Here is a 57,671-nt window from a genome sequence, read left to right as displayed (position 1 = left end):
AGCGCGCGGCTCAGGTTGGTGGTGTTATTCGGCACCGCCACGGTGGCCCCTTCCGGCAGCGATTGCAGATCTTTATGTTTATGCGAATAGATGCCCAGCGGCTCGATATGTACCGTGGCGGCAACAGCAAAGGTTTTGCCCAGCGCTTTTTCCTGGTCTTTCAGGTACGGCACGTGCTGAAAGTAGTTGGCATCGACGTCGCCGTTGGCCAGCAGTTCGTTGGCGTTAACGCCGCTGGTCAGTTCGACAATTTTCAGATCCAGCTTCGGATCCTGCTTTTTAATAAAGTTGAGAATTTCCGCGTGCGGCACCGGGTCAGCGGCGATACGCAGCGGCGCGGCAGACGCGCTCCAGGCCAGAGAAAGAGACAGTGCAACCCCTGCCAGTTTGAATGCGGCATGTTTCATGGTGTGTTCCTTGTTTTAATGGTTATCAGGCAATCAGCTGTTCACTGCGCGCGCGCAGTACATCGCGGTAATAGCGTTCCGCCACGTCCGGGTGGGAGCGTAGGCGGCCTTTTAGATAGTTCCAGCCTACGTCGCGCAGCAGTGGATTCTGCGGGTCGCTTTGCGGGCCGTTGGCTTCTCGCGCCAGTGATTCGGGCAGGGAGTAAACCGGCACCACGGCGTCCAACTGTGCGCCTAAGAAGAAGGCGATGGAGAGGCGCTGCTTGTTGGCTGGCGGTGAGATCACGCGGTGAACGGTGGCGCGCAGGTAGCCGTTGGTTGCCAGCTCAAGCAGCTCGCCAATATTGACCACAAAGCTGCCGGGCAGCGGTTTGGCGTCAATCCACTGGCCGTCGCTGACCTCCACCTGCAGCCCTTGCTGATCGTCCTGCAACAGGAAGCTCAGGAAGCCGGAGTCTTTATGGGCTCCCACGCCCTGGGTGCTGTTTTGCGTCTCCTGCTGGCCGGGATAGCGGATCAGCTTAATATGTTCGTTGGGCTTTTGGCCGTACAGGGTGTCAAACGCCTCGGGCGGTAGCTGGAGCGCCTCAGCAAAGGCGCGCAGCAGCGTCATCGCCATCTCGGTCATTGACCGCTGCCACTGCAGCAGGACCGGGCGCAGGGAAGGCAGCGCTTCAGGCCACAGGTTAGGGCCCTGTAGCTGAAGCCAGCGCGGGTCGTGCTCTCGCAGCGAAACGGCCTGACGCTCGGCCCCAATATCAAACTGTTCCCGCCAGTCCGGCTGGCCGCGCGTCAGTTCGGCTGCGCTGCGGTTGTAGCCGCGAAAGTGCGGGGAGTGAATCATCGCCACCTGCTGTTTTTGTTCGTCGGACAGGGCGAAGAAGCGGCGTGATTCCGACTGCAGCGACTGCTGCAGGGCATCGTTGATACCGTGATCGGTCAGGTAGAAAAAGCCGACGTCGCGGGCGGCGTGGCGAAGCGCTAGCAGAAACTCAGCGCGTTCAGACGGCTGGTGGTAGCGCGCCAGGCTGAGAATAGGCAGGGTGGTCAGACTCATTGAACTCTCCATTTTGCAGATGAATGCCGTAATGTTGGGGTGGTGCAAATGCGGGATGACAACAACAGCGCTGCATGGGATATCTCCGTCGGGTTGATAACGACAGCCTGCCTGATGGCGAAGGGCGCGACCAATAACGTTATTTTCTAATTTATGACGGAGTGGGGGTCTGAGCTTTTGCGAAAATTAGCTAAAGCGCACGGCGGCAGGCCGTGCGCGGAAGGCTGGGGATTAATGCTGGTTAGGGGCGGCAATATCGGCGCTGATGCGCAGGCCGTGTTCGTCGAAGATCATGCAGTGCTGCGGGTCGAAGGCGAGATCAATTTGCTGCCACGGGCGGAAATGGACATCCCCCGGCAGCAGGATTTTCACGTTGTCGTGGCCGTAGCACTGACCGAACAGATAGGTGTTGTTGCCAAGACGCTCAACCACTTCACAGTTAAAGGCCAGTACCGTACCGCGGCGGGTATCGGTAGAGAGGTGTTCCGGGCGAATACCTAGGGTCACGGTGGCACCCGGGGTGAGCGGGGCGGTCTCTATCGCCAGGGTCAGCGTATGCTGCTGAGCCAGGTTCACGGTCAAGGAACCTGGCTGCCACTCGGCGACGGTGGCCGGCAGGAAGTTCATTTTCGGTGAGCCGATAAACCCGGCGACGAATTTGTTGATCGGGTTGTAGTAGAGATCCATCGGTGAGCCCATTTGCTCCACCTTACCGTAGTTCATCACCACGATTTTATCGGCCAGCGTCATCGCTTCGACCTGATCGTGGGTAACATACACCATGGTGGTTTTCAGCTCCTGGTGCAGGCGCGCAATGTGCAGGCGCATATCCACGCGCAGTTCGGCATCGAGGTTTGACAGCGGTTCATCGAACATAAAGACGCGCGGGTTACGCACAATGGCGCGGCCAATAGCCACACGCTGACGCTGGCCGCCGGAAAGCTGCTTTGGCTTGCGGTCCAGCAGGTGCGAAAGCTGCAGCGTTTTGGCCACCATCTCTACCTGTCGGCGGATCTCCTCTTTCGGCACTTTGTTGACCTTCAGGCCGTAGCCCATGTTCTCCGCAACCGTCATATGTGGGTAGAGCGCATACGACTGGAACACCATCGCCACGCCGCGATGGGACGGCGCAACATCGTTCATTACCTCGTCACCAATCAGCACTTCGCCGTCGCTGACCTCTTCCAGCCCGGCAATCATGCGTAGCAGCGTCGACTTACCGCAGCCGGATGGGCCAACAAACACGGCAAACTCGCCGTCTTCAATATCGAGATTGACATTATGCAGCGTGACGGTGCTGCCAAAGCGTTTCGTGACATTCCTCAGTCGGATATTAGACATCGACGTTCCCCGAAGTTATTAACCTTTGCCTGCCGTTGGGATGAGGGCCGCTGAATGTCATTTGTGTATTACGTATGACAATTTGGCTAAGCGATGCTCAACAGCGTGAAAATCATGATGCGACTATAACTTCCGCTATTTATGCGCCCTATATCGATGTTTCATTTCTGCAATGACGATCACACAACTCGCAGTTGTCAGTGGTTTTATCATCACTCAAAGCGTAGCGTATAACAAAATGTAAGAAACCAGTAATACGGTGCAAATCAAGCATTGTAAGCGTTAAAACATGCTGTGCCTTGTAGTTAAAAACGATAAATTGTTACACCTTCACATGAGGTTGATAATGAAAAAGAACACCATTGCCGCACTTATCCTTACGACTCTGGCCGCGGGGCAGTTGATTAGCCTGCAGGCTCATGCGGCTACGCAGCTTAACGTCTGGGAAGACATAAAGAAATCCGCCGGAATTAAGGATGCCATCGCTGATTTCGAAAAACAGTACGACGTTAAGGTCAACGTGCAGGAGATGCCTTACGCGCAGCAGCTGGAAAAGCTGCGTCTTGATGGCCCGGCGGGGATTGGCCCGGACGTACTGGTCATTCCAAACGATCAGCTCGGTGGGGCGGTGGTTCAGGGGCTGCTGACGCCGATTAAGCTCGACCAGAAGCAGATTGATGAGTTTACGCCTGCGTCAATTAATGCTTTTCGTATGGACAACGCTCTGTATGGCGTGCCGAAGGCGGTCGAAACGCTGGTGCTGATTTACAACAAAGAGTTAATCGACAAGCCGTTAGCCAGCCTGCCGGAATGGTATGACTTCTCCAAAGCTCAGCGCGCGCAGAACAAGTACGGGCTGCTCGCCAAGTTCGACCAGATTTACTACAGCTGGGGGGCGATTGGCCCGATGGGCGGCTACATCTTTGGCGATAACGGCAAAGGTGGTTACAACGCTCAGGACGTTGGCCTGAACAAGCCGGGTGCGGTAGAAGCGGTCACTTATCTGAAGAAATTCTATGCCGATAAGATCTTCCCGGCGGGGATTATCGGTGACAACGGGCTGAATGCTATCGACTCGCTGTTCACCGAGAAGAAAGCCGCGGCGGTGATCAACGGGCCATGGGCCTTCCAGCCGTATGAAGCGGCGGGCATCAACTACGGCGTGGCGCCGTTGCCAAACCTGCCGGACGGCAAACCGATGAGCTCCTTCCTTGGCGTGAAGGGCTACGTGGTGTCGACCTGGAGCAAAGATAAAGCGATGGCGCAGAAGTTCATCGAATTTATCAACCAGCCGCAGTATGTGAAAACGCGCTATATCGCGACGCGTGAAATCCCGCCGCAGAAGGCGATGATTGACGATCCGATTATCAAGAACGACGAGAAAGCCAGCGCCGTTGCGGTGCAGGCCGCCCGCGCCACGGCGATGCCGGGGATCCCAGAGATGGGCGAAGTGTGGGGCCCTGCCAACGCTGCGCTTGAACTGAGCCTGACCGGTAAGCAAGAGCCGAAGGCCGCGCTCGATAACGCCGAAAAACAGATCAAAATGCAGATCGAAGCCATGCAGGCGAGTAACCAGTAAGCACTGACGTCACGGACGGGAGGGGGACCTCCCGTTTTCAGAAGGAGCCGTGTGTGATTATCAATCCCAGCGAAAATGTAAACAGAGCACAGGGGGCCGGACGCCATGCGTGGTGCGGCCTGCTGTTGGCCATTGTGCCTGGCTTTGGCCAGTTTTATCACCGCCAGTGGCTGAAGGGACTTATCTTCCTGGTGCTGCTTAGCAGCTTTATGGGCGTGTTTTACGACTTCCTGAGCGAAGGACTGTGGGGGCTGTACACGCTGGGAGAAGAGGTCCCGCGCGATAACTCTATCTTCCTGTTAGCCGAAGGGATCATCAGCGTGCTGATTATCGGCTTTGGCGTCACGATTTATTATCTCTCCCTGCGCGATGCGTGGGCGAACGGTAAGAAGCGTGATGAGGGCCAGCAGCTGAACAGCGTGCGTAAACAGTATCAGATGCTGCTGAGCGATGGCTTTCCCTATTTAATGATCACCCCTGGATTCATCCTGCTGGTGTTCGTGGTGATTTTCCCGATTCTGTTTGGGTTCTCTATCGCCTTTACCAACTACAACCTTTACCACACCCCTCCGGCGAAGCTGGTGGACTGGGTTGGGCTGAAGAACTTCGTCAATATTTTCACGCTCTCCATCTGGCGCTCGACCTTCTTCGACGTGCTGCAGTGGACGGTGGTCTGGACGCTGCTGGCCACCACGCTGCAGTGCACTGTGGGCGTGCTGCTGGCGATTCTGGTGAACCAGAAAGATCTGCGCTTTAAACCGCTGATCCGCACTATCTTCATTCTGCCATGGGCGGTGCCGGGTTTTGTCACCATTCTGGTATTTGCCGGGATGTTCAACGACTCGTTTGGCGTCATTAACAATGCCATTCTGTCGTTCTTTGGGATCAGCCCAAAAGCGTGGATGACTGACCCATTCTGGACCAAAACCGCGCTGATTATGATGCAGACCTGGCTTGGTTTCCCGTTTGTGTTTGCGATGACCACGGGGGTATTGCAGGCGATTCCTGACGATCTCTACGAGGCGGCAACGATGGACGGTGCCAGCACGACGACCAAGCTACGCACGATTACGCTGCCGCTGGTGCTCTACTCGATTGCGCCCATCATCATCACGCAATACACCTTCAACTTTAATAACTTCAACATCATCTACCTGTTTAACAACGGTGGGCCGGCGGTGGCCGGGTCGAACGCGGGCGGTACGGATATTCTGGTGTCGTGGATCTATAAACTGACCATGTCCTCTTCCCAGTACGCCATTGCGGCGACCATTACCATCCTGCTGTCGATTTTTGTCGTCGGTCTGGCGCTGTGGCAGTTCCGCGCCACGAAATCTTTCAAAAACGACGATATGGCGTAAGGGTATCACATGGCTAAATCACAAAGTATTAAGCGTGAAAAATGGGTGCGGCTGTCGCTCTCCTGGCTGGTTATCGTGCTGGTTTCCACCATCATTATTTACCCACTGATCTGGACCATTGGCGCGTCGCTCAACGCCGGGAATAGCCTGCTGAGTACGTCGATTATTCCGGAAAACCTGTCGTTCCAGCACTACGCCGACCTGTTTAACGGCCAGGTGAACTACATGACCTGGTACTGGAACTCGATGAAAATCAGCTTCCTGACCATGGTGCTAACGCTGATTAGCGTCAGCTTTACCGCCTATGCGTTTTCACGCTTTCGTTTTAAAGGGCGTCAGAATGGGCTGATGCTGTTTTTACTGCTGCAGATGATCCCGCAGTTTTCTGCGCTGATTGCTATTTTCGTGCTCTCCCAGCTGCTGGGATTGATCAATAGCCACTTCGCGTTGGTGCTGATCTACGTGGCAGGGATGATCCCGATGAATACCTATCTGATGAAGGGCTATCTCGACGCGATCCCTAAAGATCTCGATGAGTCCGCCCGCATGGACGGGGCCAGCAACTTCCGCATCTTCATTGAAATCATCATGCCGCTGTCGAAGCCGATTGTGGCGGTGGTGGCGCTGTTCTCCTTCACCGGCCCGCTGGGGGATTTCATTCTCTCCAGCACCATCCTGCGTACGCCGGATAAATACACGCTGCCTATCGGGTTGTACAACCTGGTGGCGCAAAAAATGGGCGCCAGCTACACCACCTACGCGGCAGGAGCCGTACTGATTGCCGTACCGGTGGCGATTCTCTATCTGGCATTACAGAAATACTTCGTGTCCGGCCTGACCTCCGGCAGCACCAAAGGATAACCACATGAAAAGATTTGCACCCGCTCTGCTTGCTGTTTGTCTCTCCTGTAGTTTTTCCGCCTCTTCGCTGGCGGCCGAGACGCTGCAAACGAAGCCGTTTAACGCCATGCCAGCGGATTTTATTAAAGGGGCCGATATCTCGACGCTGCTGGATGCTGAGAAGCACGGCGCCCGTTTCTACAACGAACAAAATCAACCGCAGGACGCGCTGGCGATTCTCAAAGCCAACGGCGTGAACTATGTTCGTCTGCGCCTGTGGGTTGACCCGAAAGATGCCGACGGTAAGGCGTACGGCGGCGGTGATAACGATCTTGCCAGCACGCTGGCGCTGGCGAAGCGGGCAAAAGCGCAGGGCATGAAGTTGCTGCTGGACTTCCACTACAGCGATTTTTGGACTGACCCTGGCAAACAGTACAAACCCAAAGCGTGGGAGAAGATGGATTACCCGCAGCTGAAAACCGTGATTCACGACTATACCCGTGACACCATCGCCCGCTTCAAACAGGAGGGTGTGCTGCCGGATATGGTGCAGATTGGCAACGAAATTAACGGCGGGATTCTCTGGCCGGAAGGCAAAAGCTGGGGGCAGGGCGGCGGTGAGTTTGACCGTTTAGCCGGCCTGCTGAATGCGGCGATTTCCGGGCTGAAAGAGAATCTGAAGGGCGGGGAGCAGGTGAAAATTATGCTCCATCTGGCCGAAGGCACCAAAAATGACACCTTCCGCTGGTGGTTTGATGAAATCAGCAAACGCAATGTGCCGTATGACGTGATTGGCCTGTCGATGTACACCTACTGGAACGGCCCTATCAGCGCGCTGAAGGCCAACATGGATGACATCAGCAAACGCTACAACAAAGATGTCATTGTGGTCGAAGCCGCTTATGGCTACACGCTGGAAAACTGCGATAACGCGGAAAACAGCTTCCAGGCGAAAGAAGAGAAAGACGGCGGCTATCCGGGCACGGTTCAGGGGCAATATAACTATATTCATGACTTAATGCAGGCCGTTATTGATGTTCCGGACCATCGTGGCAAAGGGATATTTTATTGGGAACCGACCTGGATTGCTGTTCCGGGAAATACCTGGGCCACGAAAGCGGGCATGAAATATATCCATGACGAATGGAAAGAAGGTAATGCCCGCGAGAATCAGGCCTTATTTGACTGCAAAGGAAAAGTCCTGCCGTCGGTAAAAGTATTTAATTAATTAGCAACACTCTTTTTCAGGATTTTATTATGCAAAAATTTCCGCCTTTGAGCCCAAAGGTTAATGCGTTATTGCATGGCGCAGATTATAACCCGGAACAGTGGGAGAATTATCCCGGTATTATCGACCAGGATATTACGATGATGCAGCAGGCAAATTGTAATGTCATGTCGGTGGGGATATTTAGCTGGGCCAAACTTGAACCGCAAGAGGGCGTATTTGAGTTCGGCTGGCTGGATGAGGTTATCGATAAACTGTATGCCGCGGGGATCCACGTCTTTTTAGCGACGCCGAGCGGCGCGCGGCCTGCATGGATGTCAAAAGCCTACCCGGAAGTGCTGCGCGTAGGGCGCGATCGGGTGCCTGCACTGCACGGTGGCCGACATAACCACTGCATGACCTCGCCGGTTTACCGTGAAAAAACGCTGAAAATCAACACGCTGTTGGCGGAGCGTTATTCACAGCACCCGGCGGTGCTGGGCTGGCATATCTCTAACGAATACGGCGGTGAATGCCATTGCCCACGCTGCCAGGTGAAGTTCCGCGACTGGCTGAAGGCGCGCTACAAGACGCTGGATAACCTGAACCATGCCTGGTGGAGCACTTTCTGGAGCCACACTTACACCGACTGGCAGCAGATTGAGTCGCCGTCGCCGCAGGGTGAAGTCTCAATTCATGGTCTGAATCTTGACTGGCGGCGCTTTAACACCGCGCAGGTGACCGAATTTTGTCGTCATGAAATCGCGCCATTAAAGGCGGTGAACCCGGATCTGCCGGTGACCACCAACTTTATGGAGTATTTCTACGACTACGATTATTCACAGCTCGCCGAACCGCTGGACTTTATCTCCTGGGATAGCTACCCGATGTGGCATCGCGATAAAGACGAGACCACGCTGGCCTGCTATACCGCGATGTACCACGACATGATGCGCACCCTGAAGGGCGGCAAGCCGTTCGTGCTGATGGAGTCGACGCCGAGCGTGACGAACTGGCAGCCGACCAGCAAGCTGAAAAAACCGGGCATGCACATTCTCTCTTCGCTGCAGGCGGTGGCCCACGGTGCGGATTCGGTGCAGTACTTCCAGTGGCGTAAGAGTCGCGGTTCGGTGGAGAAATTCCACGGCGCGATTATTGACCACGTGGGGCATCTTGATACCCGCGTGGGCCGCGAGGTCAGCAAGCTGGGGAGTATTCTGAGCCAGTTGCCGGGCGTTGTCGGTTGTCGCACTGATGCGAAGGTCGCCATTATCTTTGACCAGCAGAGCCGCTGGGCGATGGATGATGCGCAGGGGCCGCGCAACAAGGGCATGGAGTATGAGCAGACGGTGAATGAGCACTACCGTCCGTTCTGGGAGCAGGGGGTTGCGGTCGATGTCATTGATGCTGACGGTGATCTGAGCGCCTATCAGCTGGTGATTGCACCGATGCTGTATATGGTGCGCGACGGTTTTGCCGAGCGTGCCGAAGCCTTTGTCGCGAACGGTGGCCATCTGGTGACCACCTACTGGACGGGGATCGTGAATGAGAGCGATCTGTGCCACCTCGGCGGTTTCCCTGGCCCGTTGCGTAAGCTGTTGGGTATCTGGGCGGAAGAGATTGATTGCCTCGACGACGGCGAACGTAATCAGATTCAGGGGCTGGCGGGGAATATGGCCGGGCTGCAGGGGCCATACCAGGTGCGACACCTGTGCGAGCTGATTCACACCGAGACGGCGCAGGCGTTGGCCTCCTATCGTGATGATTTCTACGCAGGTCGCCCGGCGGTGACGGTGAATAGCGTTGGTAAGGGGAAAGCGTGGCATATTGCGTCTCGCAACGATCTGGCCTTCCAGCGTGATTTCTTCACTTCACTGATGGATGACCTGGCGCTGCCGCGAGCGGTGGCAAGCGACTTCCCGCCGGGGGTGGTCGCGACGGCGCGAACCGACGGTGAAAGCGCCTTTGTCTTTGTGCAGAACTTTACCGCGCAGACGCAGACTATCTCGCTGCCGGAAGGTTATGAACTTGCCGCTACGGGTGCCGATGCCAGCGGTGCACAGGTGCTTCAGCCCTGGGACTGCCGTATCGTTCGCCGTAAAGCTTAATCCGCTGTAATCCATAGCCTGCTCAACCGAGCAGGCTTTTTTACCTCTGTAGATAATTAAGGAGCGTCGAAGATGGTCAGCCTTAAATCTTTCCTGCACTACTTCTCCCAACCCAAGCCATCGGTGCCGTTAAGCGAGGGGGAGCAGCAGCAAATTCAGCGTCTGATTAGCGCCTTTGGCGGTCAGAATAATATTGAGAATGTCGATGCCTGTATTACCCGCCTGCGCGTCACGGTAAAAGATTTGGCAGTGGTTGATTCTCAGGCGTTACAGAATGAAGGTGCGCTGGGGGTGATTATTCTGGGGCAGCAGGTACACGCGATATTTGGCAAACAGTCTGATACGTTACGCCAGTTATTAGATGAGCATTTCGCTGGAAATAATTAACGGTACGGTCTGTTGTATTAATAACCCCGGTTTGATGCTGGGGTTTTTATCGCCTGAAATATAAAAAAAAGGATAACCCAATAATAGCGTTATCCCAAAGGCCAGATGATAGAAACAATGATGGAGTGGCAAATAGTAAAATTGTTGCCAATAACAGAAGATAGAATTAATGCAAAAATAATGACTCAGTCAGATAAACACATTACCACCAGGCTTCCACCTGCACACCGAAGTTCCAGGTATCGCTGGCAGTACCATCGTTAAACGCATTGCCCTGCTCAGAATCATTCAGATAAGAGGCAAATACGCGCAGTTCCGGACGAGACATAAAGTCTGGGCCGTCCGCCAGGCCTAATGCGATGGTGTATTTCTCGCCGCTCTGCTTATAGCTGGTGCCGTTGGTGTAAGAATCTTTCTGGTAGAAACCACCCACTTCACCGATCAAGCGTACGTACTCGGTGAACTGATACTGCGCACGACCAACCAGTGACACCAGACGTGATTTATCGGTGTATTCGGTGGTGTCATCCGCTGAACCATAAGTCAGCACATGGTTTAAGGAGAACTTGTCGGTAATCGGAATCAGGCCGGTGTTGATAACGCGGTAACCGGTGGCATCGTTGACGTTGTTCCACATGTCGTACCAACCGCCGCCCTGGGAGACCATGTTCTGCGCCAGGCCCTTATTCGCATACTGCAGCACCAGTTTGTTGTAGCCGCCGAACATATCCTGGCTGATTTCGCCGGTCAGCATCACGCCGTTGTCGGCATCATACAGGCCACCGTAATCTTTCTGCTTCTTGGTTGGGTTTGGCATGGCGTAGTCGATACCGAACTCAGTCCAGGCACCGCTCCATGGCTTCCAGCCCGCGTAGCGAAGGTCGATGTAGTTGATGTTGACATCGTTATCGCCATCTACGCGATAGTCGACATCGTTGGCGTCGCCGCGGATCCAGGCCAATGACACTGCGCCAGGGCCGACCGTGTAGTTTTCGATCCCGGCGCCGGAGCCGGAAATATTCCAGTATTTAGTATCAATGATGTGCAGATCGTGACGCTGGTAGTAGCGTTTACCGCCCCAAATCACCGCGTTCGGATCGCCTGGTACAAGCCCTTTGATCTGCAGGTTCAACTGGCGTAAACCAAACTGCGCATCGTCGTCTAACGTGGTTTCGTTATCGTTTGATCCATCGGAGACCATGCTGACCATCGAATCGAGGTAGAAGCTGACATCATTTTTCTTATACACCTCAGAACCGAGTTCCAGCTCACCGTAGGTGTCGGCTTCGTTCCCCAGACGACCCAGTTTATTTTTTTGCCATTCCTGCATTCCACCATCGCTAGAAACCCCCACGCCGGAGCGGAGGTAGCCGTGGAAATCAATCGGTACTGACGTTGCTGCCAGCAGTGAAGGTGAAGTCAGCGCAGTAGCCAACGCAATAGAAAGCGTGCGTAGGGTAGTTTTCATTGTTATCCTCATTTTGTTTTGTAGTACGTTCACATAACGTGTGTAATAAAATGCCTAAATGTAAAAACAGGCAAACATTTGATTCGCGATGTGTGATTAACTGCAAATAAATTAGCCATTTCTGACTGGTTGTGTAAGAGGGTTCTTATTGTGTTGGTGTGTGAGCGTATATCTTTTTTGTGTTATCGTATGCCATAAGTCAGGTCGGTAGACGTTTTTTGGGGTGACCCCTGTTACAATCTAGCGATAACAACATAAGGAACCGGACGATGAAGTCTAAAAGCGCAACTTTGGAAGATGTTGCTCGCCATGCGGGCGTCTCCTACCAGACTGTGTCCAGGGTACTCAATAAATCTGCCAATGTATCCGAAGCCACACGCCACAAGGTGGAGAAATCCATTGAGGTCCTCCGCTATGTCCCAAATAGACTGGCACAACAGCTGGTTGGAAAGACCAGTCAGACGCTTGGACTGGTCACCACTTCTCTGGCGCTGCACGCGCCTTCTCAGGTCGCAGCTGCGGTGAAACGCTATGCAAATCTGGAGGGGTATCAGGTACTGATTTCGATGATTGATGAGAGCGTCAATCATAGTATTCAGGATTCAATCAATGAGCTGAAATCGCAGCTGGTCAGCAAAGTGATTATCAACGTGCCGCTGGAGACCGAAACGGCGCAAAAAATCGCGGATGATAATGATGACATCGTCTGTCTTTTCCTCGACGTTGACCCCTACAGCTCCGTGTATAACGTTTCGTTTAACCCAGCGGATGGCACCCGTGCCAGCGTGAAATATTTGTATGAGTCCGGGCATCGTGAGATGGCTATCCTGGCCGGGCCGGTGAGTTCCGTTTCCGCTAATCTGCGCCTGAGGAGCTGGCTGGATACGCTGAACAGTTACGGCCTGAAGCCCGTCACCGTACTTCACGGTAACTGGGATGCGCAAAGTGGCTATGCCTGCGCGCTGCAGATGCTGCGCGAGACGCCAGATTTTTCAGCGGTGCTGGTGGGCAACGATCAGATGGCGCTGGGGGTATTGAGTGCGTTCCATCAGCATCAGGTGGCGATCCCCGGTGAAAAGTCAGTGATTGGCTACGATGACACCTATGAAAGTTCGTTCTTCTATCCGGCATTGACCACCGTCTCGCTTGACCTTGATTTGCAGGGTAAAGAGGCGGTGCGTCGTATTCTGGAGAGTGACGATAACGCCTCGTCGCGCACCTCATCCATTCTTCCGGCTCGCCTGGTCGTTCGCCACTCCACCGGGGCAAAAGTGGAGCAGGGCAAAGATATGCAGGCGATTGCGGAGCAGTTGCGCGCCATCGCGCATCAGCTTAGCCGCTAACCTCTTTGTCCGGAGCGTGTTCTGCGCTCCGGCTATCCCCCTTTAATTTGTAGGGTTGCAAAACTCGATTTCGCGGCGTATCGTAATTGTTATGTTATAACATATTGTGTTGAGGGTCAGATGAAAGCCAATATCCATCCCCATTACCGCACCGTGGTGTTTCATGACACCAGTGCCAACGAGTATTTCAAAGTAGGTTCGACCATAAAAACCGACCGGGAGATTGAGCTGGAAGGTGTGACATATCCGTATGTCACCATTGATGTGTCGTCCAAATCGCACCCGTACTACACCGGGAAACAGAGAACGGCCTCTACCGAGGGTAGCGTGGCGCGCTTCAGCCAGCGTTTTGGCCGCTTTATTGATGTGAAAAGAGGTTCATGATGCAGGTACTTAACTCATTGCGCAGCGCCAAACAGCGCCACCCAGATTGTCAGATAGTGAAACGCAAAGGGCGACTGTACGTTATCTGCAAGTCAAATCCTCGCTTTAAGGCCGTTCAGGGGCGTAAGAAGCGCCGTTAAGCGGACAACTGTCGCAGCGACTCCAGGGTGTGGCGTTGCTTGCCGTCGGCGGTAAAATTGTCGGCGGCAAGCCATTTCTGGAAGGCGGCGTTCAGCGCTGACCACTCACCGTCGATAATTGAAAACCAGTCGGTATCGCGGTTATGACCTTTAATCACCAGCGCCTGGCGAAAATGACCTTCAAACTGGAAACCTAAGCGTAGCGCGGCCTTGCGTGAGGGTTCGTTGAAGCTGTTGCATTTCCACTCATAGCGGCGATAGCCCAGGGTATCGAACGCATAGCGCATCAGCAGCCATTGGGCTTCCGTAGACGCGGGTGTTCTGCTTAACAGCGGTGAGAAGTGGACGTGGCCGACTTCCATTACCCCATTATTCGGGTCGATGCGCATTAATGCCAGCGAACCGACCGGCAGATTGGTTTGCCTGTCGATGACCGCAAAATGAACCGGATCCTGCAGGTTTTCCACGCTCGCTACCCACTGACGATATTCCTCTACCGAACTTTCCGGCTCGCGCAGCAGCCACGTCCAGTTACGGGTATCCGTTGCCTGCTGGTGGGCGGCAAACAGCGCATCGGCGTGCACAAGGCTCAGCGGTTCAAGGCGGCAAAACTCCCCTTCCAGCACCACGCGCTCAGGACGTGGACGTGGCTGCCAGTCCGGCAGGGCATCGCCAATTAACTGACCAAATTGATTAAGCTGACTCATAACCTCTCCTTGGGGGAAATAAACAATACGCTGAGCGTAGGGGTTTACTGGTTCCATAAGAAGTGCCACCAGGTTATCTTTTGATGGTACCACGAGGAGCTGAGATGAATATTCCTGACGATCCCTTTTTTGCCCTGCTTTCCCGCGCGCTGCAGTCGCGTGGAACAGAGACGCTTCAGCGCAGCCTGTATGCTGCGCTGCGAGAGGCCATTATGCAGGGGCAACTCCAGGCGCAGAGTTGGCTGCCGGGTTCGCGAGCGATCGCCGAGCGGTTGCAGGTATCGCGTAATACAGTCAATGCTGCGCTGGAGCAGTTGACGATGGAAGGCTACCTGCGGCGAGACCGTCGGGGGTCGCGGGTGGCCGCGCTGCCGCAGCCGGAAAACCACAAGGCGTCGATACCGGCGCCCGTCAAGCTTCCGTCACGGTTACAGCGGGTGCCGCAGGTCATGCCGCGCGATACGCCGCCATTGTTGTTCACCCCCGGCACACCGGCCATTAACTATTTTCCCCTGCCGCTCTGGCGACGATTGCTTGACCGCGTCATGCGTGAAGAGGGGAGCTCGTTGCTTGGCTATGGCGATGCGGCAGGTGAGTGGCCGTTGCGGGTGGCGATAGCCCGCCATCTTGCGTTATCGCGCGGCATCGACTGCGATGCCCGGCAAATTGTCATCACTGAAGGAGCGCTGGAAGGCGTAAATCTGTGCACGCAACTGCTTAGCGAACCGGGACAAACCGCCTGGGTAGAAGAGCCGGGCTATTTTGGAGCCAAAAGCGCATTCCTGGCGGCGGGGTTAGCGCTGGAAACGGTACCGGTGGATGAAGAAGGTATGCAGATTGCCGTCAATCTGCCGCCACCGACGATGATCTTTACCTCTCCCTCTCACCAGTATCCCATTGGCAGCGTGCTCAGCGCGACGCGGCGTCTTGCGCTGCTGGACTATGCCCGTCAGCATGGGGCGTGGATCGTTGAGGATGACTACGACAGTGAATTTCGCTTCAGCGGCGAGCCGATTCCGGCTATGCGCGGCATGGTCGATAACGCCCCAGTGGTCTACCTGGGGACTTTCAGTAAGACGCTGTTCCCGTCGCTGCGCATTGGGTTTATGGTGCTGCCATCAATGCTGGTTGAGGTGGCGCAGCCTGCCATACGTGCGCTATTGCGCGGTGGACACCGTGCCGAGCAGCGTGCGCTGGCCTGTTTTATTGAAGAGGGGCACTATGCGCGCCATCTGGCGGCGATGCGTCGTCTTTATCGTAAACGCCAGGCGCAGCTGCATGATGCGTTGGAGCAGGAACTGACCGTTCCGCATCAACTGATGGCAGGAGAAGGGGGGCTACATATGACGGTAGCTATTGACGGGATTGATGACGTGGCTCTGATGCGTCAGGCGCGGCTGCATCAGATGGCGCCCAGTGCGCTCAGCAGCTTTTATCTTAACCGCCAACAGGCGCAAACCGGGCTGGTGCTGGGCTATGGCAATACGTCCGCATCGCAGTTTACGACGGCGATACGGACGTTACAGCGGCTTATTCTGCCGCTTCGGCGCGGGCAAGGGTGAAGACATCGTAGAACGACAGTTCGCCCTTGGTGGAGACCATTTTCTGTAGTTGGGCCTTCGCCTGGCCGTCTACGCGGGCGGAGTTCAGGATCCGCTCGACCAGCTGTTTGGGGACAAAGCGGGTGTTGTACCACTCGCCGTTGTAGCAGACGCGGAAATCCAGGACGTCGATATCTTCATAGCGGTAGCGCGGATAGACGTCGAAAAAGAAGAAGCCGTTCAGCAGCGCAAACAGCAGCCATAGCAGCCAGACGGTATCGGCCAGGGTTTCAGAGCGCATCATCACTACGAGCGTTGCGAAGAACGCAAGGTACATGGCGATGAATAGACCTGGGTGGTTGCGGATAAAGCTAATGCTAAAGCGCGGCCGGTTGTCGCGCTTTTCAGTCACGTTTAGTTCATCAATGGTTTGCGTGAGTAATCGCTGGATCTCTGACATCTTTTGCTCGGCAACGAAGGGCGGAATAGCCTATTGTATGTTGCGTCAATCAATACAGAAAGTAACAGATCGGTTGCAAAAAAGCATAACAGTCCGTGTCTGTTATCAGGCTAACATTTTGATGACGTTAGCGGGATTACCACCGACGACGGCATTTGCTGGCACATCTTTAACCACAACTGCACCAGAAGCTATAACCGCGTTATCACCAATGGTCACGCCGGGATTAATCACCGCTCGTCCACCAATCCACACATTATGACCAATCGTCACCGGTTTGCCATATTCAATGCCGCTGTTGCGTTCGGTCGCATCAAGCGGATGGGTGGCGGTGTAGATATGGACGCCAGGGGCCAGCATACAGTTATCGCCGATATAAATTGGGCAGACATCGAGCATCACGCAGTCGAAATTCGCGTAGAAGTTGGTACCGAGATGGATATTGTAGCCGTAGTCGCAGCGGAATGTCGGTTCGATATAGGCATCATGGGGTTTGCCTAATAGCTCCGTCAACAACGCTGCCCGTTCAGATTTCTCGTCCGGCTCGGTATGGTTATACCGATGGATAAGGTGCCGGGCGTGTAGCCGGTCCATTCTCAGCGTGTCATCAGCCGGGCGATAATATTCACCCGCAATCATCTTACGTTTTTCTTCACTCATAGGGCCTCCTGTACGGGAAGCCATCACCATAAAAGGGGAACAGATATTTGGGAACGTTCCCGATTCATCGTTGTGATACAAATCACAGAGATTCGACAAAATACACGGAGTGGGATACGTGCCTGTAAATGAATAAAAATTAACGAATATACTTCCAGACGGTTGAAGGAATTTTGTCGTACAGTTTATTCATGGTCAATTCAGCCAGACGATGATCGGCCGCTGAGTAAAATACCGCCAGTTCGTTATCGGACAGTTCATATTTATTTTTTTCAATGACACGTTCTAACGTATCAATTGACTGACAGCGTCGTAGACGCATCAAATAATCAGTTTTAGTTAATGGTTTATCAGACATAATTCACCCATTGATTGTAATAATTTTAACAAGAGAGGCTAACAGGGTTAGCTCGGCTAGCGTTGACGAAACAGCGGAAAAGTTTGTTCCCTGACTTACGCCATTTTTGCAGGTCGCTGCTATTAATGCCGTAGTTACCGAACAACATGAAAGTATCATCCAGATATTCGTCGATCTGCGCAATCAGTTTATTATCTTCGTCGTACTTAATTTTATAATTAAGTGCAAACGTTGCAATATGTTCAATCAGCTCATTAAGCTGCAGGTTAACCGCCGAGGTAGGGTCATTCACCCAACCATGGTTGCTCTCTTCAAGCGTGACAAGACAGTCATGATACAGGGTTTCACAAAGAAACTTAAGCTGTGCGATATCGTGTCTTTTTGGTGAGTATTCGTCCATAACGCATCCCCCTGATTGCAGTTCAAACAACGAGTAACAAATACCGGTGTGGGATGGGTACTACTGGTTAACCTGAAACATGCACGTGTTCCCGATCTGCAGTAACTATAATCTACTCCGCAAAAGATTTCACCGAGCTATTACGAAAAATTACAATTAAGTCTCAAATGGTTAGTTTTTTTATAAACAATGACCGGGCAGGGCGGGCATAGACCCCGCGATATCATACTTTCGCATGATAAAGATAACATTCATAGACTTAGACCGTTGGTGCTGCGATGTCGTTCGATTAAATATTATAGGATTATTCTTAATTTGTTTCTGTCGTCGGGGGAGCTACAGATTATTCAAAATGAATTAAAGACAAATCTCAATAAAGCGAGATAGGAGAGGGGACTATATTTTAATATATAGGGTAACCACAATATCTATTTTTTTTATGATTGATTAAAAAATAGACACTCGTGCTGCTGGCGTAAGGATAAAAAAAGGGCCGCAATAGCGGCCCTTTCGATAGCATAGCTTTAGTGATGCTCTACTTTATGGCTGTGCTCGAGGTCTTCGTTTTTACGGCTGAAACGACGACGTACAACCACGAAGAACACCGGTACGAAGAAGATAGCCAGAACGGTTGCTGTCACCATCCCGCCCATTACGCCGGTACCAACGGCGTTCTGCGCACCGGAGCCTGCACCAGAGCTGATAACCAGCGGCATGACACCGAGGATAAACGCCAGCGAGGTCATCAGGATTGGGCGCAGACGCATACGTACGGCTTCCAGCGTCGCTTCAATCAGCCCTTTGCCTTCTTTATCCATCAGGTCTTTGGCGAATTCAACGATCAGTATCGCGTTCTTCGCCGACAGGCCAATGGTGGTCAACAGGCCCACCTGGAAGTAAACGTCGTTAGTTAACCCGCGAAGCGTTGCTGCCAACAGCGCACCAACCACCCCCAGTGGAACAACCAGCATAACCGAGAACGGAATAGACCAGCTCTCATACAACGCTGCCAGACACAGGAAGACGACAATCAGCGAGATGGCGTACAGGGCAGGGGCCTGGTTACCAGACAGACGTTCCTGGTAGGACATCCCCGTCCAGTCGTAGCCGATACCCGCAGGCAGTTTACCCGCCAGCTCTTCCATCAGGTTCATGGCTTCACCGGTACTCTTACCTTCAGCCGCCTGACCCAGAATTTCCATGGATGGCAGACCGTTGTAACGTTCCAGACGCGGTGAACCGTATTCCCAACGTGAGGTAGAGAAGGCGGAGAACGGCACCATCTGACCATCGCTACCGCGAACGTACCATTTGCCAATATCTTCCGGCAGCATACGGTATTTCGCTTCGGACATCAGGTACACCTTCTTCACACGACCGCGGTCGATGAAGTCGTTGACGTAGCTACCGCCCCAGGCCGTGCCGAGAGTGGTATTGATGTCGCTGATGGAAACGCCCAGCGCCTGCGCTTTTTCCTGATCGATATCGATCTTGAACTGCGGCGTATCTTCTAGGCCGTTAGGACGCACGCCGGTCAGCACGTCAGGGTGCTGGGCAATCATCCCGAACAGCTGGTTACGCGCCTGGGTCAGTTTTTCGTGGCCCAGACCCGCCTGGTCGATCAGCTGGAAGTCGAAGCCGGTAGCGGTACCCAGTTCTACGATAGCTGGCAGGTTAAAGGCGAACACCATCGCATCTTTAATCGTCGAGAAGTAGCCCATCGCACGGCCGGTAATCGCTTCAACTTTGTTCTCTGCGCCCGGACGTTCACTCCAGTCTTTCAGCGACACGAAGGCGATACCGGTGTTCTGGCCGCGACCCGCGAAGCCGAAGCCGTTTACGGCAAAGACGGATTCAACGTTGTTCTTCTCTTTGGTGAGATAGTAATTGGTCATCTCATCCAGCACTTTCTGCGTACGTTCCTGGGTCGCACCGGCAGGCAGCTGCGCCATGCTCAGGAATACGCCCTGGTCTTCGTCTGGCAGGAAGGAGCTTGGCAGACGCACGAACAGGTATGCCATGCCAACCACGATGATCAGATACAGCAGCAGGTAACGACCGGTGCTGCGCAGGATGTTGCCTACGCTATCGGTGTAATGGTGCGTGCTCTTCTCGAACATGTTGTTGAACCAACCGAAGAAGCCTTTGGTAGAACCGTGGCTGCCTTTGGCGATTGGCTTCAGCATCGTGGCACACAGTGCCGGCGTCAGGATCAACGCCACCAGTACCGACAGCGCCATCGCGGAAACGATAGTGATGGAGAACTGGCGATAGATTGCCCCGGTGGAACCACCGAAGAAGGCCATCGGGATAAATACCGCTGACAGCACCATCGCGATACCCACCAGTGCGCCCTGAATCTGGCCCATGGATTTACGCGTTGCTTCTTTCGGCGGCAGCCCCTCTTCGGCCATCACACGCTCGACGTTCTCGACCACCACGATGGCGTCATCCACCAGAAGGCCGATGGCGAGCACCATCCCGAACATCGTTAGGGTGTTTATCGAGAAGCCAAACGCGGCAAGTACCGCAAAGGTCCCGAGCAGTACCACCGGCACCGCGATAGTTGGGATCAGCGTTGCACGGAAGTTCTGCAGGAACAGATACATCACCAGGAACACCAGGATGATCGCCTCGACCAGCGTTTTCACCACTTCGTGAATTGAGATCTTAACGAACGGGGTGGTGTCGTATGGGTAAACGATTTTCAGGCCTGACGGGAAGAACGGCTCCATTTTCGCCAGTTCAGCGCGAATCGCGTTCGCGGTGTCCAGGGCGTTTGCGCCGGTCGCCAGTTTAATACCCAGACCGGAAGCTGGCTGGCCGTTAAACTTCGCTACCACGTCATAGCTTTCGCCGCCGAGCTCAATTTTCGCCACGTCGCGCAGGCGAACCTGCGAACCGTCCTGGTTAACCTTCAGCAGAATGTTGCCAAACTCTTCGGTATTCGTCAGACGGGTCTGCGCCACGATAGAGGCGTTCAACTGCTGGCCAGGTACAGGCGGCGTACCACCTAATTGGCCTGCCGCCACCTGGGCGTTCTGTGCTTTCAGCGCGCTAATAACATCCACTGGCGTCAACTGGAAGTTATTCAGTTTGTTCGGGTCCATCCAGATACGCATCGCGTACTGGGAACCGAACAGCTGAACGTCGCCCACGCCGCTAGTACGGCTGATGGCGTCCTTCATGTTGGCCGCAACGTAGTCGGAAATATCGTCCTGGTTCATGGTGCCGTTGGTGTTGATAACACCAACAACCATCAGGAAGCTGCTGGAGGCTTTTTCAACGCTGATGCCCTGCTGCTGAACTTCCTGCGGCAGAAGCGGCGTCGCCAGAGCGAGCTTGTTCTGTACCTGTACCTGAGCGATGTCCGGATCGGTACCGGATTCGAAGGTCAGGGTAATGGTTGCGGTACCGGTGGAGTCGCCGTTGGAGGACATGTACATCAGGTGATCGATACCGTTCATGTTCTGTTCGATAACCTGAGTGACCGTGTTCTGCACCGTTTCGGCGTCAGCACCGGGATACATGGCCGTGATCGAAATCGCAGGCGGCGCAATCGTTGGATATTGCGCTACCGGCAATTTGAGGATCGATAGCCCCCCAGCCAGCATGATAATAATGGCGATCACCCACGCAAATATGGGGCGATCGATAAAGAAATTAGGCATGTCTTAACGGCTCCTGTTTAAGTTAAGACTTGGTTTGTTCTGACTGAGCGGCGCCAGCGGCAGCTTGCTGTTTATCGTCAGAAGTGACTTCCTGGGCTTTAACCTGCACGCCCGGTTTCACTTTTTGCAGACCGCTGATAATCACGCGATCGCCGTCTTTCAAACCACCCGTCACCAGCCATTTGTCGCCAATCGCCTGGCTTGCAACGATCTGACGAACTTCGACTTTATCGCCTTCACCCACAACCATGGCACTCGCATCGCCACGCGGCGTACGGGTTACACCCTGCTGAGGAACCAGCAGCGCGGTTGGGTTGGTCCCTTCTTCCAGACGTGCGCGAACAAACATGCCCGGCAGCAGCGTATGGTCAGGGTTAGGGAAGATGGCGCGCAGCGTGATAGAACCGGTGGTTTGGTCAACGGTAACGTCAGAGAACTCTAACGTCCCGCTCTGCGGGTACTTGATGCCGTCGTTGGTCACCAGGTCCACTTTCGCTTTCCCGTTTTCCTGTTTCAGTTTGCCGTCTGCCAGCTCCTGCTTCAGACGCAGGAAATCATTGCTGGATTGGGTAACATCAACGTAGATCGGGTCGAGCTGCTGAACGGTAGCCAGTGCGGTAGCTTGACCGTTCTGGACCAGCGCCCCTTCGGTGACCGACGATTTACCAATGCGTCCGCTGATAGGCGAGGTCACTTTGGTGTAGGCCAGGTTGATTCGTGCGGTTTCTACGGCGGCTTTTGCGGCCAGAACGGCAGCGTTAGCCTGCTGTGCATCCGCAACGGCAGTATCGTAATCCTGACGGCTGATGTACTGAGTACCCAGCAGTTTGGAGTAACGATTTACGGTTAGTTTGGCGATATTGGCAGCGGCTTCCGCTTTCGCTAAGTCACCTTTCGCGCTCTCATAAGAGGCCTGATAGGTTGCTGGATCAATCTGATAGAGCGACTCGCCCGCCTTGATGTCACCACCTTCGATAAAGTTGCGCTTCAGAATAATCCCGCTAACCTGCGGGCGAACTTCTGCGACACGATAGGCGTTGGTGCGGCCTGGCAGTTCCGTCGTGATTACAAGAGGTTCAGATTTGAGCGTCACCACGCCCACTTCTGGCATGTGTTGCGCTCCTTGCTGAGCTGGTTTGTCGTCACATCCTGTTAGCGCTAAGCTGCCTGAGAGCATCAGAACGACCGCCAGAGGCGTTAACCCTCTGTTTTTGTTCATATGTAAACCTCGAGTGTCCGATTTCAAATTGATCAATGGAACAAGCGTCCACAAACCCATTGCTGCGTTTGTATTATCGTCATACTATGGTACATACATTCATAAATGTATGTAAATCTAACCCCTGCAAATTCACCGACCTATGGCACGAAAAACCAAAGAAGAAGCGCTGGCTACGCGTCAGCACATACTGGATGTCGCCCTACGGTTGTTCTCACAGCAGGGGGTATCATCCACCTCACTCGCCGAGATTGCAAAAGCGGCAGGGGTGACGCGTGGCGCAATTTACTGGCATTTTAAGGATAAGTCGGATCTCTTTAATGAAATCTGGGCGTTATCAGAGTCCAGCATCGGCGATCTTGAAATTGAGTATCGGGCAAAATTCCCCGGTGATCCACTCTCAGTTTTGAGAGAAATCTTAGTTTATATTCTAGTTGCCACGGTTATCGAAGAGCGCCGACGATTGATGATGGAAATCATTTTTCACAAATGTGAGTTTGTCGGTGAAATGGCCGTAGTGCAACAGGCCCAGCGTAATTTATGTTTAGAAAGTTACGATCGGATTGAACAGACGTTAAATGACTGTGTCACGGCGAAGGTTTTACCGGCAAATTTGTTAAGTCGCCGGGCGGCGATTTTAACCCGCAGCTATATTTCAGGGTTAATGGAAAACTGGCTGTTTGCCCCGACCTCCTTCGATCTGAGGGCCGAGGCTGAGTCCTACGTGGCTATCCTGCTTGAGATGTACCAATTTTGTCCAACGTTACGCGACGAAAAAGACCTCCCTTGTTCTAAGGATTACCAGGAATAATCCTGGCTGCCCCGGCTATTCGCCTGTAGCCAGAAGTGCTATTCTGCGCCGGTATTTATCTCCGGCATGCCGCCGGCTTTAGCCACCACACATGTTAAGATTATGCTGCATAACATCCGCCCTCGGGCCACGATCTCTGCATTTCTCATTATTGCTGTCTGTTTTGTGCTATCTATCGCCGCGGTACAAGCCCGTGCGCTGAACGGCACCGATATTCCTGACCGTTCTGACGTCCAGGATCAGCTTAACGCGCTGAACAATAAAAAAGACCTGACTCCTCAGGAAAAGCTGGTTCAGCAGGATCTGACGGAAACGCTGCAGCTGCTCGATAAAATCGACAGCGTTAAGGCGGAAAGTACCCAGCTACAAAAGCAGATTGATCAGGCGCCCATTAAGCTGCGCCAGGCCACCGACAATCTGAATGACATCAGCGATGTCGATAACGATGATGAGACGCGTAAAACGCTGAGCACCCTGTCGCTGCGCCAGCTTGAAGCCCGCGTGTCCCAAGCGGTGGACGATTTACAAAATGCGCAAAACGACCTGGCCACCTATAACAGCCAGCTCGTCTCCCTGCAAACCCAGCCTGAACGCGTACAGAACGCGATGAACTCTGCCTCTCAGCAACTGCTGCAGGTGCGTAACAGCCTGAATGGCAGCACCGTCGGCGATGGTCTGCGTCCTACCCAGCAGACGATGCTGCAGGTGCAAAAAACGTTACTCGACGCGGAGATTGAGCTTCAGCGTAAGAGCCTGGCTGGCAATACGGTATTGCAGGACTCCCTGCAGAAGCAGCGCGACTACGTGACCGCCTACAGTACCCGGCTTGAGCATCAGCTTCAGCTGCTGCAGGAGGCGGTCAACAGTAAGCGCCTGATGTTGTCGGAAAAAACAGCCGCCGAGAACGCCACACCGGAAGAGACCGCCCGTATCCAGGGCAACCCGCTGGTAAAGCAAGAGCTCGAAATCAACCATCAGCTGAGCCAGAAATTGATTACCGCAACCGAAAGCGGCAACCAGTTGGTGCAGCAGAATATTAAGGTAAAAACCTGGCTCGACCGTGCGCTGCAGTCCGAACGTAACGTCAAAGAGCAGATTGCGGTGCTGAAGGGCAGCCTGCTGCTGTCGCGTATTCTTTATCAGCAGCAGCAGACGTTACCGTCGGCGGATGAGCTGGAGGACATGACCACCCGGATCGCCGACCTGCGTCTTGAGCAGTTCGAGATTAACCAGCAACGCGACACCCTGTTCCAGAGCGATGATTTTGTCGCCAAGCTGGAAGAGGGACACAGTAACGAAGTTGACAGCGAAGTGCATGATGCGCTGCTGCAAATCGTCGACGCTCGTCGCGAAATGCTGGACCTGATCAACAAACAATTGGGTAACCAGCTGATGATGGCTATCAACCTGCAGGTTAACCAGCAGCAGTTGATGAGCGTCTCCAAAAGCCTGAAATCGATTCTGACCCAGCAAATTTTCTGGGTGAACAGCAACCGTCCGATGGACTGGGACTGGATTAAATCGTTCCCTGAAGCGCTGAAGAGCCAGTTCAAATCGATGAAAATCACCGTGAACTGGGAAAAAGCGTGGCCTGCCGTGTTCATTGCTTTCCTCGCCGGGCTTCCGCTGCTGCTGATTGCCGGGCTGATTCGCTGGCGACTACAGTGGCTGCGCAGCTATCAGGATAAGCTCGGCGATCAGGTGGGTAATCTGCGTAATGACAGCCAACTGCATACGCCGAAGGCGATTCTCATCGATCTCATCCGTGCGCTGCCGGTGGTGCTGATCATTCTGGCGATAGGCCTGATTCTGCTGACCATGCAGCTCAATATCAGCGCGCTGTTGTGGGCGTTCAGTAAAAAACTGGCGATTTACTGGCTGGTCTTCGGCCTGTGCTGGAAAGTGCTGGAGAAAAACGGCGTTGCCGTCCGCCACTTCAATATGCCGGAACACCTCACCAGCCACTGGCGTCGCCAGATTGTGCGCATCAGCATCGCGCTGCTGCCGCTGCACTTCTGGTCGGTGGTGTCGGAACTTTCCCCGCTCAACTTGATGGACGACGTGCTGGGGCAGTTTGTTATTCTGCTAAACCTGTTGGTGATTGCGGTGCTGACGTGGCCGATGTGTCGCGAAAGCTGGCGTGATAAAGAGTCGCACAGCCTGCGACTGCTGACGGTGACGGTGCTGTCGCTGGTGCCGGTGGGGCTGATGGTGCTCACCGCGACCGGTTACTTCTATACCACGCTGCGTCTTTCCGGCCGCTGGATTGAAACGGTCTATCTGGTTATTTTCTGGAACCTACTGTACCAGACGGTACTGCGCGGTTTGAGCGTGGCGGCTCGCCGCATTGCCTATCGTCGTGCGGTTGCCCGTCGCCAGAATCTGGTGAAAGAGGGGGCAGAAGGGGCCGAACCGCAGGAAGAGCCGACGATTGCGCTGGAGCAGATCAACCAGCAGACGCTGCGTATTACCATGCTGGTGATGGTCGCGCTGTTTGGCCTGATGTTCTGGGCTATCTGGTCTGATTTAATCACCGTATTCAGCTACCTCGACAGCATTACGCTCTGGCACTACACCGGCACCGAAGCGGGGACCAACGTGGTGAAAGACGTCACCATGGGCAGCCTGCTGTTTGCCATTATTGCCTCGATGGTGGCCTGGGCGCTGATTCGCAACCTGCCGGGTCTGCTGGAAGTGCTGGTGCTCTCAAGGCTCAATATGCGCCAGGGGGCCTCGTATGCCATCACCACCGTGCTGAACTACGCCATTATCGCCGTGGGGGCGATGACCGTGTTTGGTTCGCTCGGAGTATCGTGGGATAAACTGCAGTGGCTTGCCGCCGCGCTGTCGGTTGGTCTGGGCTTTGGCTTACAGGAAATTTTCGGTAATTTCGTCTCTGGCCTGATTATTCTGTTCGAACGCCCGGTACGCATTGGCGATACGGTGACCATTGGCACTTTCTCGGGGACGGTCAGCAAGATCCGTATCCGTGCAACCACCATCACCGATTTTGACCGCAAAGAGGTGATCATCCCGAACAAAGCGTTCGTTACCGAGCGCCTGATCAACTGGTCATTGAGTGATACCACCACCCGCGTGGTGATCCGCCTCGGCGTGGCCTATGGGTCCGATCTCGACAAGGTGAAAAAAGTGCTGCTGCAGGCGGCAACCAGCCACCCGAAAGTGATGCACGATCCAGAACCGTCGGTCTTCTTCACCACCTTCGGTGCCAGCACGCTGGATCACGAACTGCGTCTGTATGTGCGCGAACTGCGTGACCGTAGCTATACCGTGGATGAACTGAACCGGACTATCGATCGTCTGTGTCGCGAAAACGACATCAATATCGCCTTCAACCAGCTCGAAGTGCATCTGCACAATGAGAAAGGGGATGTGGTGACGGAAGTGAAACGTGACGCTAAAACCGACGGCCAGGATTTGGTTGCGGATTAAAGCATTAAGGGCGGCGGAAGCCGCCCTTTACTATTCTGCTTGTGCCGTAAGGTCGTCGGCGTTTAATCCGGTCAACTGCTGAACCAGCGCGGCGGAGAGTCCGGCATTCAGCATGTTTCGCGCAATCTTCTGCGCTTCATCGAGCCGCCCCAGCGCTTCGCCTTGCTCCATTCCTTGCTCTATTCCCTGGACAATCCCTTTCTTCCGTCCCTCTTCGGCTAGCCATTCGGCAATGGTCATCAGCTGCTCCTTATGCTGTGGTGAATATTGCGCCAGTGTGCAGAGTAACGCTTCCGGGTGAGATGCACTACCCGCTTGTAGCATATAGGCGATCAGCGCTTCCAACTGTGAGGGCGTTAGCCAATTCTCTATCAGTAAGGCACCCAGTTGTTCTTGTAAAGAGGCCAGATCGCGCTGGCGGATGTGCTTAAACAACAGTTCCAGCATCGCCATGCGCTGATGGGCCATGATTTCGCTGTCCGGTATCACGGTGATATCGACCAGGGGAAAATCCTGGGTGTAGAGGCGATGTGCCAGCGTGGCGTTGTCGAACAGTTCAAGCCAGTTCATACGATACGGCCAGGGGCTGATACTGCCGTGATAAAACAGCATGGGGATGACCAGTGGCAGAGTGCTATGCCCGGCGTCCAGATGCTGCTGCATGGCCGCGAGGGTATAGCGCATCAGGCGAAAGGGCATCAGTTTATCCGGCGTGCTTTGATGTTCAATCAGCACGTAGATATAGCCCGGCCCGTCGCGGGTTTGCAGCGCGTAGAGAATATCGGAATAGCTGGCGCGCAGGTTTTCTTCAACAAAGCTGCCGGAGGCGAGCTGAAGTGTCTCAAGATGACATTGCGCGAGCAGTTCGCAGGGAAGGTGCGCCTGTAAGAAATCTCGCGCTATCGCTTTATGGCGTAAAAACTGCTTAAAAATGGCGTCGTGCGGCGTCGCCGAATAGATTTTCATGATGTTCCGTCATCCCCTGTCCTGGAATGGCTGAGAAGATGCCACAGGTAATGACGGTGATGCAGTCCATCGTTTTGCGTTTTACGCGCCGCCTTCCGCGTTTTTCAGCTTATTGATGTAATCGTTGCGCACCATCTCCAGCGCGCTTAGCACTATCTCCGGGGCGATCTCGTTGCTCTCCAGCAGTTCAATCAGATCCACCGCCAGTTTGACATCATCGGGGGCGCTTTCCAGCGACATAGCTTCTCCTTGTTAGCGCGTGATGCGCGCCAGTATGCGTTCAATATCTTCCAGCGCTTCGCGGCAGCGGGTGAGGCGGCCATCAAAGGCGGTGATTTCGCGGGCCAGACGCTGCTGATCCTCAAGCGTTGTAGCCTGTTGGTACTGTTGCTGACGCTGTTGTTTCATCTCCAGTAGACGGCGTTCAAAATCTTGCGTTTCCAGCCGTTTGCGCTGCCAGCGGCGCAGGCCGGGCGAGGGGCTATCCCAGACGCGCAGCGACCAGGCTTCACTTTCACGGCTGATGGCCTCAATCTGGGCCGCCAGACGTTCAGCAAGCCAGGCTACCTGCGGCAGTTGCTGCTGTTCCACTGCGTGTTTTAGCTCCTCAAAATGGGCGTATGCCTCGTCGAGATAGCCCTGCATTTTGGTGCTGCGGGTCTGGAAAAGCTGACGGTCAAAGCGTGCGCTCAGCGTGGCATGGGCTGCCAACGGAGAAACTTGCGTCTGAAGCCGTGTAAGCTGTTGTTCCAGCGTTTGTAAAAGCCGCGCCGTTTTCACCGGATTCTCCCCTTGATGGTTATCGGCTATGCTAGAGTAGCAGACCCACTTGATAACGATTCGCATTATGCAGCGTACTATTTTAATCATTATTGGCTGGCTGGCGGTAGTCCTTGGCACCATTGGCGTGGTATTGCCCCTGCTGCCAACCACGCCGTTTATTCTGCTCGCCGCCTGGTGCTTTGCGCGTTCTTCGCCGCGCTTTCATCATTGGCTGCTGTATCGTTCCTGGTTTGGCGGCTATTTACGCCACTGGCAGCGCTATAAAGCCATGCCACCGGGGGCAAAACCGCGGGCGATTATCGTGATTTTACTGACCTTTGGCGTTTCGCTGTGGTTGGTCGATATGGTATGGGTTCGGCTGCTCCTGCTGACGATTCTCTGCGGGTTACTGATTTTCCTCTGGCGCATTCCGGTGGTTGATGCAGAACAACAAAACGGATGAACCGCATTTATGGTGTTGCAATTCTACGAGCTAGCCAGTAAATTCTGGCGTTTTCGAGCACAGGCGCGCCCGGTTAAAAATTGAGCAGCATCCGTTTTTAACCCGTTTTGCTCGCCTTGAGTAACACTGTTTTAATCAGGCACAAACCTATGACCGCAACTGCACAGCAGCTTGAATATCTGAAGAACAGCATCCAGAGCATCCAGGATTATCCAAAACCTGGCATTCTTTTCCGAGATGTCACCAGCTTACTGGAAGACCCGAAAGCCTACGCGCTCAGCATTGAACTGCTGGTCGAAAAGTACAAAGACGCCGGTATTACCAAAGTCGTGGGTACCGAAGCGCGTGGTTTCCTGTTTGGCGCGCCGGTCGCGCTGGCGATGGGCGTAGGTTTTGTCCCGGTGCGTAAACCGCGCAAACTGCCGCGTGAAACGATCGCCGAAAGCTACGAGCTGGAGTACGGTACCGATCAACTGGAGATCCACGTTGATGCGATCAAAGCTGGCGATAAAGTGCTGGTGGTCGACGATCTGCTGGCAACCGGCGGGACTATTGAAGCGACGGTTAAACTGATCCGTCGTCTGGGTGGCGAAGTGCACGATGCGGCCTTCATCATCAACCTGTTCGATCTGGGCGGCGAACAGCGCCTGGAAAAACAGGGTATCACCAGCTATAGCCTGGTGAATTTCCCGGGTCACTAAGCATTTCCCGATACATAGCCTCGCCGATCCGGCGGGGCTGTGGTAGCATTACCCCCTCGTGAATCCACCTTCCAGCGTTTCAGAGCCTGCCAATGAGTTATCAGGTCTTAGCCCGAAAATGGCGCCCACAAACCTTTGCTGACGTCGTCGGCCAGGAACATGTGCTGACCGCACTGGCGAACGGCTTATCGTTAGGGCGCATTCATCACGCATACCTTTTTTCCGGCACCCGTGGGGTGGGGAAAACCTCTATCGCCCGTCTGCTGGCGAAGGGGCTTAACTGCGAAACCGGCATCACCGCCACGCCGTGCGGCGTGTGTGATAACTGCCGCGAAATAGAACAGGGGCGCTTTGTCGATCTGATTGAGATCGATGCTGCCTCGCGAACCAAAGTCGAAGATACCCGAGATCTACTGGATAACGTCCAGTACGCGCCCGCACGCGGTCGCTTTAAGGTCTATCTGATCGACGAAGTGCACATGCTCTCGCGCCATAGCTTTAACGCGCTGTTAAAGACGCTTGAAGAGCCGCCTGCGCACGTCAAATTCCTGCTGGCCACGACCGATCCGCAAAAGCTGCCGGTCACCATTCTGTCGCGCTGCTTGCAGTTCCACCTGAAGGCGCTGGACGTTGAGCAAATTCGTCATCAACTGGAACATATCCTTGATGAGGAGCATATCGCTCACGAACCTCGCGCCCTGCAGCTGTTGGCGCGTGCGGCGGACGGCAGCCTGCGCGATGCGTTAAGTCTGACCGATCAGGCAATTGCCAGCGGTGAAGGCCAACTGACCGCCGTGTCGGTCAGTGAAATGCTTGGCACCCTCGACGACGATCAGGCGCTGTCGCTGATTGAAGCGTTGGTAGCGGCCAACGGCGAACGCGTGATGGAGCTGGTCAACGATGCTGCGCTGCGCGGCGTCGACTGGGAAGCGCTGCTGATTGAGATGCAAAGCCTGCTGCACCGTATTGCGATGGTTCAGCTGTCGCCTGCGGCGCTCGGCAGCGATATGGCCGCCGTGGAGCAGCGGATGCGCAATCTTGCGCGCACCGTGCCGCCAACTGACGTGCAGTTGTACTACCAGACGATGCTGATTGGCCGTAAAGAGCTGCCGTATGCACCGGACCGTCGGATGGGCATTGAGATGACGCTGCTGCGCGCACTGGCGTTCCATCCCAATGCGCCACTGCCGGAGCCGGAAAGGCCGCCGCAGACCTTTGCACCTGCTGCTGCGCCAATGGCACAACAGCAGCCACCGATGCAGACCTCTGCGCCGATGACGCCGCCACCTGCCGCTCCGCTTCCCGATTCAACCAATCAGGTGCTGGCTGCGCGTCGTCAGCTGCAACAGCAGCAGGGCAATCAGGGAGTAAACACCCCAAAAAAGAGTGAACCGGCAGCCGCTTCCCGCGCGCGGCCGGTGAACAGTGCTGCGCTGGAAAGACTGGCCTCGGTAACGGAACGCGTTCAGGCGCGTCCGGCTCCGGCCGCATTGACCCAGCCGGCGGCGAAGAAAGAGGCATACCGCTGGAAAGCGACCACGCCTGCTGATGAAGTGAAAAAAGAGGAAGTCGCCACGCCGAAAGCGCTGAAGAAAGCGCTGGAGCATGAGAAAACGCCAGAACTGGCGGCCAAGTTGGCGGTGGAATCTTTAGAACGCGACCCGTGGGCGGCCGAGGTGAGTCAGATGGCGCTGCCGAAGCTCGTCGAACAGGTGGCGCTCAACGCGTGGAAAGAGCAGAACGGTAACGCGGTGTGCCTGCATCTGCGTCCTACGCAGCGGCATCTGAATTCGCCGGGTGCGCAGCAAAAGCTGACCGAGGCGTTAAGCACTTTATACGGCGCGCCTGTTGAATTGACCATCGTGGAAGATGATAATCCGGCGGTGCGTACGCCGCTGGAGTGGCGACAGGCCATCTATGAAGAGAAGCTCGCGCAGGCGCGCGAGTCGATTATCGCGGATAATAACATTCAGACGCTGCGCCGATTCTTCGATGCGGACCTGGATGAAGAGAGTATCCGCCCCATTTGACCGCAAGCGCTGCTTACGGTCGTTATTCTTTAACGTGACCTACTGAGAGAGAAGCCTATGTTTGGTGGTAAAGGCGGTCTGGGTAACCTGATGAAACAGGCCCAGCAGATGCAAGACAAAATGCAGAAAATGCAGGAAGAAATCGCCCAGCTGGAAGTAACCGGCGAATCTGGCGCAGGTCTGGTCAAAGTGACCATCAACGGCGCGCACAACTGCCGTCGCGTGGAAATCGATCCAAGCCTGCTGGAAGACGACAAAGACATGCTGGAAGATCTGGTCGCTGCAGCGTTCAACGATGCGGCACGTCGCATTGATGAAACTCAGAAAGAGAAAATGGCTTCTGTATCCTCCGGTATGCAGCTGCCACCAGGCTTCAAGATGCCGTTCTGATGTTCCCGGTAAGCGGGGCAATAGCGCCGCTTACCGACTACTCCCAGTCTTTTTGATAAATATTCCCCTTTTTTTCTATAATCTCTGCATTATAAATCGCTCAAGCATTAATGTAATGAATTAAATTTACCCCTTCTATATATTCGATATTTTCGCGCCGCCATTGCCTCCTGAATAATAAAAACCTATCAGCCTTACATGGTTTTGATGAATTGTGCGTAAAAAAATATTATCGTATGTACACGAACGAATGCGTTGTACTACCATTTTGTTGTTCCAACAGGAACGATGTATTACATCATGTCGTAAAAGTTAATTATCAAATATCGATATAATTTATTGGAAGGATTCATATTGTAATGGATATTAATACACTAAATCGTTCAGCATGCCTTTTTATTGCGGTCATGAGTTTATCCTCGCAGGCATTCGCCGCTGATAATGAGGTCACCTTTACCGGTTCCATCCTTGATTCAACCTGTACGGTGAATGTTAACGGTGGCCAAAGTATAATTGATCTGGGCGGTGAGCCTAAGTCAAGCTTCACGCAACAGGGCTATGTCGGCGCCGCTAAAATATTTAACATCGTATTAGAGTCCTGTCCGGCAGATGGCCCAACAAAAGCCTATATTAAATTTTCTGGCCAAACGGATACGAATAGCTACTGGTTTAAAAACACCGCCACGGATTCTCCGGCATCCAATATTGCGGTGATGGTGAAACAGGGTGAGACCGTTGTCGCAGCGGATGATGGTAACGACGCAGTCGATTTGCCAACAACCGGTGGTGACGTCACGGTGAACTACTCTGCGCAGTTTGTTGCCACCGCAACGGGCGTTACCTCAGGGGCGGTTTCAAGCACCCTGACCTATAACGTCTCCTATCAGTAAAAGTGAGGGAGGGGGAAACCCCTCCATAATAAGATGATGATGAATCTATCCAGGTTTATGCTGTGCCTATGCTTGTCCCTTCTCCCTTGTTTGCCAGCGCTGGCCGGGCTACAAATTGGCGGCACGAGAGTGTTGTTTGATGGTACGCGTCAGGCGGCGACGATATCTATTACGAATAAGGATAAAGTCACCAATCTCGTTCAGTCCTGGCTTAGTGCCATTGATGGAAACTCACCGGAGAAAGACAGCTTTATTGTCACCCCACCGTTATTTCGCCTTGAAGCGGACGGTCAGGCGACAATTCGAATTGTGCGTTCTGGTAAGCCATTACCTGAAGATCGGGAATCGATGCTCTGGCTTAATATAAAAGGCATTCCAGCAACGACGGAGGAGAGCGGAAAAAACACATTACAGATTGCCATTAACTCACAAATAAAACTGATATATCGTCCAGCATCTTTAAAAGGGAGTGTGCCGGAGCATTATGCGGGTAAATTACGCTGGAACAGCATTGGGGGAAATATTGAGGTGACTAATCCTACTCCCCACTATATGAACTTATCAACGGCTAGCGTTGGTGGAAAAAACCTGGTGGGCCCTTATTACGTGGCGCCATACTCGAAGACGGTGATTTCGGAAAAAGGTCTTCCGGAACACGGTAAGGCAATATGGCAGGTATTGAATGATTTTGGCATGAGAGGAGAGGTTCAATCTCAGGCGTACTGAAACACCGGCAGGCTTATTTTTATGGATGAGAATGATGATATCAGCATACGGAAACAGCATCTGCCGTTGGTTAAACGCAGGGATCATCCTTTTGGCATTTCAGGATGCGGCATCGGCTAAAGAGTATTTCAACCCACAACTTCTGGACACCTCAAGCACCGCCGTTCCCCAATTAGATCTCTCCCTCTTTGCGCAAGAAGATGTTCCGCCAGGAGAATATAATATTGATATCTATATTAACGGAAAATATATCGATACCCGTACGCTCACCTTTCAGCAGGATGAAGACGAACACCCACCGAGGCTGCGGGCCTGCCTTAGCACCTCATTGCTAAAACAGTGGGGCATACGTGTTGACCAGTATCCGAAACTGCAAAAAAATGACGACCACTGCGCTGCGCTTAAGGCAATTCCGGAGGCGACCGAGAAGCTGGATATTATGACCCAGCGCTATGTACTTTCGGTGCCGCAGATAGCGATGCTGAACGTGGCCCGAGGTTACGTTGCGGAAAGCCGCTGGGACGACGGCATCACTGCGGGGTTGCTCAACTACAGCCTGACGGGGCAGCAGACGACCTCCAGAACCGGCGGTGACGATGACCGCAGCCAGTTTCTCAGCGTTCAACCGGGGATTAATATCGGAGCCTGGCGGTTACGAAACTATTCGACCTACAGCCACGATGGCGACGAGCAGCGTTGGGAGTCGATGTATACCTCGGTTTCTCGCGATATTCGTTTCCTGAAAAGCCAACTGGTGATGGGCGAGGCCAATACGCGCGCCGATATTTTTGACAGCATCAGCTTTACCGGTGCGCTGCTCTACTCCGATACGGAGATGCTGCCGGACAGTCGACAGGGATTTGCCCCCGTCATTCGGGGAATTGCGCAGAGCAACGCGGAAGTCTCGGTCCTGCAAAATGGCTACGTGATCTATAAAACGACGGTGTCTCCGGGCTCCTTTGAAATAAAAGATATCTATCCAACCGGGAGTTCGGGGGATCTGTATGTCAATGTGAAGGAGTCGGACGGCAGCGAGCGGCGTTTTATCGTTCCCTACGCCTCTTTGGCCATTATGCAGCGAGAAGGGCAGGGGAATTACTCCGTCGCAGCAGGGAAGACTCGGCACCAGGAAAATCGCGCCCATGAGTTTAACTTTGTGCAGGGTGCGGGAGCTTGGGGGTTGCGCGGCGGGTTTACCGCCTATGCCGGCTTTATTCAGGCCGAGGATCAATACAGCAACGTGCTGGTTGGAACGGGGATGAACATTGGCGGGCTGGGGGCGCTTTCTTTTGATCTCTCTCAGTCGTGGGCCCAGTTGCCGCGCGAGGATAATTCTGCCGCCACCTCGCGTGAGTCCGGGCAATCTTACCGTCTGCGCTATAGCAAAATGCTCCAGCAAACGGACACGTCGCTATCGATTGCCGGCTACCGCTACTCGACGGGAGGGTATTATGCTTTCTCTGATTTCACCGATGCCTGGAATACGGAGTATCAGCGCAGTTATGACGGTGGTCGAACGCGGGATCGTGTGGATATTTCTATTTCACAAAATCTACCGCTGGGCTCCCTGGTGCTGTCGTTGGTAAGTGAATCCTACTGGGATACTTCGCGAACGGATTCACTGAGTCTGGGGTACAGCGGCGCTATCGGCGGCATCTCCTATTTTGCTAACTATGCCTATAGCAAAAATGTTTCTGATGACGATGAAGGGCGTCAGTCCACCCGCGATAACGTATTTTCCCTTTCGTTCCGACTGCCGTTTAGCGTCTTTAGCCAGGACGATAAATGGCGGTCGGTATCGGCAAGCTATGCCATCAACCATAGTGACGGTGGCAGCACGTCACATAATCTGGGGCTTTCCGGCAGCCTGCTGCGTGACAACGCCTTAAACTGGCAGCTGTCAGAAGGCTATGACGCTGAGGCCCGAGCAACGAGCGGCAATCTTAACGTTGGCTACCAAAGCCGCTATGCGGATCTCGCCGCGGGCTACGGTTACGATGAGTATAGCCACCGTTATAGCTATGGTATCAGAGGCGGCGCGGTGGCGCATTCGAAGGGGCTCACGCTTTCCCGTTCATTAAACGAAAGCGTTGCGCTGGTACAGGCGCCTGGCGTTGCAGGCGTTCCCGTTAGCGGCCAGACCAATGTCTACACCGACGGTTCAGGCAATGCCGTCATTCCTTACGCTCGTCCTTACCACTTGAATAACGTCAGACTGGATAGCCGCGATATGGCCATCGCTGAGGTGGATATCGATAACCAGGATAAAAACGTGGTGCCCACGCGCGGCGCTGTGGTGGTTGCAAAATACAAAACCTGGGTGGGCTATAAGGCCATGATGACGCTTCGTTATCGAGGGCGTGCGGTGCCGTTTGGGGCGGTGGTGTCATTGTCGAACCAGGAAGACGATGCCACGCGAACCAATATCGTGGGCGATGACGGGCAGGTTTACCTGGTTGGTCTGGGGAGCAAAGGTTCGCTGCAGGTGAAGTGGGGAGAAAGTGCGGACAAAAGGTGCCAGGTAGACTACGTCCTTCCTGAACCTGACGTGGATAGCCCGATCCTTTTTTATACCGGGGAATGTCGCCCGGTTTCGTGATGGCATGCTTCATGGAGGGAAGTCGATGGTAAAGGAATACAGGGCCAGGAGGCAAAGGGACGCCGTTTCTGCGCTAAGTATTGCGCCTCTGGTTTTGCTGCTGCTGGCTAAACCGATAGGGGCATATAACAGTCAGGAACTGGTGAATTTTTCCGTTAGCGGAACGATTGTCCAGAGTCTCTGCACGGTAAACGTACCGTCGCAGGTCGCATTGGGAGAGTTTGCCCGCGATACGTTGTCCGTGGCCGGTGCGAGCAGCGCCTCTGTGCCGTTCACGATCGAACTTATTAACTGTACGCCGGGGCTGACGAGCGCACAGGTCACGTTTTCTGGAACACCTTATGATGACGGCTCCTGGGGAAGCGTCATCTACGCTAATCAGGCGGTCGATGGCGCAAAGTACGTCGGCTTGCAGTTGATGAATGCGGACGGCAACCTCGCTGTCAATCTGGCAAATGGCGTGAGCTATACCTTTCCGGTAAGCGCGCAAACGCGCAGTGGAGCGCTGGATATCGTGGCTCGCCTCTACTCGCCGGAAGGGGCGACGACCGCCGGTAAATTTCAATCTTCCGTCACGCTCAACTTTAAATATCAATAAATTATTGCCTATGGGAGAAGGGTTATGTCTGCCTTGCATTGGCTTCTGGCCGTATTATTTCTGGCCTCATTTTCAAGCAGCGCAAACTGTCGACGAGACAGCAATGACAGCGTATCGATTTCGACAATCGCGCTGCCGGACAATATTGTGATTAACAGCCGAGGGTATGCCATTGGGACCATTCTTTATGATTCAGGCTTCGTCAGCGGTAGCGATAATCGCGTGACCATTGAACGATGCGTCCAGAATTACTATGTCGGATTTCTGTACCTTTCCGCGCCGCAAACGGGCAGCGCGCTGGGGGGCAATGTGTACCCAACGAATCTCGACGGCATTGGCGTCAGGGTTTATACGCTGAATCAGGCCGGGCCATTTGATGACGCCAGGGCCGTTGATAATGCCTGGCTGGTGGGGGATGGCGCGCTGCTGACCTCGTCCCATACGCTCAACAACTCCTCGTATCGCCTACAGCTTGTGGCAACGAAGCTCAATATTGCCAGCGGCACGCTGACGTTGCCTTCACCGCTGGCGCGCGTCGATTTTCGTGAGAGCAAAAGCATGAGTGGCGATGGCGATATTGCCTCCGAGCTTGTGGTATCAGCAAGCCAGGTCGCTATCAACGCAATGGGCTGTACCGCCGACGTGGCCTCGCTAAACTTTGCGATGGGCGATATCAATATGACGCAGTTTAATAGCAATCGACGCGTAGGTGGCGTAACCCAAACGATGAACCTGGCCTGTGAGCCGGGGACCGAGGTGACGATGACCGTACAGGCGGCGCAGTTAACGGAAGGGGGCAATGCCGATAACACCCTTATTGCGCTGTCGCAGGATGGCTCCTCGAGCGTAGCCAGCGGTATTGGCGTGCAGCTGAATCTCCGCCTGACGTCAGGAAAATATGACAGCAAAGAGGAGGGGCTGCCGCTGAATACCGCCATTCCCCTGCTGACCTCTTCGCGAGTGACGAACGTTGAGCAGGGATATACTCGCTTTGCCGACGCCAGTAACCCTGGCGGCGCGGCGGAAAGCGAACTGCTGACCTTTACTGCCGACTATATCAAAATGCAGGATGCGGTCACGCCGGGGCAGGCCAACGCTGTCGGCGTTTTATCGTTCATTTACAACTGACGATGTTTTGTTGGCTGCGAGATGCTACCCTATGGCGTTTTATTTTTCGCAATTGATCCTATCGATCGATTGGCTATGACAGGAAAGAAGCTTCATGCAAACCAGTCCGCTGTTAACACAGCTTATGGAAGCGCTGCGCTGCCTGCCGGGCGTAGGCCCGAAGTCGGCACAGCGCATGGCGTTTACCCTGCTGCAGCGTGACCGCAGCGGCGGGATGCGTCTGGCGCAGGCGTTAACCCGCGCGATGTCGGAAATCGGCCACTGTGCCGATTGCCGCACCTTCACCGAGCAGGAAGTGTGCAACATCTGCTCGAACCCGCGTCGTCAGGAAAACGGTCAAATCTGCGTGGTGGAGAGTCCTGCGGACATCTACGCTATTGAGCAGACCGGGCAGTTTTCTGGCCGCTACTTCGTGCTGATGGGCCACCTGTCACCGTTGGACGGCATCGGCCCGGACGATATTGGCCTCGATAGGCTTGAGCAACGTCTGGAATCGGAGCAGTTGACCGAAATTATCCTCGCTACCAACCCGACGGTGGAAGGGGAAGCCACGGCTAACTATATCGCCGAGCTTTGCGCGCAGTATGGCGTTGAAGCCAGCCGTATCGCCCACGGCGTGCCGGTAGGCGGTGAGCTGGAGATGGTTGACGGCACCACGCTATCGCACTCGCTGGCCGGTCGCCATAAGATTCGTTTTTAATCAATCGAGAGCAGGATTTTCTGCTCTCGCTTGAAATCCTCTCTACCCATCCCCATTTTCCTCTCATCGATTTTTTTACCTTGTAATCAGCATTGAGGTATTTTGCAATGAAAGGACAAGAAACCCGTGGCTTCCAGTCAGAAGTTAAACAGCTTCTGCATCTAATGATCCATTCTCTGTATTCCAATAAAGAAATCTTCCTGCGTGAGCTTATCTCTAACGCTTCAGATGCCGCCGACAAGCTGCGCTTCCGCGCGCTGTCCAACCCGGATCTGTATGAGGGCGATGGCGAACTGCGTGTGCGCGTCTCCTTCGATAAAGATAAGCGTACGTTGACCATTGCCGATAACGGCGTGGGCATGAACCGCGATGAAGTGATTGACCATCTGGGGACTATCGCTAAATCCGGTACCAAAGCTTTCCTCGAGTCCATGGGCTCTGACCAGGCGAAAGACAGCCAGCTTATCGGCCAGTTTGGCGTCGGCTTTTACTCGGCGTTTATCGTCGCGGATAAAGTCACCGTACGTACTCGTGCCGCAGGCGATAAGCCGGAAAACGGCGTGTTCTGGGAATCTGCCGGTGAAGGTGAATACACCGTAGCGGACATCACCAAAGAAGACCGTGGTACTGAAATTACGCTGCATCTGCGTGAAGACGAAAGCGAGTTCCTCGACGACTGGCGCGTGCGTTCGGTTATCAGCAAATACTCCGACCATATTGCGCTGCCAGTAGAGATCGAAAAACAGGAAGAGAAAGACGGCGAAACCGTGGTTTCCTGGGAGAAGATCAACAAGGCGCAGGCGCTGTGGACGCGTAACAAAGCCGAGCTGAACGACGACGAATACAAAGAGTTCTACAAGCATATCGCCCACGACTTTACCGACCCGCTGACCTGGAGCCACAACCGTGTGGAAGGTAAGCAGGAGTACACCAGCCTGCTGTACATCCCGTCGCAGGCGCCGTGGGATATGTGGAACCGTGACCATAAGCACGGCCTGAAGCTGTACGTACAGCGTGTCTTCATCATGGACGACGCCGAGCAGTTCATGCCGAACTACCTGCGCTTCGTGCGTGGTCTGATAGATTCCAACGATCTGCCGCTGAACGTCTCTCGTGAAATTCTGCAGGACAGCACGGTCACCCGTAACCTGCGTAACGCGCTGACCAAGCGTGTACTGCAGATGCTGGATAAGCTGGCGAAAGACGATGCCGAGAAATACCAGACCTTCTGGAAACAGTTCGGCCTGGTGCTGAAAGAAGGCCCGGCGGAAGACAACGGCAACCAGGAAGCGATTGCGAAGCTGCTGCGCTTTGCGTCGACTCACACTGACTCTTCCGAGCAGACCGTGTCGCTGGCCGACTACGTGTCCCGCATGAAAGAAGGGCAGGAGAAAATCTACTACATCACCGCCGACAGCTATGCCGCGGCGAAGAGCAGCCCGCACCTGGAACTGCTGCGTAAGAAAGGCATCGAAGTGCTGCTGCTTTCTGACCGCATCGATGAGTGGATGATGAACTACCTGACTGAGTTCGACGGTAAGCCGTTCCAGTCCGTAGCGAAAGCCGACGAGTCTATCGACAAGCTGGCGGATGAAGTGGACGAGAGCGCAAAAGAAGCGGAAAAAGCGCTGACGCCGTTCATTGAGCGCGTGAAAACCCTGCTGGGCGACCGCGTGAAAGAGGTGCGTCTGACCCACCGTCTGACTGACACCCCGGCCATCGTCACCACCGACGCGGACGAAATGAGCACCCAGATGGCGAAGCTGTTTGCCGCTGCGGGCCAGGCTGCGCCGGAAGTGAAATACATCTTTGAACTGAACCCGGATCACGTACTGGTGAAACGCACCGCGGATACCCAGGACGAAGGGCAGTTTAAAGAGTGGGTTGAGCTGCTGCTTGACCAGGCGCTGTTCGCCGAGCGCGGTACGCTGGAAGATCCTAACCAGTTTATCCGCCGCATGAACCAGCTGCTGGTGTCATAAACCTGTCCTAATCACGTAGCCCGGCCAAGCAACGCGACGCCGGGTTCGGCTCCGGTTCCCCCGGGGTCGGCATAAATGCCTCGCCCGGGCTACTTCTCCGGGCGAGCGCCCTTAAATCTCCCGCTACGCAAAATATCTGACCATTAACCGTTTCAGCCGTCCCGCCTTCCTTGAGCCAGCGCCGTTCTGGTGGTATCTTTTAGCGCTTTTTAAAAAATATCGACAACCTTTGAGGGGATTTTCGCAATGCGTATCATTCTGCTTGGCGCACCGGGCGCGGGTAAAGGAACTCAGGCACAGTTCATCATGGAGAAATATGGCATTCCGCAAATTTCCACCGGTGATATGCTGCGCGCCGCTGTAAAATCCGGCAGCGAGCTGGGCAAACAGGCTAAAGACATCATGGACGCAGGCAAGCTGGTCACTGATGAACTGGTTATCGCGCTGGTCAAAGAGCGTATCGCTCAGGAAGACTGCCGTAACGGTTTCCTGCTGGACGGTTTCCCACGCACTATCCCGCAGGCAGACGCCATGAAAGAAGCGGGCATCAACGTTGATTACGTTCTGGAATTCGACGTTCCGGACGAGCTGATCGTTGACCGTATCATTGGCCGTCGCGTACACGCGGCATCTGGCCGTGTTTACCACATTAAATTCAACCCACCTAAGGTTGAAGGCAAAGACGACGTGACCGGCGAAGAGCTGACCACCCGTAAAGACGACCAGGAAGAGACCGTGCGTAAGCGCCTGGTGGAATACCATCAGATGACCGCTCCGCTGATCGGCTACTACTCCAAAGAAGCGCAGGCAGGTAACACCAAGTACGCAAAAGTTGACGGCACCAAAGCCGTTGCTGACGTACGCGCTGAACTGGCGAAGATCCTCGGCTAATATTGTGCCGCCATCCGATGCCGGATGGCGACATAAACGCCTTATCCGACCTACGGGACTCTCTGTAGGTCAGATAAGCGCTGGGCCATCAGGCAAATTCTCTCCTTACCTCTCGCAGCAATTAGTTTTTCTTCCTCACTTTTCCGCTACAATTATCAACAATTTGAATCGATAAGAGGCGGTAATGCATCATAAGAAACCCGGTATCCTGCTGGTTAACCTCGGCACCCCCGATGCTCCAACGCCTGAAGCGATAAAACGCTACCTGACACAGTTTCTAAGCGATAAGCGCGTCGTTGATACCCCTCGTCTGCTTTGGTGGCCGTTGCTGCGCGGCGTGATCCTGCCTATCCGTGCGCCGCGCGTGGCCAAACTCTATCAGTCCGTATGGATGGAAGAGGGCTCACCGCTGATGGTGTTCAGCCGTCGCCAGCAGCGTGCACTTGCCGCTCGCCTGCCGGAGATTCCGGTGGTGCTGGGGATGAGCTACGGTACGCCATCGCTGCAAAGCGGCGTAGATGAACTGCTGGCGCAGGGCGTTGACCATCTCATCGTGCTGCCGCTCTACCCGCAATACTCCTGCTCCACCGTGGCGGCGGTGTGGGACGAGCTGGCGCGTATTCTGGCGACCAAACGGGCGATCCCAAGCGTTTCGTTTATCCGCGACTACGCCACCGACCACGGCTATATTCAGGCGCTGGCGGCCAGCGCGCGCGCGTCGTTTGCCCGTCACGGCGAGCCGGATGTGCTGCTGCTCTCCTATCACGGCATTCCTCAGCGTTTTGCGCAGGAAGGTGATGACTACCCGCAGCGCTGTCGCGATACCACCCGCGAACTGGTGTCGGCCCTCGGTATCTCGCCGGATAAGGTGATGATGACCTTCCAGTCGCGCTTTGGCCGTGAACCCTGGCTCACGCCGTACACCGACGAGACGCTGAAGCTGCTCGGCGAGAAGGGCGTGAAGCATATCCAGGTGATGTGCCCGGGCTTCTCAGCGGACTGTCTGGAGACGCTGGAAGAGATTGCGGTGCAGAACCGCGAGGTCTTTATGGAGGCCGGTGGTCAGCAGTATGAATACATTCCTGCGCTGAATGACGATGAGGCGCATATCGCTATGATGGTCAATCTGACCGCGCCCTATACCTGATCGCAAGCAGGCGGATGAATGTGCTACTATTCACCGCCTGTTCACAGCCACTCCTGAAAAACCATGAAATTTCCCGGTAAACGCAAATCTAAACACTATTTCCCGGTGGACGCTCGCGATCCGCTGCTAAAGCAGATTCAACCCGAAAGTGAAACCAGCGCCGCCTGGGTTGTCGGTATCGACCAGACGCTGGTGGATATTGAAGCCAAAGTCGACGATGCGTTTATTCAGCGCTACGGCTTGAGCGCCGGGCATTCTCTGGTGATTGAAGATGACGTTGCCGAAGCGCTGTATCAGGAACTGGTGCGCGAAGGTCTCATTACCCATCAGTTTGCCGGTGGCACCATCGGCAACACCATGCACAACTACTCGGTACTGGCGGATGACCGCTCGGTGCTGCTGGGCGTGATGTGCAGCAATATCGAAATCGGCGGCTACGCCTACCGCTATCTGTGCAACACCTCAAGTCGTACCGACCTGAACTACCTGCAGGGCGTGGAAGGGCCGATTGGCCGCTGCTTCACGCTTATCAGCGATTCTGGCGAGCGTACCTTTGCCATCAGCCCGGGCCATATGAACAAACTGCGCCCGGAGAGCGTACCTGAATCGGTGATTGCCGGTGCGTCTGCGTTGGTGCTGACCTCCTATTTGGTACGCTGTAAGCCGGGTGAACCGATGCCTGAGGCAACCATGCAGGCCATCGCCTATGCGAAGAAATATGACGTGCCGGTGGTGCTGACGCTGGGGACCAAATTCGTGATCGCCGAAAGCCCGGCGTGGTGGCAGAGCTTTATCAAAGAGCACGTGTCGATTCTGGCGATGAATGAAGAAGAGGCCGAAGCGTTAACCGGTCTTAGCGACCCGCTGCAGGCGTCGGATAAGGCGCTCGACTGGGTAGATCTGGTGCTGTGCACGGCCGGGCCAACCGGGCTGTACATGGCGGGCTTCACCGAGAACGACGCCAAGCGTAAAACGCAGCACCCGCTGCTGCCGGGGGCGATTGCCGAGTTCAACCAGTACGAATTCAGCCGCGCGGTGCGCTTTAAAGATTGTCAGGACCCGCTGCGTATTTACTCGCACATTGCGCCGTTTATGGGCGGACCTGAGAAAATCATGAACACCAACGGCGCGGGCGACGGTGCGCTGGCTGCGCTGCTGCACGACATTACCGCCAACGCTTACCACCGTTCCAACGTGCCGAACTCCAGTAAGCACCAGCATAGCTGGCTGACCTACTCGTCGCTGGCGCAGGTGTGTAAGTATGCAAACCGGGTAAGCTATCAGGTGCTGAACCAGCATTCACCGCGCCTGACGCGCGGCCTGCCGGAGAAAGAAGATAGCCTCGAAGAGGCGTACTGGGAACGGTAATTCGGCGGATTCCCGGGGTCGCTAGCGCTCGCCCGGGATACTTCAGCATGTAGCCCGGCCAAGCGAAGCGCCGCCGGGATCGCCATATCTACCCGCTAACCGCCTCACTCAACGGTGGCTCACTCAGCAGCCCCAGCATCGTTTTGGCAATTTCACGCTCGCCCATCACCACCTCATTGGCACCACGCTCGCTGATATACGCCACTTCATCGTCGTAGTGCGCACGAGCGATAATCTCAAGATGTGGAGACTTCTCGCGGGCGCTGGCGACAATCTCCCCGGCTTCGTAGCCGTTCGGAATGGTCAGCAGCAGCCAGCGGGCGCAGTCCAGATGCGCCAGGTCCATGATCTCTTCGTTCGCTGCATTACCCAGCACCGCACGAATACCGCGCTCGCGCAGCTCATCTACGCGGGTACGTGAGGTTTCGATAACCACCAGCGGGATGCCCTGCGCCATCAGCTTCTCGCCGAGCAGGCTGCCAACGCGACCGTAGCCGACCAGCAGCGCATGGTTACAGATATCTACCGGGATCTGCTTCTCGTCTTCCAGCGCCTCTTCCAGCGTCTGCTCCTCAAGGGTTTCCGTTTTCTCGAGGTATTTTTCCAGCACCGAGAACAGCACCGGGTTCAGCATAATGGAGAGGATAGCACCCGCCAGCACCAGATTCTGCCCCGACTGTGGCAGCAGGCCCAGCGCCATACCGAGGCCGGCAAGGATAAAGGCAAATTCACCAATCTGCGCCAGGCTGGTAGCGATGGTTAACGCGGTACGCTGAGAGTGGCCGAACAGACGCACCAGGCCGAAGGCCGCCAACGACTTGCCGAAGATGATGATGGCAAGCGTTGCCAGCACCGCCAGAGGCTGCTCAATCAGAATCAGCGGGTCGAACAGCATACCGACGGAGACGAAGAACAAGACCGCAAACGCATCGCGCAGCGGCAGCGTATCGTGGGCAGCACGGTGGCTCAGCTCGGATTCGTTCAGCACCATCCCGGCGAAGAACGCGCCCAGCGCAAAGGAGACATCGAACAACTCAACCGCGCCGAAGGCAATCCCCAGCGCCAGCGCCAGCACCGAAAGGGTAAACAGTTCGCGAGAACCGGTTGCGGCGCTGCGGGAGAGGATCCACGGCACCAGACGGCGGCCAACCAGCATCATAATGGCGATAAACGCCACCACTTTACCGATGGTGATGGCCATATCAATCGCCAGTGAGGCGAAGCCGATATTCTCTTTTTCCATCATGCCGGCGACGGCTGGCAGTAGCACTAGGGTCAGCACCATTACCAGGTCTTCAACAATCAGCCAGCCGATGGCGATTTGCCCGCGCTGGCTATCGATAAGCTGTCGTTCTTCCAGCGCGCGCAGCAGCACCACGGTACTGGCAGTGGAGAGACACAGACCAAAGACGATACCGGTCATCATCGACCAGCCTAAGAAGGTGGAGAGCAGCATACCGAGCAGGGTGGCGACGGCTATCTGCGCAATCGCTCCGGGGATGGCTATTGACTTTACCGCCATCAGATCCTTGAGCGAGAAATGGAGACCCACGCCAAACATCAGCAGAATAACGCCTAGTTCCGCCAGTTCAGGGGCCAGTTTGGTATCAGCGACAAATCCTGGAGTAAACGGTCCGGCCAGTACGCCCGCTAACAAATATCCTACCAGTGGAGAAATTCTTAACTTATTGGCAATCATGCCAAGGAAAAAAGCGAGCACAAGGCCACCAACAATGGTGGTGATTAGCGGTGTGGCGTGATGCATTCCGTCTCCTTTCGTCGTGATGCGTGGTCCCATTTTTGGCGCAGAATGCCGGAACAGCCTGAAAACCAAAAAGCCTTGTAATAGTTTATGACAATTCCGGTCATTTTGTTTGTGAATAATTCTTGAATTTAACTAAAAATTTGAATTTTGAGGAGTAAATGGCACAAATAAGAAAGTTGAATGCGGAAAGTCAGAGGTGACGAGTGCTTGCGGGAGAAAGAAGGCAGCCAAAACAGACGTTTGGCTGCCAGAAAATCAGTGTTTTTGGCGGTTATCAGGTAAGAATATGGTCAACATACCGATTAATGGTAGGAAGGCGCATATTTTATACACCAGGTCGATGCTGGTGTGGTCTGCAATCAGCCCCAGCACCGCGGCACCCAGGCCACCCATCCCAAAGGCGAAACCGAAGAACAGCCCAGAAACCATGCCGATACGACCCGGTAATAGCTCCTGCGCGTACACCAGAATGGCGGAAAACGCCGAGGCGAGGATAAATCCAATAATTACCGTCAAAATCCCCGTCCACCAAAGGGTGGCGTAGGGTAAAAGGAGGGTAAATGGCGCTACGCCGAGGATAGAGCCCCAAATAACATATTTACGGCCAATCTTATCGCCGACTGGCCCGCCAATCACGGTCCCTGCGGCAACCGCAAACAGGAAGGCAAAGAGATGAATCTGGGCGTTTTGTACCGATAATCCGAATTTTTGCATCAGATAAAAGGTGTAGTAGCTGCTAATGCTCGCCATATAGAAGTATTTGGAGAAAATCAGCATCAGCAGAATGAAAACGGCCAGCACCACTTTATTTTTCGGCAGCGGGTTAACGATAACGGTTTTAGGTTTGCCTTTCGCTAAACGATGCTGCGCCGCGTACCAGCGGCTAACCTGCGCCAGAACGACGATTGCCAGCAGCGCGGCCAGTACGAACCAGGCGACGTTGCCTTTGCCATAAGGCGCGATAATCACCGCCGCCAGCAATGGCCCCAGCGAGCTGCCGAAATTGCCGCCCACCTGGAAGATGGACTGCGCCAGGCCGTGACGACCACCGGAGGCCATACGCGCCACGCGGGAGGACTCCGGGTGGAACACCGATGAACCGGTGCCGACCAGCGCTGCCGCCAGCAGAACCCCGCCGAAGCTGCTCGCCAGCGCCAGCAGTACCAGGCCGCTTAGGGTAAAGCACATGCCGACCGGTAGCGACCACGGCATAGAGCGTTTATCGGTGATATAGCCGATAACCGGCTGGAACAGCGATGAGGTGAGCTGGAAGGTCAGGGTAATCATCCCGATCTGCACGAAGCTGAGCGAAAACTCCGACTGAAGCAGCGGATAGATCGCCAGAATCAACGACTGAATCATATCGTTGAGCAGATGGGAGAGGCTTATTGCCCCCAGAATACCAAATGAGGTACGACCCTTCTGCGAAGACGCAGCCGGGCCAGGCCGCGTAGGGCTGGTTTCAGAAATTGCCATAGATTCCACTTGTAATTAATAGTGCGATGTTGGGGATATACGCTTTAATAATAATTATCAGACTAAGATACCTGTCTAATACGTTTGAAGGAAGTCTCATTTCTGAAAACAAATTAGACTAATATTTCAGAGCATTGTAATTTCGGCGATGGTTATTCACTCAGGGAGAGAAACATGCATTTCGTCAAACGGGGCGTGGCGCTGGCGATGCTGTCTGCATTGTCTTTAGTCAGCTTACCTTCTCAGGCTTATCAGCAAGATAAAACCTATAAAATCACCATCCTGCATACCAACGATCATCACGGCCATTTCTGGCGCAGCGAATACGGCGAATATGGACTGGCGGCGCAAAAAACGCTGGTGGACGGCATTCGTAAAGAGGTGGCGGCTGAAGGGGGGAGCGTGCTGCTGCTCTCAGGCGGTGATATTAACACTGGGGTTCCAGAGTCCGACCTTCAGGACGCCGAGCCTGATTTCCGCGGCATGAACCTGGTGGGCTACGATGCGATGGCCGTGGGTAACCACGAATTCGATAATCCGATGAGCGTGCTGCGCCAGCAGGAAAAATGGGCCAAATTCCCGTTCCTCTCTGCCAACATCTATCAGAAAAGCACTGGCGAACGCCTGTTTAAACCCTGGGCGATTTTCAAACGCCAGGATCTTAAAATTGCCGTTATTGGCTTAACCACCGATGACACCGCCAAAATTGGCAACCCGGAATATTTCACCGATATTGAATTCCGCAAACCGGCGGAAGAAGCCAAAGTTGTGATTCAGGAGTTGCAGCAAAAAGAGAAGCCGGATCTGATTCTGGCAACGACCCACATGGGCCATTACGATAACGGCGAGCACGGTTCTAACGCGCCGGGCGATGTCGAAATGGCACGCAGCCTGCCTGCGGGCTCGCTGGCGATGATTGTGGGTGGTCACTCACAGGATCCGGTCTGCATGGCATCGGAGAATAAAAAGCAGGTCGACTACGTGCCGGGCACCCCGTGCGCGCCGGACAAACAGAACGGTATCTGGATTGTGCAGGCGCATGAGTGGGGCAAATACGTTGGTCGCGCCGACTTTGAGTTCCGCAATGGTGAGATGAAACTGGTGCACTATCAGCTGATTCCGGTGAACCTGAAGAAAAAGGTGACCTACGATAACGGGCAGAGTGAGCGCGTACTTTACACGCCACAAATCCCGGAAAATCCGCAGATGCTCTCGCTGTTAACGCCGTTCCAGAGTAAAGGCAAAGCGCAGTTGGATGTAAAAGTGGGCAGCGTCAACGGGCATCTGGAAGGGGATCGGAGCAAGGTTCGCTTTGTGCAAACCAATATGGGACGACTGATTCTCGCCGCACAGATGGCGCGCACTGGCGCTGACTTTGGCGTGATGAGCGGCGGCGGCATTCGTGATTCCATTGAAGAGGGAAATATCACCTACAAGAGCGTGCTGAAAGTGCAGCCGTTTGGCAACGTGGTGGTATATGCCGATATGAACGGCAAAGAGGTCACTGAGTATCTGACCGCTGTCGCCCAGATGAAGCCGGATTCCGGTGCTTATCCGCAGTTTGCTAACGTGAGCTTTGTGGCCAAAGATGGGCAGCTTCAGGATCTGAAAATCAAAGGTGAACCGGTCGACCCAGCGAAAACCTATCGCATGGCGACCTTGAGCTTTAACGCTACCGGCGGTGATGGCTATCCGAAGATTGATAGTAAACCGGGATATGTGAATACCGGGTTTATCGATGCCGAGGTGCTCAAGCAGTATATTGAGCAGAACTCACCGTTAGATGTGAATGCTTACGAACCGAAAGGGGAAGTGAGCTGGCAGTAAGGTTTGAGTCTTTATTCCCTCTCCCCGTTGGGGAGAGGGTTAGGGTGAGGGGGACAAGCCGCACCCATCAATCCCGACGCGCAATATCCGCAAACGTCGCGCCAAGAATCTTCGCTAAGTCTACCGCCGCCAGTTCAATATCCAGCCCGCGCTTGCCGCCGGAAACATAGATGGTGGCAAACTCCTGCGACGGCGCATCAATCACCGTTGGCAGACGCTTTTTCTGCCCTAGCGGGCTAATGCCGCCCACCAGATAACCGGTCACGCGCTGCGCCACCATTGGGTCGGCCATATCGACCTTTTTGGCGCCTAACGCCTTGGCCACTTTCTTCAAATCCAACTGCCCGGCAACCGGCGTCACCGCCACGGCGAGCTGTTTCATGTCGCCGTTCATTGCCACCAGCAGGGTTTTGTAAACCTGGTCGGCATTCAGTCCTAATTTACGCACCACTTCGTCGCCAAAGTTGGTCTCATGCGGATCGTGATCGTAGGCGTGGATGTTGAACGGGATCTTGTTCTTTTCGAGTAGCTTAACTGCGGGAGTCATAACGTTCCTTCTTACTACAGACGTGATATGCAGCCAGCATACGCCCAAAAATGCACTAAAAAATAGTATAATCTTGCGCAATAGGTATTGGCAGTTGCGGCAACTTTGAGCGACAATCGAAAGATCCGGAGTGCGAACTCCGGGATAATAATAATGATGAAATTCCTCTTTGACGGGCCAATAGAGATATTGGCCATTTTTTTATCCCAGCATCTGCGGCAGGTTACCTTCCCCGTACAAATGTAGCGCCCCTACGGCGACCACATAGCGCCCCGGCGGCAGCGCCAGCAGCGCATCGCGCCAGGCCTCATTGCGTTTCACCATCAACACATCATACAGCGACTGGCTAAAGGTATTGGGCAGCGAAGCCGTACCGTTGGATGGCGGCTGTTCTAACCACCAGCCGATCATCACCTGCAGCAGCCGAGCGTTGGTGTGCCAGTGCGTCAGCGTATCGTCGAGCAGCGCCATGCCGCCGTCGGGAAGTTCGCAGAGCAGCGCTATCTGACTGTCGGCCCCTTCCAGCTCCTTCACCGGCAGCGACGTTTCGCGAGCCGCCTGCAGCAATTGATAGTCAATGCCGTAATCCGGGCGCAGCCCCAGCTTTTGCGCCTGAGTGGCCTGCAGCACCATCGCCACCTGCCACAGCGGCTGGGTATCAAAGCGATACAGCGGCATCCCCATCTCATCGCTGAGTTTTTCAAGTTGGCTAAACTGCGCTGCGCTGAGCCGTTCGCGCAGCGGCGGGTATTCTGGCAGGTCGCTGAAGGGCGTTTCGTTACCCGAGATATCCGCTTCAACAATAAGCGCATCGGCCTGATGAAGTTTTTTCAGTAACTTAGCGGGAAGGGGGGCCATGTCGCGGGTCCCCATATGAATGCTGCCCACCAGATGCAGGTGGCGGCCGCCGGGCAAGGTGACGTCCAGCGCAGGCCAGCTGTAGGGTGAACCGCGCAGCGTGCGCCACAGGCGTTGTAGTTGATTTAACAGGCTCATCCGCGCTCCCTGGAAGGAAAATCTCATGCTAGCGCGATGGGGGAAAAGGTGCAAACGCGTCCCTCCCGATGGCGGGAGGGACGGTGGGTTACTGCTTAGGTTTGAAGCGCAGCAGGCGGTTGGCGTTGCTCACCACCGTAATGGAGGAGAGCGCCATCGCCGCCCCGGCAACCACCGGATTCAGCAGCGTGCCGGTCAGCGGCCAGAGGATCCCGGCGGCAATCGGAATGCCCAGCGAGTTATAGACAAACGCCCCGAGCAGGTTCTGCTTCATATTCCGCAGCGTGGCGCGGGAAATGGCTAGCGCATCGGCGACGCCGACCAGGCTATGGCGCATCAGCGTAATCGCCGCGGTTTCAATCGCCACATCGCTGCCGCCGCCCATGGCGATACCGACGTCGGCCTGCGCCAGCGCTGGCGCATCGTTGATACCGTCACCGACCATCGCGACCTTCTGGCCCTGCGCCTGCAGATCTTTAATCGCCTGCGCTTTCCCGTCCGGCAGTACCCCGGCAATCACCTCATCAATACCTGCTTCCTTGGCAATCGCGTTGGCGGTGACGGGGTTATCCCCGGTCAGCATCACCAGACGATAGCCTTCACGGTGCAGGCGCTGCAGCGCGGCAACGCTATCGCTGCGCAGCGGGTCACGAATGGCGAACAGCGCGGCGGCTTTACCGTCGATCGCCAGCAGCACCGGCGTGGCACCCCGAGCGGCCTGCTGAGCCATCTCATCGTCCAGTTCGCGGGTCACGACCTGGTGTTCATGTAGCAGCGCCTGGTTGCCGAGCAGCAGGGTGTGCCCGTCGGATTCACCGCTCACGCCCAGCCCACGCAGGGTGCGGAAGGCGTTAACCTGTGGCAGCGTTCGTTCATCCGCTTTTTCCACAATAGCGCGGGCCAGCGGGTGGTTCGACCCCTGTTCCAGTGCGGCGGCGAGACGCAGCGCGGTGGCTTCGCTAATTGCCCCGAGCGTTTTGACCGCAACAACCTGCGGTTTGCCTTCGGTCAGGGTACCGGTTTTATCAAACACCAGGGTGGTTAACTCACTGGCGCGCTGAAGCGCATCGGCATCACGTACCAGTACGCCGTACTCTGCGGCGCGACCGACGCCGGCAATAATCGACATCGGCGTTGCCAGACCCAGCGCACACGGACAGGCGATAATCAGTACCGTCGTGGCGATAACCAGGGTATAGACAATCTGCGGTGCCGGGCCAAAGAAGTACCAGATAGCGGCGCTGAAAATCGCAATCGCCACCACCACCGGCACGAACACGGCGGAGATTCTATCCGCCAGTTGGCCGATTTCCGGCTTGCTGCTCTGTGCCTGACGTACCATCTTAATAATGCGTGACAGCGTCGTGTGGCTGCCTACGGCACTTGCGCGGAACTGCACCGAACCATCTTCTACGACGGTACCGGCATGAATACTGTCGCCGTCGCCTTTTTGCTGCGGGATTGGCTCACCGGTCAACATGGCTTCATCAAACCAGGCTTCGCCCTGGGTAATTTCACCGTCAACCGGAACGCGGTCACCGGTTGCCAGACGTAAGATCATGCCCGGCTGAACGTCGGCCAGCGGCACGGTTTTTTCACCGTCTTCCGTGACCACGCGGGCGGTCGGCGGCGTCAGGTCGAGCAGCTTTTCCAGCGCCCGGGAGGAGCGCTGACGTGCGCGCGCTTCCAGCATATGCCCGAGGTTTATCAGGCCGATAATCATGGCGCTGGCTTCGTAATAGAGGTGGCGGGCTTCCATCGGGAACCACTGCGGCCACAAGTTGACGCTCATCGAGTAGAGCCACGCGACGCCGGTACCTAAGGCGACGAGGGTGTCCATCGTTGCGGTACGATTCTTCAGGCTTTTCCATGCGCTGGTGTAAAAATGACCACCGGCAAACACCATCACTGCCAGGGTGACGAGACCGATGACCAGCCATAGGGAGCGGTTATCGTCGGAGACCATCATGTTGTCGCCGATCATCCCCCAGACCATCACCGGAATGCCGACCAGCAGAGCAACAATCGCCTGCCAGCGAAAACGTTTCATGGTCGCCAGTGCGGTTTCCTGCTGACGTTCGCGGCGCTTGAGATCGTCCTCAATCGCTTCCGCGCCGTATCCCGCTTTTTCCACCGCCTGGACTAAATCACCGGCGGAGGCGCTACCCATGACCAGGGCCGTGCGCTCCGCCAGGTTTACCCGTGCCTGTACGACGCCCGGTACGGCCTGCAACGCATTTTGTACCCGGGAAACGCAGCTGGCGCAGCTCATACCGTTGATCAGCAATTGTTGGCTGTCATCCAGTTCCTGCGCTGCCGGAAGCTCAGGGGTGGCCGCTGTCAGTGCTTCCGACGGGAGTGATGACTCTGCCAGCGGTTTAGCCTTTGGGTGGCTTAACTCCGCACCATAACCGGCTTGTTTAATGGTTTCGATCAGCGCTTCAGCGCTGGCGCTACCGGTCACGTGCGCGGCTTCGATAGTCACTTCCGCATGGTCAACGTCAGAACGCTGCTCCAGGCTCTCTTTTACGCGTTTCACGCAGTGGCCACAGGACAAACCGTCCAGGGCTAGATCGATGGTTTGAGACATATCACTTTCCTCAATAATGGATGACCAAATTCACCTTATGGTCTACAGTTGTGAAGGTTAAACCTTCCAGCAAGGGGAAGGTCAAGGGGGAAATGTGAATATCAGTGATGTTGCCAAAAAAACCGGTTTAACCAGCAAAGCGATTCGCTTTTATGAAGAGAAGGGGCTGGTCACGCCGCCGCTGCGCAGTGAAAACGGCTACCGCAGCTACACGCAGAAACACCTTGATGAGTTTACGCTGCTGCGTCAGGCGCGGCAGGTAGGGTTTAATCTGGAGGAGTGCGGCGAGCTGGTGAATCTGTTTAACGACCCAAAGCGCCACAGTGCCGACGTGAAGGCCTATACGCTGCAAAAGGTGGCGGATATTGAACGCCATATCAGCGACCTGCAGGCGATGCGCGATCAGCTGCTTTCGCTGGCAGCGTCCTGCCCGGGAGATGACAGCGCCGATTGTCCGATTATTGATAATCTTTCCGGCTGCTGTCACCGTAAAACCCAGGCCTGACGATTAGCGAGGAGGGGAGAGCCTGATTCGCAGGACGATCCCTTCCACCGCAATCACCTCTACTTTACTGCCGGCGGGCAGGTCGTCATCGGCGGCAACCGGCCAGGAGCTATCGCCGACCCGCATATGACCACGACCGTTAACCAGCGCGTTATCCAGCGTAAAGCGCTGGCCCAGCAGTTGCTGTCCACGCTGGTTAAGCTGGCCTTCAGCCGGGCGCTGGCGGTTCGTGCGGCGGCTCAACCACTTCCACCACAGCCAGGCTGCCAGCAACGTAAGCACGGCAAACAGCGTACCCTGCCACTCCCAACCGATCGGCAACAGCCAGGTGATGATGCCGGTGACCGCCGCCGCCACGCCGCTCCACAGCAGATAACCGCTGCCGCCGAGCATTTCTGCCGCCAGCAGCAGGCCGCCCAGGCTCAGCCAGAAGAGATGCGGGTGCGTGAGCACCAGGGCGATCATGATGATTTCCGTTCGCTGGCGCTGTCTTTAATCAGCTCGGCGATCCCGGCGATTGAGCCCATCAGGCTGCTGGCATCCAGCGGCATCATCACCACTTTGCTGTTATTGGCGGAGCCAATCTGCTGCAGCGCATCGGTGTATTTCTGCGCCACAAAGTAGTTCACCGCCTGAATGTCGCCGGCGGCAATCGCCTCGGATACCATCTTGGTTGCTGTGGCTTCCGCCTGCGCTGAACGTTCACGCGCTTCCGCCTGCAGGAACGCCGACTGGCGCTCACCTTCTGCGGTCAGGATCTGCGCCTGTTTTTCACCTTCGGCTTTGACGATTTGTGCCTGGCGAATCCCCTCCGCTTCGAGGATATAGGCACGCTTGGTACGTTCGGCCTTCATCTGTGCGTTCATGGCGTCGATCAGTTCTGCCGGTGGGCGTACGTCGCGAATCTCGATACGAGTGATTTTGATGCCCCACGGGTTGGTCGCTTCATCGACGATATGCAACAGACGCGTGTTTATGTTGTCACGCTGGGAGAGCATTTCGTCGAGCTCCATCGACCCGAGGACGGTACGAATGTTGGTCATCGTCAGGTTGATGATGGCCAGCTCAAGGTTGCTGACCTCATAGGCCGCTTTTGGCGCATCGATCACCTGAATAAAGCAAACGGCATCAATCGAGACGTTGGCGTTATCTTTAGAGATGACTTCCTGAGAAGGAATATCGAGCACTTGCTCCATCATATTGATTTTGCGGCCGATGCGATCCATAAACGGCACCACCAGGCTTAAACCAGGGTGCAGGGTTTTGGTGTAGCGACCAAAACGTTCGACCGTCCATTGGTAGCCCTGAGGCACAACTTTGACGCCCGCCGCGACAATCACCAGCGCGACGAAGATAAGAACCGGGATAAATATCAGCATAAAACCTCCTGTTTAACTGTCCGTAACCTGTTCAAGTATATCGGCTATGCAGGGGAAATTCGCCCCCTGAAATAAATAGGGGTTACACTAGAGCCACAAAAGTCAGCTTCAGGACAAAATAAAGCAATGAAGGAAAATAGCGCGATTTTACAGCTTGAGCAGGTGAGCTTTCATATTGGCGAGAAAACGGTCCTTGATAAGATTAATTTAAGCGTGGCCCCCGGTGAGTTTAAGCTGATTACCGGGCCCTCCGGCTGCGGCAAAAGCACCTTATTAAAAATTATCGCCTCGCTGCTTTCACCCACCGATGGGAAGATTCTATTTGAAGGCCAGGATATCAACGCATTAACCCCGGAAGCTTATCGCCAGCAGGTTTCCTACTGTGCACAAACTCCGGCGCTGTTTGGCGATACGGTTTACGACAACTTTATTTTCCCGTGGCAGATTCGCAATAAAAATCCTGAGCCGGATCGTTTTCTGACGCAGCTGGCGCAATTTGGCCTGCCGGAAGAGACGCTGTCGAAATCGATTAGCGATCTCTCCGGCGGGGAAAAGCAGCGGGTGTCGCTCATTCGTAACCTGCAATTTTTACCCAAGGTGCTGCTGCTGGATGAAATTACCAGCGCACTGGACGAGCAAAATAAAAAGAACGTGAATGAGATTATTCATCAGTATGTGCGTGACCAGCAGGTTGCGGTGCTGTGGGTGACCCACGATAAAGATGAAATTAGCCATGCGGATGAAGTGGTGACGCTGCCTTCGCATCAGGAGGCGGTCAATGAATAGCGAACATATCATCACTAACCAGTCGCTGGCGCTGTCAATGGTGTTGGTGCTGGTTGCCATCCTGGTCAGCTACCGGGAAAAGCTGGCGCTGGAAAAAGACATTATCTGGAGTATCTGCCGGGCGGTGGTGCAGCTGATTATCGTTGGCTACGTGCTGAAGTATATCTTCAACGTAAACCACGCGGTGCTGACGCTATGCATGGTGCTGTTCATCTGCTTCAACGCGGCGTACAACGCGCAAAAGCGCAGCAAATATATCGATAAAGCGTTTGTGTCATCATTTATTGCCATTACTACCGGCGCCGGGCTAACGCTGGCGGTGCTGGTGTTCTCCGGCTCGATTGCGTTTGTACCGATGCAGGTGATCCCGATTTCCGGGATGATTGCCGGTAACGCGATGATTGCGGTGGGGCTGTGCTACAACAACCTGGGGCAGCGTTTTAGCGCTGAACAGCAGCAGATTCAGGAGAAGCTAAGCCTGGGGGCAACGCCGAAAATGGCGTCGGCGCGGTTGATTCGCGAAAGTATTCGCGCATCGCTGATCCCGACCGTAGATTCGGCAAAAACGGTAGGATTGGTGAGTTTGCCGGGGATGATGTCCGGGCTGATTTTTGCCGGTATCGACCCGGTAAAAGCGATTAAGTATCAGATTATGGTGACGTTTATGCTGCTCTCAACCGCCAGCCTGTCGACCATTATTGCCTGTTATCTGACTTACCGGAAGTTTTACAACGCCCGCCACCAGTTGGTGGTGACGCAGTTGAAGAAACGCACATAATGTGAGATTTCCCGGCGGCGCTGCGCTTGGCCGGGCTACCTACAATTGTAGCCCGGCCATGCGCAGCGCCGCCGGGATTGCACGGTTAGTACAGCAGCGAATACAGCTGACGACGATACTTCGACGCCAACGCATCACCGGTACCCAGCGCGGCCAGAATTTCCTGCAGCATTTTGCGCGCCTGACCGTCCGCCGCGCCTAAATCTTTGCGCAGATGGCTGAACAGCAGCTCCAGCGCCTCTTCGTTACGACCCACCTGATGCAACTGAAGTGCTAGCTTCGAGGCCAGCGTCGCGTCGTCCGGGTTGGCCGCTACTTCTTGCTGCAACTGCTGAATTTCCGGCGTGTCCGCCGCCTGCTTCAGCAGCTCAATCTGCGCAACCAGCCCTTGATAGCGGGTATCCTGATCCTGCAGCGGAATGGTTTTCAGCACGGCTTCGGCCTCTTCTGAACGGTTAAGCGCAATTTGCGTTTCCGCCAGCAGTAGACCAATCTGACTGTCCTGACCGGAGAGCTGCCAGGCATCTTTCAGCAGCGGCAGCGCGTCGGCATGGTTGCCTTCCTGAATCAGCGCCAGCGCCTGCTGTGCTTTCAGCTCTTCTTCACGAGGCAGCACTTTATCGAGCAGTGCGCGAATCGCTTCTTCCGGCTGAGGGCCCTGGAAGCCGTCAACCGGCTGACCGTTCTGGAACAGGTAAACGGTCGGGATGGAGCGCAGGCCAAACTGAGAGGCGACCATTTGCTCGGCATCGCAGTCGACCTTCGCCAGAATAAACTGA

Annotated in this window: 52 protein-coding genes and 1 other annotated feature (2 of these 53 cut by a window edge); of the genes, 30 read left to right on the top strand and 22 right to left on the bottom strand. The window is 54.8% G+C overall.

The genetic code is table 11. The annotated features are described in order from the left end of the window. From FHC49_RS03135 to FHC49_RS03125, 3 genes are all read right to left on the bottom strand, one after another. Positions 1-407: the 5' portion of a MetQ/NlpA family ABC transporter substrate-binding protein gene (locus FHC49_RS03135; RefSeq protein WP_220438641.1), read on the bottom strand. Its footprint begins 400 nt before the window's first position; only the first 407 of its 807 coding nucleotides appear in the window; its start codon is at positions 405-407; its stop codon lies off the left edge, out of view. Positions 408-432: 25 nt separating this feature from the next. Continuing rightward, entirely contained in the window at positions 433-1,464 is a 1,032-nt protein-coding gene (locus FHC49_RS03130) for an isopenicillin N synthase family oxygenase (RefSeq protein ID WP_185667121.1), read from the bottom strand. Positions 1,465-1,695: 231 nt separating this feature from the next. Continuing rightward, the gene (locus FHC49_RS03125; RefSeq protein WP_185667120.1) at positions 1,696-2,805 is read right to left on the bottom strand and encodes an ABC transporter ATP-binding protein; all 1,110 of its coding nucleotides are present in this window, start codon (positions 2,803-2,805) and stop codon (positions 1,696-1,698) included. A 346-nt stretch (positions 2,806-3,151) separates the two neighbouring features. Here FHC49_RS03125 and FHC49_RS03120 point away from each other — a divergent pair, with 346 nt between their 5' ends. The 6 genes from FHC49_RS03120 to FHC49_RS03095 all read left to right on the top strand — a co-directional run bounded on the left by FHC49_RS03120 (position 3,152) and on the right by FHC49_RS03095 (position 10,287). After that, positions 3,152-4,384: an extracellular solute-binding protein gene (locus tag FHC49_RS03120; RefSeq protein WP_185667119.1), complete on the top strand. Its 1,233-nt coding sequence runs from the start codon at positions 3,152-3,154 to the stop codon at positions 4,382-4,384. Positions 4,385-4,437: 53 nt separating this feature from the next. After that, complete coding sequence (locus tag FHC49_RS03115) at positions 4,438-5,745, top strand: carbohydrate ABC transporter permease (RefSeq protein WP_185667118.1); 1,308 nt, start codon at positions 4,438-4,440, stop codon at positions 5,743-5,745. A 9-nt stretch (positions 5,746-5,754) separates the two neighbouring features. Continuing rightward, entirely contained in the window at positions 5,755-6,606 is an 852-nt protein-coding gene (locus FHC49_RS03110) for a sugar ABC transporter permease (protein WP_035891868.1), read from the top strand. A gap of 4 nt (positions 6,607-6,610) precedes the next feature. Then, positions 6,611-7,813 carry an arabinogalactan endo-beta-1,4-galactanase gene (locus FHC49_RS03105; protein WP_220438639.1) on the top strand — a complete coding sequence of 401 codons (1,203 nt, stop codon included), beginning with the start codon at positions 6,611-6,613 and terminating at the stop codon, positions 7,811-7,813. A 29-nt stretch (positions 7,814-7,842) separates the two neighbouring features. Beyond that, positions 7,843-9,900, top strand: coding sequence for a beta-galactosidase (locus tag FHC49_RS03100; protein WP_220438638.1), 2,058 nt, complete (start codon positions 7,843-7,845; stop codon positions 9,898-9,900). A 72-nt stretch (positions 9,901-9,972) separates the two neighbouring features. Beyond that, positions 9,973-10,287: a glucose PTS transporter subunit EIIB gene (locus tag FHC49_RS03095; protein ID WP_220438636.1), complete on the top strand. Its 315-nt coding sequence runs from the start codon at positions 9,973-9,975 to the stop codon at positions 10,285-10,287. A 202-nt stretch (positions 10,288-10,489) separates the two neighbouring features. Here FHC49_RS03095 and FHC49_RS03090 read toward each other — a convergent pair whose 3' ends face one another. Continuing rightward, entirely contained in the window at positions 10,490-11,755 is a 1,266-nt protein-coding gene (locus FHC49_RS03090) for a maltoporin (protein ID WP_185667114.1), read from the bottom strand. A 269-nt stretch (positions 11,756-12,024) separates the two neighbouring features. On the opposite strand from FHC49_RS03090, the gene FHC49_RS03085 reads away from it, so the two are divergent. The 3 genes from FHC49_RS03085 to ykgO all read left to right on the top strand — a co-directional run bounded on the left by FHC49_RS03085 (position 12,025) and on the right by ykgO (position 13,622). Beyond that, a complete protein-coding gene (locus FHC49_RS03085; protein ID WP_220438627.1) occupies positions 12,025-13,098 on the top strand; it encodes a LacI family DNA-binding transcriptional regulator in 1,074 nt (357 codons plus the stop codon). Between the two features lie 120 nt (positions 13,099-13,218). Beyond that, on the top strand, positions 13,219-13,482 hold the full coding sequence (locus FHC49_RS03080) for a type B 50S ribosomal protein L31 (RefSeq protein WP_035891863.1): 264 nt from the start codon (positions 13,219-13,221) through the stop codon (positions 13,480-13,482). Next, positions 13,482-13,622: a type B 50S ribosomal protein L36 gene (gene ykgO, locus FHC49_RS03075; RefSeq protein ID WP_003859006.1), complete on the top strand. Its 141-nt coding sequence runs from the start codon at positions 13,482-13,484 to the stop codon at positions 13,620-13,622. The genes FHC49_RS03080 and ykgO overlap by 1 nt, the downstream gene beginning before the upstream one ends. Here the strand turns inward: ykgO and FHC49_RS03070 are convergent. Next, positions 13,619-14,329 (bottom strand): GNAT family N-acetyltransferase, encoded by a 711-nt coding sequence (locus FHC49_RS03070; protein WP_220438625.1) that lies wholly within the window; start codon positions 14,327-14,329, stop codon positions 13,619-13,621. The genes ykgO and FHC49_RS03070 overlap by 4 nt on opposite strands. 104 nt (positions 14,330-14,433) lie before the next feature. On the opposite strand from FHC49_RS03070, the gene FHC49_RS03065 reads away from it, so the two are divergent. Continuing rightward, positions 14,434-15,891 carry a PLP-dependent aminotransferase family protein gene (locus tag FHC49_RS03065; protein WP_220438623.1) on the top strand — a complete coding sequence of 486 codons (1,458 nt, stop codon included), beginning with the start codon at positions 14,434-14,436 and terminating at the stop codon, positions 15,889-15,891. Here FHC49_RS03065 and FHC49_RS03060 read toward each other — a convergent pair. From FHC49_RS03060 to acrA, 6 genes are all read right to left on the bottom strand, one after another. Then, a complete protein-coding gene (locus FHC49_RS03060; protein ID WP_185667110.1) occupies positions 15,860-16,330 on the bottom strand; it encodes a YlaC family protein in 471 nt (156 codons plus the stop codon). The genes FHC49_RS03065 and FHC49_RS03060 overlap by 32 nt on opposite strands. A 105-nt stretch (positions 16,331-16,435) precedes the next feature. Further along, positions 16,436-16,990: a maltose O-acetyltransferase gene (gene maa / locus FHC49_RS03055; protein ID WP_220438621.1), complete on the bottom strand. Its 555-nt coding sequence runs from the start codon at positions 16,988-16,990 to the stop codon at positions 16,436-16,438. A gap of 139 nt (positions 16,991-17,129) precedes the next feature. Next, positions 17,130-17,348, bottom strand: coding sequence for an HHA domain-containing protein (locus FHC49_RS03050; RefSeq protein WP_064547995.1), 219 nt, complete (start codon positions 17,346-17,348; stop codon positions 17,130-17,132). 25 nt (positions 17,349-17,373) lie between these two features. After that, the gene (tomB, locus tag FHC49_RS03045) at positions 17,374-17,748 is read right to left on the bottom strand and encodes an Hha toxicity modulator TomB (protein WP_185667108.1); all 375 of its coding nucleotides are present in this window, start codon (positions 17,746-17,748) and stop codon (positions 17,374-17,376) included. A 524-nt stretch (positions 17,749-18,272) separates the two neighbouring features. Beyond that, positions 18,273-21,419, bottom strand: coding sequence for a multidrug efflux RND transporter permease subunit AcrB (gene acrB, locus FHC49_RS03040; RefSeq protein ID WP_185667107.1), 3,147 nt, complete (start codon positions 21,417-21,419; stop codon positions 18,273-18,275). A gap of 22 nt (positions 21,420-21,441) precedes the next feature. After that, positions 21,442-22,638, bottom strand: a complete 1,197-nt coding sequence (acrA, locus tag FHC49_RS03035) for a multidrug efflux RND transporter periplasmic adaptor subunit AcrA (protein ID WP_220438620.1) — start codon at positions 22,636-22,638, stop codon at positions 21,442-21,444. 142 nt (positions 22,639-22,780) lie between these two features. Between acrA and acrR the strand changes: the two genes are divergently transcribed. Both acrR and mscK read left to right on the top strand, forming a co-directional pair. Beyond that, a complete protein-coding gene (gene acrR, locus FHC49_RS03030) occupies positions 22,781-23,449 on the top strand; it encodes a multidrug efflux transporter transcriptional repressor AcrR (protein WP_185667105.1) in 669 nt (222 codons plus the stop codon). Between the two features lie 102 nt (positions 23,450-23,551). Then, the gene (gene mscK / locus FHC49_RS03025; RefSeq protein ID WP_220438618.1) at positions 23,552-26,902 is read left to right on the top strand and encodes a mechanosensitive channel MscK; all 3,351 of its coding nucleotides are present in this window, start codon (positions 23,552-23,554) and stop codon (positions 26,900-26,902) included. A gap of 30 nt (positions 26,903-26,932) precedes the next feature. Here the strand turns inward: mscK and FHC49_RS03020 are convergent, their stop codons facing one another. The 3 genes from FHC49_RS03020 to priC form a co-directional block, all read right to left on the bottom strand. Beyond that, positions 26,933-27,871 (bottom strand): Rpn family recombination-promoting nuclease/putative transposase, encoded by a 939-nt coding sequence (locus tag FHC49_RS03020; protein ID WP_370631743.1) that lies wholly within the window; start codon positions 27,869-27,871, stop codon positions 26,933-26,935. Between the two features lie 78 nt (positions 27,872-27,949). After that, positions 27,950-28,108, bottom strand: a complete 159-nt coding sequence (gene rsmS, locus FHC49_RS03015; protein ID WP_185667102.1) for a pleiotropic regulatory protein RsmS — start codon at positions 28,106-28,108, stop codon at positions 27,950-27,952. Between the two features lie 12 nt (positions 28,109-28,120). Next, the gene (priC, locus tag FHC49_RS03010; protein WP_220438615.1) at positions 28,121-28,648 is read right to left on the bottom strand and encodes a primosomal replication protein N''; all 528 of its coding nucleotides are present in this window, start codon (positions 28,646-28,648) and stop codon (positions 28,121-28,123) included. A 67-nt stretch (positions 28,649-28,715) separates the two neighbouring features. Here priC and FHC49_RS03005 point away from each other — a divergent pair, with 67 nt between their 5' ends. From FHC49_RS03005 to FHC49_RS02940, 14 genes are all read left to right on the top strand, one after another. Beyond that, positions 28,716-29,093, top strand: a complete 378-nt coding sequence (locus tag FHC49_RS03005) for a DUF454 family protein (RefSeq protein WP_185667101.1) — start codon at positions 28,716-28,718, stop codon at positions 29,091-29,093. 149 nt (positions 29,094-29,242) lie between these two features. Then, complete coding sequence (gene apt / locus FHC49_RS03000) at positions 29,243-29,794, top strand: adenine phosphoribosyltransferase (RefSeq protein WP_035891847.1); 552 nt, start codon at positions 29,243-29,245, stop codon at positions 29,792-29,794. 92 nt (positions 29,795-29,886) lie between these two features. Beyond that, the gene (gene dnaX, locus FHC49_RS02995; RefSeq protein ID WP_220438613.1) at positions 29,887-31,824 is read left to right on the top strand and encodes a DNA polymerase III subunit gamma/tau; all 1,938 of its coding nucleotides are present in this window, start codon (positions 29,887-29,889) and stop codon (positions 31,822-31,824) included. Beyond that, positions 31,154-31,218 (top strand) — a sequence feature (DnaX frameshifting element). It overlaps the preceding gene by 65 nt. 57 nt (positions 31,825-31,881) lie before the next feature. Next, positions 31,882-32,214, top strand: a complete 333-nt coding sequence (locus FHC49_RS02990) for a YbaB/EbfC family nucleoid-associated protein (protein WP_052283815.1) — start codon at positions 31,882-31,884, stop codon at positions 32,212-32,214. 359 nt (positions 32,215-32,573) lie between these two features. Then, positions 32,574-33,104, top strand: coding sequence for a fimbrial protein (locus FHC49_RS02985; protein WP_220438606.1), 531 nt, complete (start codon positions 32,574-32,576; stop codon positions 33,102-33,104). A gap of 39 nt (positions 33,105-33,143) precedes the next feature. Then, entirely contained in the window at positions 33,144-33,830 is a 687-nt protein-coding gene (locus tag FHC49_RS02980) for a fimbria/pilus periplasmic chaperone (protein WP_370631742.1), read from the top strand. Between the two features lie 91 nt (positions 33,831-33,921). After that, on the top strand, positions 33,922-36,429 hold the full coding sequence (locus FHC49_RS02975; RefSeq protein ID WP_255581066.1) for a fimbria/pilus outer membrane usher protein: 2,508 nt from the start codon (positions 33,922-33,924) through the stop codon (positions 36,427-36,429). A gap of 25 nt (positions 36,430-36,454) precedes the next feature. Next, entirely contained in the window at positions 36,455-37,027 is a 573-nt protein-coding gene (locus FHC49_RS02970; protein WP_220438605.1) for a fimbrial protein, read from the top strand. A 24-nt stretch (positions 37,028-37,051) separates the two neighbouring features. After that, the gene (locus tag FHC49_RS02965) at positions 37,052-38,155 is read left to right on the top strand and encodes a type 1 fimbrial protein (RefSeq protein WP_220438604.1); all 1,104 of its coding nucleotides are present in this window, start codon (positions 37,052-37,054) and stop codon (positions 38,153-38,155) included. Positions 38,156-38,249: 94 nt separating this feature from the next. Further along, positions 38,250-38,855, top strand: coding sequence for a recombination mediator RecR (gene recR, locus FHC49_RS02960; protein WP_185667096.1), 606 nt, complete (start codon positions 38,250-38,252; stop codon positions 38,853-38,855). A 107-nt stretch (positions 38,856-38,962) separates the two neighbouring features. Then, positions 38,963-40,837, top strand: coding sequence for a molecular chaperone HtpG (gene htpG, locus FHC49_RS02955; protein ID WP_035891840.1), 1,875 nt, complete (start codon positions 38,963-38,965; stop codon positions 40,835-40,837). A gap of 246 nt (positions 40,838-41,083) precedes the next feature. Continuing rightward, entirely contained in the window at positions 41,084-41,728 is a 645-nt protein-coding gene (gene adk, locus FHC49_RS02950; RefSeq protein WP_185667094.1) for an adenylate kinase, read from the top strand. Positions 41,729-41,912: 184 nt separating this feature from the next. After that, entirely contained in the window at positions 41,913-42,875 is a 963-nt protein-coding gene (gene hemH / locus FHC49_RS02945) for a ferrochelatase (RefSeq protein ID WP_220438603.1), read from the top strand. A 63-nt stretch (positions 42,876-42,938) separates the two neighbouring features. Next, a complete protein-coding gene (locus FHC49_RS02940; RefSeq protein WP_220438602.1) occupies positions 42,939-44,243 on the top strand; it encodes an inosine/guanosine kinase in 1,305 nt (434 codons plus the stop codon). Positions 44,244-44,331: 88 nt separating this feature from the next. Here FHC49_RS02940 and ybaL read toward each other — a convergent pair whose 3' ends face one another. Beyond that, positions 44,332-46,008 (bottom strand): YbaL family putative K(+) efflux transporter, encoded by a 1,677-nt coding sequence (gene ybaL, locus FHC49_RS02935; RefSeq protein WP_220438601.1) that lies wholly within the window; start codon positions 46,006-46,008, stop codon positions 44,332-44,334. A 255-nt stretch (positions 46,009-46,263) separates the two neighbouring features. Next, on the bottom strand, positions 46,264-47,484 hold the full coding sequence (locus tag FHC49_RS02930) for an MFS transporter (protein ID WP_220438600.1): 1,221 nt from the start codon (positions 47,482-47,484) through the stop codon (positions 46,264-46,266). Between the two features lie 174 nt (positions 47,485-47,658). On the opposite strand from FHC49_RS02930, the gene ushA reads away from it, so the two are divergent. Then, complete coding sequence (ushA, locus tag FHC49_RS02925) at positions 47,659-49,311, top strand: bifunctional UDP-sugar hydrolase/5'-nucleotidase UshA (RefSeq protein ID WP_220438599.1); 1,653 nt, start codon at positions 47,659-47,661, stop codon at positions 49,309-49,311. 67 nt (positions 49,312-49,378) lie between these two features. Here the strand turns inward: ushA and ybaK are convergent, their stop codons facing one another. The 3 genes from ybaK to copA all read right to left on the bottom strand — a co-directional run bounded on the left by ybaK (position 49,379) and on the right by copA (position 53,444). Next, positions 49,379-49,858 (bottom strand): Cys-tRNA(Pro)/Cys-tRNA(Cys) deacylase YbaK, encoded by a 480-nt coding sequence (ybaK, locus tag FHC49_RS02920; protein WP_185667088.1) that lies wholly within the window; start codon positions 49,856-49,858, stop codon positions 49,379-49,381. A 201-nt stretch (positions 49,859-50,059) separates the two neighbouring features. After that, positions 50,060-50,854, bottom strand: a complete 795-nt coding sequence (locus FHC49_RS02915) for a TraB/GumN family protein (protein ID WP_220438598.1) — start codon at positions 50,852-50,854, stop codon at positions 50,060-50,062. Positions 50,855-50,942: 88 nt separating this feature from the next. Next, the gene (gene copA / locus FHC49_RS02910; protein ID WP_185667086.1) at positions 50,943-53,444 is read right to left on the bottom strand and encodes a copper-exporting P-type ATPase CopA; all 2,502 of its coding nucleotides are present in this window, start codon (positions 53,442-53,444) and stop codon (positions 50,943-50,945) included. 94 nt (positions 53,445-53,538) lie between these two features. Between copA and cueR the strand changes: the two genes are divergently transcribed. After that, the gene (gene cueR, locus FHC49_RS02905) at positions 53,539-53,949 is read left to right on the top strand and encodes a Cu(I)-responsive transcriptional regulator (RefSeq protein WP_185667085.1); all 411 of its coding nucleotides are present in this window, start codon (positions 53,539-53,541) and stop codon (positions 53,947-53,949) included. 3 nt (positions 53,950-53,952) lie between these two features. On the opposite strand, the gene FHC49_RS02900 is transcribed toward cueR, so the two are convergent. Both FHC49_RS02900 and FHC49_RS02895 read right to left on the bottom strand, forming a co-directional pair. Then, entirely contained in the window at positions 53,953-54,414 is a 462-nt protein-coding gene (locus FHC49_RS02900; protein ID WP_185667084.1) for an NfeD family protein, read from the bottom strand. Beyond that, positions 54,411-55,328: an SPFH domain-containing protein gene (locus FHC49_RS02895; RefSeq protein ID WP_035891812.1), complete on the bottom strand. Its 918-nt coding sequence runs from the start codon at positions 55,326-55,328 to the stop codon at positions 54,411-54,413. Before FHC49_RS02895 ends, FHC49_RS02900 begins: the two co-directional genes overlap by 4 nt. A gap of 126 nt (positions 55,329-55,454) precedes the next feature. Here FHC49_RS02895 and fetA point away from each other — a divergent pair, with 126 nt between their 5' ends. Beyond that, positions 55,455-56,114: an iron ABC transporter ATP-binding protein FetA gene (gene fetA, locus FHC49_RS02890; RefSeq protein WP_220438590.1), complete on the top strand. Its 660-nt coding sequence runs from the start codon at positions 55,455-55,457 to the stop codon at positions 56,112-56,114. After that, positions 56,107-56,892 (top strand): iron export ABC transporter permease subunit FetB, encoded by a 786-nt coding sequence (gene fetB / locus FHC49_RS02885; RefSeq protein WP_185667082.1) that lies wholly within the window; start codon positions 56,107-56,109, stop codon positions 56,890-56,892. Before fetA ends, fetB begins: the two co-directional genes overlap by 8 nt. A gap of 85 nt (positions 56,893-56,977) precedes the next feature. On the opposite strand, the gene FHC49_RS02880 is transcribed toward fetB, so the two are convergent. Next, positions 56,978-57,671, bottom strand: the 3' portion of a protein-coding gene (locus tag FHC49_RS02880) for a co-chaperone YbbN (RefSeq protein ID WP_220438588.1). Its footprint extends 161 nt past the window's final position; 694 of the gene's 855 nt are visible here — the last part of the coding sequence; its start codon lies beyond the right edge, outside the window; the stop codon is at positions 56,978-56,980.

The organism is Kluyvera sp. EC_51 (genome assembly GCF_019584505.1).
Classification (GTDB): Bacteria; Pseudomonadota; Gammaproteobacteria; order Enterobacterales; family Enterobacteriaceae; genus Kluyvera; species Kluyvera sichuanensis.
Note: the sequence above shows the minus strand (reverse complement) of the source record. Positions and strands in the feature narration are given on the sequence as shown.

Bases quoted from the DNA above. Each gene is read 5' to 3' on its own strand.
- FHC49_RS03130 (WP_185667121.1), bottom strand. From the start codon at position 1,464: ATGAGTCTGACCACCCTGCCTATTCTCAGCCTGGCGCGCTACCACCAG.
- FHC49_RS03125 (WP_185667120.1), bottom strand. From the start codon at position 2,805: ATGTCTAATATCCGACTGAGGAATGTCACGAAACGCTTTGGCAGCACC.
- FHC49_RS03120 (WP_185667119.1), top strand. From the start codon at position 3,152: ATGAAAAAGAACACCATTGCCGCACTTATCCTTACGACTCTGGCCGCG.
- FHC49_RS03110 (WP_035891868.1), top strand. From the start codon at position 5,755: ATGGCTAAATCACAAAGTATTAAGCGTGAAAAATGGGTGCGGCTGTCG.
- FHC49_RS03105 (WP_220438639.1), top strand. From the start codon at position 6,611: ATGAAAAGATTTGCACCCGCTCTGCTTGCTGTTTGTCTCTCCTGTAGT.
- FHC49_RS03100 (WP_220438638.1), top strand. From the start codon at position 7,843: ATGCAAAAATTTCCGCCTTTGAGCCCAAAGGTTAATGCGTTATTGCAT.
- FHC49_RS03095 (WP_220438636.1), top strand. From the start codon at position 9,973: ATGGTCAGCCTTAAATCTTTCCTGCACTACTTCTCCCAACCCAAGCCA.
- FHC49_RS03090 (WP_185667114.1), bottom strand. From the start codon at position 11,755: ATGAAAACTACCCTACGCACGCTTTCTATTGCGTTGGCTACTGCGCTG.
- FHC49_RS03085 (WP_220438627.1), top strand. From the start codon at position 12,025: ATGAAGTCTAAAAGCGCAACTTTGGAAGATGTTGCTCGCCATGCGGGC.
- FHC49_RS03080 (WP_035891863.1), top strand. From the start codon at position 13,219: ATGAAAGCCAATATCCATCCCCATTACCGCACCGTGGTGTTTCATGAC.
- ykgO (WP_003859006.1), top strand. From the start codon at position 13,482: ATGCAGGTACTTAACTCATTGCGCAGCGCCAAACAGCGCCACCCAGAT.
- FHC49_RS03070 (WP_220438625.1), bottom strand. From the start codon at position 14,329: ATGAGTCAGCTTAATCAATTTGGTCAGTTAATTGGCGATGCCCTGCCG.
- FHC49_RS03065 (WP_220438623.1), top strand. From the start codon at position 14,434: ATGAATATTCCTGACGATCCCTTTTTTGCCCTGCTTTCCCGCGCGCTG.
- FHC49_RS03060 (WP_185667110.1), bottom strand. From the start codon at position 16,330: ATGTCAGAGATCCAGCGATTACTCACGCAAACCATTGATGAACTAAAC.
- maa (WP_220438621.1), bottom strand. From the start codon at position 16,990: ATGAGTGAAGAAAAACGTAAGATGATTGCGGGTGAATATTATCGCCCG.
- FHC49_RS03050 (WP_064547995.1), bottom strand. From the start codon at position 17,348: ATGTCTGATAAACCATTAACTAAAACTGATTATTTGATGCGTCTACGA.
- tomB (WP_185667108.1), bottom strand. From the start codon at position 17,748: ATGGACGAATACTCACCAAAAAGACACGATATCGCACAGCTTAAGTTT.
- acrB (WP_185667107.1), bottom strand. From the start codon at position 21,419: ATGCCTAATTTCTTTATCGATCGCCCCATATTTGCGTGGGTGATCGCC.
- acrA (WP_220438620.1), bottom strand. From the start codon at position 22,638: ATGAACAAAAACAGAGGGTTAACGCCTCTGGCGGTCGTTCTGATGCTC.
- acrR (WP_185667105.1), top strand. From the start codon at position 22,781: ATGGCACGAAAAACCAAAGAAGAAGCGCTGGCTACGCGTCAGCACATA.
- mscK (WP_220438618.1), top strand. From the start codon at position 23,552: ATGCTGCATAACATCCGCCCTCGGGCCACGATCTCTGCATTTCTCATT.
- rsmS (WP_185667102.1), bottom strand. From the start codon at position 28,108: ATGTCGCTGGAAAGCGCCCCCGATGATGTCAAACTGGCGGTGGATCTG.
- FHC49_RS03005 (WP_185667101.1), top strand. From the start codon at position 28,716: ATGCAGCGTACTATTTTAATCATTATTGGCTGGCTGGCGGTAGTCCTT.
- apt (WP_035891847.1), top strand. From the start codon at position 29,243: ATGACCGCAACTGCACAGCAGCTTGAATATCTGAAGAACAGCATCCAG.
- dnaX (WP_220438613.1), top strand. From the start codon at position 29,887: ATGAGTTATCAGGTCTTAGCCCGAAAATGGCGCCCACAAACCTTTGCT.
- FHC49_RS02990 (WP_052283815.1), top strand. From the start codon at position 31,882: ATGTTTGGTGGTAAAGGCGGTCTGGGTAACCTGATGAAACAGGCCCAG.
- FHC49_RS02985 (WP_220438606.1), top strand. From the start codon at position 32,574: ATGGATATTAATACACTAAATCGTTCAGCATGCCTTTTTATTGCGGTC.
- FHC49_RS02980 (WP_370631742.1), top strand. From the start codon at position 33,144: ATGAATCTATCCAGGTTTATGCTGTGCCTATGCTTGTCCCTTCTCCCT.
- FHC49_RS02970 (WP_220438605.1), top strand. From the start codon at position 36,455: ATGGTAAAGGAATACAGGGCCAGGAGGCAAAGGGACGCCGTTTCTGCG.
- FHC49_RS02965 (WP_220438604.1), top strand. From the start codon at position 37,052: ATGTCTGCCTTGCATTGGCTTCTGGCCGTATTATTTCTGGCCTCATTT.
- recR (WP_185667096.1), top strand. From the start codon at position 38,250: ATGCAAACCAGTCCGCTGTTAACACAGCTTATGGAAGCGCTGCGCTGC.
- htpG (WP_035891840.1), top strand. From the start codon at position 38,963: ATGAAAGGACAAGAAACCCGTGGCTTCCAGTCAGAAGTTAAACAGCTT.
- adk (WP_185667094.1), top strand. From the start codon at position 41,084: ATGCGTATCATTCTGCTTGGCGCACCGGGCGCGGGTAAAGGAACTCAG.
- hemH (WP_220438603.1), top strand. From the start codon at position 41,913: ATGCATCATAAGAAACCCGGTATCCTGCTGGTTAACCTCGGCACCCCC.
- FHC49_RS02940 (WP_220438602.1), top strand. From the start codon at position 42,939: ATGAAATTTCCCGGTAAACGCAAATCTAAACACTATTTCCCGGTGGAC.
- ybaL (WP_220438601.1), bottom strand. From the start codon at position 46,008: ATGCATCACGCCACACCGCTAATCACCACCATTGTTGGTGGCCTTGTG.
- FHC49_RS02930 (WP_220438600.1), bottom strand. From the start codon at position 47,484: ATGGCAATTTCTGAAACCAGCCCTACGCGGCCTGGCCCGGCTGCGTCT.
- ushA (WP_220438599.1), top strand. From the start codon at position 47,659: ATGCATTTCGTCAAACGGGGCGTGGCGCTGGCGATGCTGTCTGCATTG.
- ybaK (WP_185667088.1), bottom strand. From the start codon at position 49,858: ATGACTCCCGCAGTTAAGCTACTCGAAAAGAACAAGATCCCGTTCAAC.
- FHC49_RS02915 (WP_220438598.1), bottom strand. From the start codon at position 50,854: ATGAGCCTGTTAAATCAACTACAACGCCTGTGGCGCACGCTGCGCGGT.
- copA (WP_185667086.1), bottom strand. From the start codon at position 53,444: ATGTCTCAAACCATCGATCTAGCCCTGGACGGTTTGTCCTGTGGCCAC.
- FHC49_RS02900 (WP_185667084.1), bottom strand. From the start codon at position 54,414: ATGATCGCCCTGGTGCTCACGCACCCGCATCTCTTCTGGCTGAGCCTG.
- FHC49_RS02895 (WP_035891812.1), bottom strand. From the start codon at position 55,328: ATGCTGATATTTATCCCGGTTCTTATCTTCGTCGCGCTGGTGATTGTC.
- fetA (WP_220438590.1), top strand. From the start codon at position 55,455: ATGAAGGAAAATAGCGCGATTTTACAGCTTGAGCAGGTGAGCTTTCAT.
- fetB (WP_185667082.1), top strand. From the start codon at position 56,107: ATGAATAGCGAACATATCATCACTAACCAGTCGCTGGCGCTGTCAATG.